General features: G+C 66.6%; 51 protein-coding genes (1 of these 51 only partly in view). 33 read left to right on the plus strand and 18 right to left on the minus strand.

Annotated features, from left to right (window positions below; all coding sequences use genetic code 11):
• The 4 genes in view from addB to tsaE are tightly spaced (at most 4 nt apart) and all read right to left on the minus strand, a layout consistent with a single transcriptional unit that may run on beyond the window.
• Window positions 1–2515 carry the 5' portion of a double-strand break repair protein AddB gene (addB, locus tag FBZ90_RS22950; protein ID WP_145735313.1) on the minus strand. The gene continues 521 nt to the left of window position 1, outside the view, so the window shows 2515 of its 3036 coding nt (coding positions 1–2515); the start codon lies at window positions 2513–2515; the stop codon falls past the left edge of the window.
• 4 nt (window positions 2516–2519) lie between these two features.
• Window positions 2520–3311: a nucleotidyltransferase family protein gene (locus FBZ90_RS22955; protein ID WP_211102266.1), complete on the minus strand. Its 792-nt coding sequence runs from the start codon at window positions 3309–3311 to the stop codon at window positions 2520–2522.
• A gap of 4 nt (window positions 3312–3315) precedes the next feature.
• Complete coding sequence (locus FBZ90_RS22960; protein WP_145735314.1) at window positions 3316–4344, minus strand: aminoglycoside phosphotransferase family protein; 1029 nt, start codon at window positions 4342–4344, stop codon at window positions 3316–3318.
• Window positions 4341–4808, minus strand: coding sequence for a tRNA (adenosine(37)-N6)-threonylcarbamoyltransferase complex ATPase subunit type 1 TsaE (gene tsaE, locus FBZ90_RS22965; protein WP_145735315.1), 468 nt, complete (start codon window positions 4806–4808; stop codon window positions 4341–4343). The genes FBZ90_RS22960 and tsaE overlap by 4 nt, the downstream gene beginning before the upstream one ends.
• Window positions 4809–5066: 258 nt before the next feature.
• Here tsaE and FBZ90_RS22970 point away from each other — a divergent pair, with 258 nt between their 5' ends.
• Window positions 5067–6110, plus strand: coding sequence for an NAD(P)/FAD-dependent oxidoreductase (locus tag FBZ90_RS22970; RefSeq protein ID WP_145735316.1), 1044 nt, complete (start codon window positions 5067–5069; stop codon window positions 6108–6110).
• Between the two features lie 28 nt (window positions 6111–6138).
• On the opposite strand, the gene FBZ90_RS22975 is transcribed toward FBZ90_RS22970, so the two are convergent.
• Genes FBZ90_RS22975 through FBZ90_RS23000 form a run of 6 tightly spaced genes read right to left on the minus strand, consistent with a single transcriptional unit; the run spans window position 6139 to window position 10703 of the window.
• A complete protein-coding gene (locus tag FBZ90_RS22975; protein WP_145735317.1) occupies window positions 6139–6486 on the minus strand; it encodes a HepT-like ribonuclease domain-containing protein in 348 nt (115 codons plus the stop codon).
• 2 nt (window positions 6487–6488) lie between these two features.
• Window positions 6489–6776 carry a nucleotidyltransferase family protein gene (locus FBZ90_RS22980; protein WP_145735318.1) on the minus strand — a complete coding sequence of 96 codons (288 nt, stop codon included), beginning with the start codon at window positions 6774–6776 and terminating at the stop codon, window positions 6489–6491.
• Between the two features lie 10 nt (window positions 6777–6786).
• The gene (locus tag FBZ90_RS22985) at window positions 6787–7068 is read right to left on the minus strand and encodes a BrnA antitoxin family protein (protein ID WP_246130751.1); all 282 of its coding nucleotides are present in this window, start codon (window positions 7066–7068) and stop codon (window positions 6787–6789) included.
• Window positions 7069–7075: 7 nt separating this feature from the next.
• The gene (locus FBZ90_RS22990; protein ID WP_145735320.1) at window positions 7076–7381 is read right to left on the minus strand and encodes a BrnT family toxin; all 306 of its coding nucleotides are present in this window, start codon (window positions 7379–7381) and stop codon (window positions 7076–7078) included.
• A 42-nt stretch (window positions 7382–7423) separates the two neighbouring features.
• Entirely contained in the window at window positions 7424–9985 is a 2562-nt protein-coding gene (locus tag FBZ90_RS22995; protein ID WP_145735321.1) for an ABC transporter permease, read from the minus strand.
• Window positions 9986–9992: 7 nt separating this feature from the next.
• Window positions 9993–10703 (minus strand): ABC transporter ATP-binding protein, encoded by a 711-nt coding sequence (locus tag FBZ90_RS23000; RefSeq protein WP_145735322.1) that lies wholly within the window; start codon window positions 10701–10703, stop codon window positions 9993–9995.
• Between the two features lie 79 nt (window positions 10704–10782).
• Between FBZ90_RS23000 and FBZ90_RS23005 the strand changes: the two genes are divergently transcribed.
• The 5 genes from FBZ90_RS23005 (at window position 10783) to FBZ90_RS23025 (ending at window position 14727) form a co-directional block, all read left to right on the plus strand.
• Window positions 10783–11451, plus strand: coding sequence for an arylesterase (locus tag FBZ90_RS23005; protein ID WP_145735323.1), 669 nt, complete (start codon window positions 10783–10785; stop codon window positions 11449–11451).
• A gap of 90 nt (window positions 11452–11541) precedes the next feature.
• Complete coding sequence (locus FBZ90_RS23010) at window positions 11542–12579, plus strand: aldo/keto reductase (protein WP_145735324.1); 1038 nt, start codon at window positions 11542–11544, stop codon at window positions 12577–12579.
• A 42-nt stretch (window positions 12580–12621) separates the two neighbouring features.
• A complete protein-coding gene (gene thpR / locus FBZ90_RS23015; RefSeq protein ID WP_145735325.1) occupies window positions 12622–13188 on the plus strand; it encodes an RNA 2',3'-cyclic phosphodiesterase in 567 nt (188 codons plus the stop codon).
• Between the two features lie 104 nt (window positions 13189–13292).
• The gene (pyrF, locus tag FBZ90_RS23020; RefSeq protein WP_145735326.1) at window positions 13293–14012 is read left to right on the plus strand and encodes an orotidine-5'-phosphate decarboxylase; all 720 of its coding nucleotides are present in this window, start codon (window positions 13293–13295) and stop codon (window positions 14010–14012) included.
• Window positions 14013–14082: 70 nt separating this feature from the next.
• Window positions 14083–14727 carry a phosphoribosylanthranilate isomerase gene (locus tag FBZ90_RS23025; RefSeq protein WP_145735327.1) on the plus strand — a complete coding sequence of 215 codons (645 nt, stop codon included), beginning with the start codon at window positions 14083–14085 and terminating at the stop codon, window positions 14725–14727.
• Between the two features lie 133 nt (window positions 14728–14860).
• On the opposite strand, the gene katG is transcribed toward FBZ90_RS23025, so the two are convergent.
• From katG to FBZ90_RS23045, 4 genes are all read right to left on the minus strand, one after another.
• On the minus strand, window positions 14861–17089 hold the full coding sequence (gene katG, locus FBZ90_RS23030; protein WP_145735328.1) for a catalase/peroxidase HPI: 2229 nt from the start codon (window positions 17087–17089) through the stop codon (window positions 14861–14863).
• A gap of 227 nt (window positions 17090–17316) precedes the next feature.
• Window positions 17317–18207, minus strand: coding sequence for a hydrogen peroxide-inducible genes activator (locus FBZ90_RS23035; RefSeq protein ID WP_145735329.1), 891 nt, complete (start codon window positions 18205–18207; stop codon window positions 17317–17319).
• 76 nt (window positions 18208–18283) lie between these two features.
• Window positions 18284–18511, minus strand: coding sequence for a hypothetical protein (locus FBZ90_RS23040; protein WP_145735330.1), 228 nt, complete (start codon window positions 18509–18511; stop codon window positions 18284–18286).
• 75 nt (window positions 18512–18586) lie between these two features.
• On the minus strand, window positions 18587–19708 hold the full coding sequence (locus tag FBZ90_RS23045; protein WP_246130752.1) for a patatin-like phospholipase family protein: 1122 nt from the start codon (window positions 19706–19708) through the stop codon (window positions 18587–18589).
• A 585-nt stretch (window positions 19709–20293) separates the two neighbouring features.
• Between FBZ90_RS23045 and FBZ90_RS23050 the strand changes: the two genes are divergently transcribed.
• From FBZ90_RS23050 to FBZ90_RS23090, 9 genes are all read left to right on the plus strand, one after another.
• Window positions 20294–20707, plus strand: a complete 414-nt coding sequence (locus FBZ90_RS23050) for an HPr kinase/phosphorylase (protein WP_420872616.1) — start codon at window positions 20294–20296, stop codon at window positions 20705–20707.
• Complete coding sequence (rapZ, locus tag FBZ90_RS23055; RefSeq protein ID WP_145735332.1) at window positions 20704–21651, plus strand: RNase adapter RapZ; 948 nt, start codon at window positions 20704–20706, stop codon at window positions 21649–21651. The genes FBZ90_RS23050 and rapZ overlap by 4 nt, the downstream gene beginning before the upstream one ends.
• The gene (locus tag FBZ90_RS23060; RefSeq protein WP_088872337.1) at window positions 21648–22049 is read left to right on the plus strand and encodes a PTS sugar transporter subunit IIA; all 402 of its coding nucleotides are present in this window, start codon (window positions 21648–21650) and stop codon (window positions 22047–22049) included. The genes rapZ and FBZ90_RS23060 overlap by 4 nt, the downstream gene beginning before the upstream one ends.
• A 3-nt stretch (window positions 22050–22052) precedes the next feature.
• On the plus strand, window positions 22053–22355 hold the full coding sequence (locus FBZ90_RS23065; RefSeq protein WP_145735333.1) for an HPr family phosphocarrier protein: 303 nt from the start codon (window positions 22053–22055) through the stop codon (window positions 22353–22355).
• A gap of 7 nt (window positions 22356–22362) precedes the next feature.
• Window positions 22363–24156, plus strand: a complete 1794-nt coding sequence (gene ptsP, locus FBZ90_RS23070; RefSeq protein WP_145735334.1) for a phosphoenolpyruvate--protein phosphotransferase — start codon at window positions 22363–22365, stop codon at window positions 24154–24156.
• Window positions 24157–24381: 225 nt separating this feature from the next.
• The gene (locus tag FBZ90_RS23075) at window positions 24382–24660 is read left to right on the plus strand and encodes a FitA-like ribbon-helix-helix domain-containing protein (RefSeq protein ID WP_145735335.1); all 279 of its coding nucleotides are present in this window, start codon (window positions 24382–24384) and stop codon (window positions 24658–24660) included.
• Window positions 24657–25097: a type II toxin-antitoxin system VapC family toxin gene (locus tag FBZ90_RS23080; protein ID WP_145735336.1), complete on the plus strand. Its 441-nt coding sequence runs from the start codon at window positions 24657–24659 to the stop codon at window positions 25095–25097. The genes FBZ90_RS23075 and FBZ90_RS23080 overlap by 4 nt, the downstream gene beginning before the upstream one ends.
• A gap of 266 nt (window positions 25098–25363) precedes the next feature.
• Window positions 25364–26659 (plus strand): adenosylhomocysteinase, encoded by a 1296-nt coding sequence (gene ahcY / locus FBZ90_RS23085; RefSeq protein ID WP_145735337.1) that lies wholly within the window; start codon window positions 25364–25366, stop codon window positions 26657–26659.
• 173 nt (window positions 26660–26832) lie between these two features.
• Window positions 26833–29328, plus strand: a complete 2496-nt coding sequence (locus FBZ90_RS23090) for a sensor histidine kinase (RefSeq protein ID WP_145735338.1) — start codon at window positions 26833–26835, stop codon at window positions 29326–29328.
• Window positions 29329–29484: 156 nt separating this feature from the next.
• Here FBZ90_RS23090 and grpE read toward each other — a convergent pair whose 3' ends face one another.
• A complete protein-coding gene (grpE, locus tag FBZ90_RS23095; protein ID WP_145735339.1) occupies window positions 29485–30057 on the minus strand; it encodes a nucleotide exchange factor GrpE in 573 nt (190 codons plus the stop codon).
• A gap of 178 nt (window positions 30058–30235) precedes the next feature.
• Window positions 30236–31270: a heat-inducible transcriptional repressor HrcA gene (gene hrcA / locus FBZ90_RS23100; protein WP_145735340.1), complete on the minus strand. Its 1035-nt coding sequence runs from the start codon at window positions 31268–31270 to the stop codon at window positions 30236–30238.
• A gap of 196 nt (window positions 31271–31466) precedes the next feature.
• Here hrcA and rph point away from each other — a divergent pair, with 196 nt between their 5' ends.
• The 5 genes from rph (at window position 31467) to FBZ90_RS23125 (ending at window position 35582) form a co-directional block, all read left to right on the plus strand.
• On the plus strand, window positions 31467–32186 hold the full coding sequence (rph, locus tag FBZ90_RS23105) for a ribonuclease PH (protein WP_145735341.1): 720 nt from the start codon (window positions 31467–31469) through the stop codon (window positions 32184–32186).
• A gap of 155 nt (window positions 32187–32341) precedes the next feature.
• Entirely contained in the window at window positions 32342–32944 is a 603-nt protein-coding gene (gene rdgB, locus FBZ90_RS23110) for an RdgB/HAM1 family non-canonical purine NTP pyrophosphatase (protein ID WP_145735342.1), read from the plus strand.
• Window positions 32932–34113, plus strand: a complete 1182-nt coding sequence (gene hemW, locus FBZ90_RS23115; protein WP_145735343.1) for a radical SAM family heme chaperone HemW — start codon at window positions 32932–32934, stop codon at window positions 34111–34113. The genes rdgB and hemW overlap by 13 nt, the downstream gene beginning before the upstream one ends.
• 73 nt (window positions 34114–34186) lie before the next feature.
• Window positions 34187–34549: a hypothetical protein gene (locus tag FBZ90_RS23120; RefSeq protein WP_145735344.1), complete on the plus strand. Its 363-nt coding sequence runs from the start codon at window positions 34187–34189 to the stop codon at window positions 34547–34549.
• Window positions 34550–34814: 265 nt separating this feature from the next.
• Window positions 34815–35582 carry a hypothetical protein gene (locus FBZ90_RS23125; protein WP_145735345.1) on the plus strand — a complete coding sequence of 256 codons (768 nt, stop codon included), beginning with the start codon at window positions 34815–34817 and terminating at the stop codon, window positions 35580–35582.
• A gap of 83 nt (window positions 35583–35665) precedes the next feature.
• Here the strand turns inward: FBZ90_RS23125 and FBZ90_RS23130 are convergent, their stop codons facing one another.
• Together FBZ90_RS23130 and FBZ90_RS23135 are read right to left on the minus strand one after the other, a co-directional pair.
• Window positions 35666–36244 (minus strand): cysteine hydrolase family protein, encoded by a 579-nt coding sequence (locus FBZ90_RS23130; protein ID WP_145735346.1) that lies wholly within the window; start codon window positions 36242–36244, stop codon window positions 35666–35668.
• The gene (locus FBZ90_RS23135) at window positions 36241–37080 is read right to left on the minus strand and encodes an ATP-binding protein (RefSeq protein WP_338121754.1); all 840 of its coding nucleotides are present in this window, start codon (window positions 37078–37080) and stop codon (window positions 36241–36243) included. The genes FBZ90_RS23130 and FBZ90_RS23135 overlap by 4 nt, the downstream gene beginning before the upstream one ends.
• A gap of 25 nt (window positions 37081–37105) precedes the next feature.
• On the opposite strand from FBZ90_RS23135, the gene FBZ90_RS23140 reads away from it, so the two are divergent.
• From FBZ90_RS23140 to FBZ90_RS23200, 13 genes are all read left to right on the plus strand, one after another.
• On the plus strand, window positions 37106–37741 hold the full coding sequence (locus FBZ90_RS23140) for a TnsA endonuclease N-terminal domain-containing protein (protein ID WP_145735347.1): 636 nt from the start codon (window positions 37106–37108) through the stop codon (window positions 37739–37741).
• A gap of 59 nt (window positions 37742–37800) precedes the next feature.
• Window positions 37801–39672 carry a Mu transposase C-terminal domain-containing protein gene (locus FBZ90_RS23145; RefSeq protein WP_145735348.1) on the plus strand — a complete coding sequence of 624 codons (1872 nt, stop codon included), beginning with the start codon at window positions 37801–37803 and terminating at the stop codon, window positions 39670–39672.
• Entirely contained in the window at window positions 39669–40580 is a 912-nt protein-coding gene (locus tag FBZ90_RS23150) for a TniB family NTP-binding protein (protein ID WP_145735349.1), read from the plus strand. The genes FBZ90_RS23145 and FBZ90_RS23150 overlap by 4 nt, the downstream gene beginning before the upstream one ends.
• A 5-nt stretch (window positions 40581–40585) precedes the next feature.
• Window positions 40586–41668 (plus strand): TniQ family protein, encoded by a 1083-nt coding sequence (locus FBZ90_RS28880; RefSeq protein ID WP_145735350.1) that lies wholly within the window; start codon window positions 40586–40588, stop codon window positions 41666–41668.
• Window positions 41669–41729: 61 nt separating this feature from the next.
• Window positions 41730–42041: a helix-turn-helix domain-containing protein gene (locus FBZ90_RS23160; protein ID WP_211102268.1), complete on the plus strand. Its 312-nt coding sequence runs from the start codon at window positions 41730–41732 to the stop codon at window positions 42039–42041.
• 539 nt (window positions 42042–42580) lie between these two features.
• Window positions 42581–43804, plus strand: a complete 1224-nt coding sequence (locus tag FBZ90_RS23165; RefSeq protein ID WP_145735351.1) for an AAA family ATPase — start codon at window positions 42581–42583, stop codon at window positions 43802–43804.
• Window positions 43805–44012: 208 nt separating this feature from the next.
• Window positions 44013–45962: a S8 family serine peptidase gene (locus tag FBZ90_RS23170; protein WP_186456000.1), complete on the plus strand. Its 1950-nt coding sequence runs from the start codon at window positions 44013–44015 to the stop codon at window positions 45960–45962.
• A 118-nt stretch (window positions 45963–46080) separates the two neighbouring features.
• Window positions 46081–46995, plus strand: coding sequence for a hypothetical protein (locus tag FBZ90_RS23175; RefSeq protein ID WP_145735353.1), 915 nt, complete (start codon window positions 46081–46083; stop codon window positions 46993–46995).
• Window positions 46995–50621, plus strand: coding sequence for a DEAD/DEAH box helicase (locus FBZ90_RS23180; protein ID WP_145735354.1), 3627 nt, complete (start codon window positions 46995–46997; stop codon window positions 50619–50621). The genes FBZ90_RS23175 and FBZ90_RS23180 overlap by 1 nt, the downstream gene beginning before the upstream one ends.
• Before the next feature lie 407 nt (window positions 50622–51028).
• Entirely contained in the window at window positions 51029–51442 is a 414-nt protein-coding gene (gene tnpA / locus FBZ90_RS23185; protein WP_186456001.1) for an IS66-like element accessory protein TnpA, read from the plus strand.
• 212 nt (window positions 51443–51654) lie between these two features.
• The gene (gene tnpA / locus FBZ90_RS23190) at window positions 51655–52089 is read left to right on the plus strand and encodes an IS66-like element accessory protein TnpA (protein WP_145735356.1); all 435 of its coding nucleotides are present in this window, start codon (window positions 51655–51657) and stop codon (window positions 52087–52089) included.
• 223 nt (window positions 52090–52312) lie between these two features.
• Window positions 52313–52444, plus strand: coding sequence for an IS66 family insertion sequence element accessory protein TnpB (tnpB, locus tag FBZ90_RS28765; RefSeq protein ID WP_338121755.1), 132 nt, complete (start codon window positions 52313–52315; stop codon window positions 52442–52444).
• 96 nt (window positions 52445–52540) lie between these two features.
• Window positions 52541–53066: IS66 family transposase (locus tag FBZ90_RS23200; RefSeq protein ID WP_186456002.1), on the plus strand; the 526-nt coding region annotated here is incomplete at its 3' end.

The raw sequence follows: 53066 nt of genomic DNA on the forward strand, positions 1-53066 counted from the left end.
GGAACCAATCGGCGATGCGCTCGAACCGCGGCCACCAGAAGGTTTCCAGGCTGGGCAGGCCGCTGTAGGGGGCGAAGGCCAGGCGGCCGAAGCGCAGCACCTGGTCGCGCGCGTCCTCGGGCAGCAGGGTGCCCGGGTTGGCCTTGATGAAATCGTCCAGCGCCTTGTGGATCATGGTGCCCCGGTCGGCGGCGCCGGGGTCGGCGTCCAGCGGGTCCAGCGCCTCCAGCCGCAGGACGTGGCGGGCGTACAGGGCATAGGGGTCGCGCATCCAGGTTTCCACCTGGGTGACGGACAGGCGGCGGGGCCGGGCGGCCACCGGGGGGCGCGGCTCCGGCGGGGGGCAGGGGCGCACGGCGGCGGGCGTATCCATCGCCTCCGTCCAGGCGGTCCAGCGGGCCATGCCGCCGGTCAGGCTGCGGGCGCGGCCCAGGGCCTTCAGCACCGTATCCAGCCGCAGCAGCCAGCGCGAGGGCACGGTGGGCGTGCCCTCCACCCGTTCCGACCGGGTCAGCACCACCACGGGCGCGCCGCAGGCCTGGGCGAAGTCGTGCGCCGTTTGGCCCAGATGCTGTTCCGGCGTGGGCAGGCCGAAGCGCTGGCGCATGGGGCGCGACAGCCAGGGGTCGGCCTTGGGCTGCGGCGGCCAGGTGCCCTCGTTCAGGCCGCCCAGGATCATGACGTCGAACTGCTGCAGCCGTGCCTCCAGCAGGCCGAGGATGTACAGGCGCGGATGCAGGCCGTAGCGGGGACGTACCGCCCGGCCCACCATCAGGGCGCTGATGACGGCGGCGTAGTCCGGCCCGCCCAGCTCGGGGAAGTCGTGGCCGGCGTCCTGCACCTCATCCACGAAGCTGGCCGCCGCCTCGCCATCGTCCAGGCGCCACAGGCGGTCGGCGCCGGATTGCTCGTCACTTGCGGCCAGGGCCTCCGCCGTGCGGGCGTGCAGGTCCAGCCAGCCGGCCAGGGTCCGGCCCGTGCCGTTCATGGCCGCCAACAGCGGCCGCAGGATGTCTTCCAGCCCGTCGATGAAGGCGCCCAGGCGGGCGCGGTGGGCGTCCACGTCGCCATGGGCATCGAAGCGGCGGGGATCCGCCTGGGTCAGCGCCAGGCGCAGGCCGTCGAAACCATCGGCCGGCCGGGGGCCGCGCAGCACGGCGCGTTCCAGGTCGCGCACCTGGGTGCGGAAGAAGGACGGGTTGTGCCCGCCCGCCGCCAGCGGATGCTTCAGCAGGGACAGCAGCGCCAGGGGCGACGGCTCCGCCGCCCAGTCGGCCAGCAGGCGCAGATAGCTGCCCACGGCGCTCTGGGTCAGCGGCAGGCCGGCGCTGTCGTTGACGGCGATGTCCCAGCGCTTCAGCGCCAGGGCCACGCGCCGCGCCAGGTCGCGGTCGGCGGTCACCAGCGCCGCGGTGCGGCCCGGCGTCTCCAGCGCCTCGCGCATCATCAGGGCGATGGCCCCCGCCTCCTCCTGCGGGGTGGCGGCGTCCAGGCGGGACAGGCCGGCCAGGGCCGCGTCCGCTTCCGCCGCCAGGGGGCTGGCCGACAGGTCCTGCCACGCTTCCGTCGTGCCGGCGGGGCGCAGCGCCTCCGCGATCAGGCGGGCGCGGGCGGGGTGGCTGCCGCGACGGGCGGCCAGGGGGCCTGGCAGCGGATCGGGCAGGGGCCAGGGGCGCACCTCGGCCCGGGGAATGTCCAGGCGGTGCAGCAGGCGCTTCAGGCCGTATTGCGGATGGGCCTCGTCCAGATCCTGCCAGGTGGCCTCGTCACAGCCGAGGTCCAGGCCGGGCAGCACGACGGCGCCTTGGGGCAACGCCGCCACCACGGCCAGCAGGTCGGCGGTGGCCGGGATGCTGCCGGTGGAGCCGGCGGCGATGACCGGGCCCGGCGGCGGCTTGGTCCGCCAGGTGTCGGCCAGGGCTTTCAATCGCAGTTCCCGCTCCTTGGCCGGGTCCACGCCGCCCTCGTCCGCCAGCAGGGCGGGCCAATGCTGGGTGATGATCTCCAGGAAGCGCAGGGTCACCTGCCAGTGCTGGGCATAGTCGTCGGGCACCAGGCGGGCCAGATCCTCGAACCGGCAGCCCTCGGTCTGCACCTCGTCCAGCAGGCGGGCCAGCTCGCCCGCCAGGCTCACGGCTTGGGCCGGGGTGGCGGCCAGGTCGGGCGCGCGCATCACCAGGCGGGCCAGCAGCAACTGGCGGCGCAGGGCCGGCACGGCCTGCGGCAGGTCGGTGCCGCCCTGGGTGAACACCACCTCGTCCGTGTCCACGTCGCCCAGGGGCGACAGGCGGGGCAGCAGGATGGGCGTGCCGTCCGACAGGCGCAGGAACGCCTCGCGCAGGGCGCGGACGGCGCGGACCGTGGGCAGCAGGACCGTCAGGCGCGACAGGGCCAGCGGGTCGTCGCCCACGCGCGCCAGGATGCCGGCCGCCAGCGCGTCCACGAACGGCAGTCCCGGCGCGATGGTGAACAGGCGCCCCCCCCAATCCCCGCCGCTGGCATCGCCCCAACTCATGGCGTCAGGGCTCGGCCTTGCGCGGCTGGCTCAGCTTGGCGTCGTGCGGGATGGGGTGGCCCAGCAGGGTGTTGACCTCCTCCACCGCCTCGGGCGTGCCGACATGGAACCAGACGCCGTCATGGCGCATGCCGTACAGACGCCCGGCCTCCTCCGCCTGGTGCCAGAGGGTGAGGTTGGAGAAACGGTCCGCGGCGATGGCCTGGTACAGTTCCGGCTTCACGATATGCACACCGGCGAAGACGAAGGGCGCCAACTCGCCCTCGGCGCGGTAGTGCAGGCGGCCGTCCGGCTCCATGTGGTAATCGCCGGGCCCGTCATAGCCCACGGCCGCCACGGTGGGCATCAGCAGCAACAGCACATCCATGACCGCCGGATCCCAGGTGGCGGCCAACCGCTTCAGCGCCGGGATGGGCCCGTCCAGCCACAGGATGTCGGCGTTGACGACATAGATCGGATCGGTGCCCAGGTGGGGCAGGGCATGGCGCACGCCTCCGCCGGTCTCCAGCAGATCCGCCTCGGGCGACAGGGTGATGGCGGGGCTGGACCGGCCGGCCAGGTGGCTTTCGATCATGGCGCCCAGATGGTGGGTGTTGACCACCGCGCGCTCCACGCCGCTTTCCGCCAGCCGGTCCAAGGCGTGGTCCAGCAGGGGGGCGCCGCCCACCTCCACCAGCGGCTTGGGCCGCGTCAGGGTCAGCGGGCGCATGCGCAGGCCCAGGCCGGCGGCCAGAACCATGGCCGTGTGCGGAACGGAATGAACGGAGGTAACGGTTACGGCGACAGAGGCGGACATCGCGTCAAAAACTCCGGACGATGGCATCGGCGTCAAGGTTGGCGGGTAGGTGGCGTTCCACCCAGCGGGCGACGGGGGACACGGCCGGATGCCGGATGGCCCCCGTGAACTGGCCCCATACCCGGGGCAGGAAGGACAATTGCGGCGCGCCGGTGGTCGCCTGGATCAGCTGCGCCACGCGGCCCAGGATGCGCGCATGGCGCACGGCGGCCAAGATGGCGCAGGAGGCGGCGAAGGCGCCCCGGTCCATGCCGGGAAAGGCAGCCACGTAACGCCGGATCATGGCCTGGCGCAAGTCGTCCGGCACGTCGCGCCGCGCATCCTCCAGCAGCGACACCAGGTCGTAGGCGCGCGGACCGATGCCGCCATCCTGGAAATCCAGCAGGCCGCAGGCCGCCACGCCGGCGCGGCCCGCCAGGCGCATCAGGTTGCCGGGGTGATAATCGCGCAGCAGCAGGGTGGGGGCCAGGGACAGGGCGGCGGGCAGCACCGCCTCCCACGCCTGCGCCAGCTCATCCCACGCCCCCGCCGGCAGGGCCTGCCCGCGCACGGCGGGGGCGAAGGCGTCGGCGAACAGCATGACCTGGTCGCGGAACAGGCCCACGTCATAGCGCGAGAGGTCCGGGGCGGCCGCGGGAACGAAGCGCTGGTGCAGGGCGATCAGCACGTCGGTCGCCACCTCGTACAGCGGCTGCCACGGCTCCTCCCCGCCATCCAGCAGGCGGGCGTAGTCATCGCTGCCGAAATCCTCGATCAGCAGCAGGCCCTGCGGCTCGTCCCCCGCCAGGATCAGCGGGGCCGACAGGGCGCAGTCCCGCAGCAGCCCGGCGATCTGGACGAAGGGCGGCACCTGGCTGGCGGCCACCTCGTCGCGGCAGTCCATCAGGATGGCGGTGCCCTGGTTCAGCGTCAGGCGCTCATACCGGCGGGCCGACCAGTCGGCGCCCATGGGCTGGCGCCGGGCCGCACCCCAGCCAGCCTGCTCTAGGAAGCGGCGGATGACGGTCTCGCGGGGCGGGGTATCGCGTCTCATGGCTCAAAACCTCTCCCAAGTCGGGAAGCCCAGGCGCCATGGCCTGTCAGGGTGGCGCGCCGGCTGTCGGGCCCGGTGATGGCCAGGTCCAGCTCCAGCCGGTCGGCGGGCAGCCGCGGACCCAGCCGCGTGGGCCATTCCACCAGGGCCACCCCGTCATGGATGACCTCCTCCCACCCCAGTTCCAAGACCTCATCCGGTTCCGTCAGCCGGTAGAGGTCGAAATGCCACAGGGTGTAGCCCGGCAGGTCGTAGGTCTGCACCAGGGTGAAGGTGGGGCTGGGCACCTCCTCCTCCGCATCACCCAGGCCACGGATCAGGTGGCGGGCGAAGGCGGACTTGCCCGCCCCCAGGTCGCCCGACAGGGCAACCACGTCGCCGGGGCGCAGCAGGCGGCCCACCCGTGCCGCCAGATTGGCCGTCGCCGCCTCATCGGGCAGGTCCAGGGTCAGCGCTTGGGGCATGGTTTTCCTAAGTGGTGGCAGGGCGACGGCGATGCGCGGGCGGATTTTGCGGCGCCCCAGGTTACCGAGGCAAGCGCGCGTGGGGTGCATCCCGCGAATAAGCCCCGCGAACTGGGCAGTTGATTAGCGCATCAATTCGCGTGATGAAAGCAACCCGAACCGTTGACCGGCCGTGCGGCCCGCCTTTGGGCGCGGCCCCCTTCAGGCGCCACCCCATGCGCCGGTCCCCGCGTGCCGTGCCAGGAGTACACCAGACCCATGTCCAGCCAGCTTCCGACCATCGCCCCCGGCGGCGTCCATCGCACCGATGTCTGCATCATCGGCGCGGGTCCCGTCGGCCTGTTCGCCATCTTCGAATGCGGCATGCTGAAGCTGGACTGCCACGTGGTCGACGCGTTGGACATGGTGGGCGGCCAGTGCACCGCGCTCTACCCCGAAAAGCCCATCTATGACATTCCCGGCTATCCGCAGGTGGAGGCCGCGACCCTGATCGACCGGCTGGCCGAGCAGGCCGCCCCCTTCAACCCCAACTATCACCTGGGCCAGCAGGTCACCACCCTGACCCCCGGCGCGGATGGCCGCTGGCTGGTGGGCACGGACAAGGGCACCACCATCGACTGCCGCGCCGTGCTGGTCGCCGCCGGCTGCGGCGCCTTCGGCCCCAACAAGCCGCCGCTGGATGGTCTGGACGCCTATGAAGGCAAGTCGGTGCACTACCTGGTGCGCCGTCGCCAGGATTTCGCGGGCAAGCGCGTGGTCATCGCCGGCGGTGGCGACAGCGCCGTGGATTGGGCCATTTCCCTGTCCGAGGTGGCGGAGCGGGTGATGGTGGTCCACCGCCGGCCCAAGTTCCGCGCCGCGCCCGAAAGTGCCGCCCGGCTGGACCAGCTGGCCAAGGACGGCGTCATCGACATGGTGGTGCCCTACCAGCTGGCCGGCCTGGAAGGGGCGGACGGTCAGCTCACCGGCGTGACGGTCGCCACGCTGGACGGGCAGGAGAAGACCTTGCCCGCCGACGCCCTGCTGGCCTTCTTCGGCTTGGCCATGGACCTGGGTCCCATCGCCAGCTGGGGCCTGAACGTGGAACACCACCATGTGGCGGTGAACCCGGCCACCATGGCCACCAACGTGCCGGGCGTCTTCGCCATCGGCGACATCGCCACCTACCCCGGCAAGGTGAAGCTGATCCTGTGCGGCTTCGCCGAGGCCGCCATGGCCGTGCACGCCATCCACCCCCTGGTCCACCCGGGCGAGGCGCTGCACTTCGAATATTCCACCAGCCGGGGTGTGCCCGGGGCTTAAGGCCCCCTCACCCGCCGGGCGCCTAGGCCTATCGGTTTTCCACCAGGACGATCAGGCGGTCGATGGCGTCGGACAGCGGCGGCAGGTGCTCCAGCACGCTGTTCCACAGCACCCGCGTGGCCACGCGGCGGTCGGGCGGTTGCAGCAACTGGCCCATCGCCGCGATCTGGCGCCAGGGGATGCCCGGTTCGGCTGCCGTCAGGTCGGCTGGCAACTGACGGACGGCGGCGGACACCATTTCCAACGACCGCTCCACCGCCCGCTGCAGACTCCAGCTGGCCGCGAACTCCGAATAGGCGACGCCGGCGGTCATGCCGCTGATGCCGTCCAGGGTTTCACGCAGGTCGCCCAGGCGCAGGATGGTGCTGCGGGCCATGGTCAGAACACGCGCACGGCATCGGCCTCAATTACGGGGCGCAGCCGGGGGTGCAGGCCGTCGCGGGTGGTCACCGCCGATGGCCGGCCCAGGATGGTGCGCACCTTGTCCTGGATGTCGGCCAGCTCGATCAGGCTGAAGCGCGGGTCGTGGGTGTCCAGGAACAGGTCGATGCCGCCCTCGCGCTCCCGTGCCGCAGGCCCGCCCACCATGAACAGGTGCGCCACGCCGGCCCGGTGCAATTCGGCCTCATGCGCCCGCAGTTTGCTGACCGCCTGTTCCTGGTTCATGACCGTCCCCTCAGCCGTTCTTGAGCGAGGCTAACATCTCCCGCCGCAGGATGGCATTGATACGGGATTGGTAGCCCTTGCCCTGGGACCGCAGCCAGGCCAGCACGTCGGAATCGATGCGCACCGTGGTGGATGTCTTGGTCGGCTTGTAGAAGCGGCCACGCACGGCGTTCTTCCAGAACTCCTCGGTCAATTCTGGGATGTCGCTGGTGTCGATCTCGCTGTCCGGCCGTTCGGCCAGGGCCTGCAACTCGGCCTTTTGCTCCTCCGTCAACGGGGGAAGATCGGCCAAGCGCTTCCTAACGATCTTCGTTCTCATACTGACGTCTTTCCATCCGCGTCGCTCTTCGCGCTGAAATGATCCGGACCACTTCGATGATCTGGCCTTGCTCAACCTCTTCCCAGAGAGTGTGAGCAACCAACAGCAGTAGATGTCCGGTAACCACGCCCAAGGTCTGCCATCGCACCTCACCGCCTTCGATACGGTCTTGTCGCATCAAGACGAATGGATCATCGAAAACGCGCATGGCCATTTCAAATGTGATGCCGTGCTTGCGGTAATTGCTTACCGCCTTCATCTCATCCCATTCGAAGAGCCTGTCCATACGAATATGTTACTACAATTCCGTAGGTACGGAAAGGCGCCTTCACTCCTCCCGCAACAATGGCGCCGCCGGCTGGCTCAGTGCCCGCCAGGTGGCGGCCAGGCCCAGGGCCAGGGTGATGGCGGTGCTCAGCACGGCGGTCAGCACCAGGGTCTGGGGCAGGAACACCCATTTCATGCTCATGACCTTGGTCAGCACCGCCCAGGCCGTCAGCGTGCCCAGCGCGCCGGAGATGACGGCGGTGATCAGGCCCAGGGCGCCGTACTCGATAAGGAAGGTGCGCAGGACGGTGGCGCGTACCGCACCCAGCACCTTCAGCACCACGGCGTCATAGACGCGGCGGCGGTGGCCGGCGGCGATGGCGCCGGCCAGGACCAGGGTGCCGGCCACCAGGGTCACGGCCGCCACCACCCGCACCGCCATGCCGATGTTGACGATGATGGTGGACACGGTGGCCAGCGCCTCCTTCACCCGGATGGCGGTGATGTTGGGGAAGGTCCGGATGACGGCGCGCTGCAGGGCGGCCTCCGCCTCCGCCGGGGCGCGCACGGTGGCCAGGTGGGTCTGGGGCGCGTGTTCCAGCACACCGGGGCTCATCACCAGGGTGAAGTTGATGCCCAGGGTGGTGAAGTCCAGGTCGCGCACCACCGCCACCTCCGCCTCGATCTCGCGGCCCAGGACGGACAGGGTCATGTGCGCGCCGGGGCCGATGCCGAAGGCCTGGGCGATGTCCTTGGAGATGGCCAGCTTGGGCGGCCCGCTGTAGTCGGCGGGCCACCAGGCGCCGGCGATGACTTTGTCGCCGGCCGGCGCGCGCGCCTGGTAGGTCACGCCCCGGTCGCCGTTCACCACCCACTTCTTGTCGGGGTCGTGCACCTGCTCCTGCGCCGGCTTGCCCTCCACCCGCACGATGGTGCCGCGCAGGCTGGGCGTCGTTTCCAGGTCGTGCGCGCCGGGCACGGCCAGCACCGTCTGGCGGAACTGGTCCAGCTGATCCGGCTGTATGTCGACGAAGAAGAAGCTGGGGGCGTTGGCCGGCAGGCTCTCCCCCACCTCGCGGCGGAAATTGCCCTCGATCAGGGCCACGGCCACCAGCACGGTCAACCCCAGGCCCAGCGACAGCACCACCATGCCCGACAGGTTGCCGGGGCGGTGCAGGTTGCCGAGCGCCAGGCGCAGGGCCGGCTGGCGCGGGCGGGGCAGCAGGCGGGCCAGGCGGGTGATGCCGGTGCCCGCCCCCAGGAACAGCAGCAGGGTGGCGCCGGCGCCGACAACGAAGAACGCCGCCAGCTTCTGGTCGACGGAGGTCAGCACGGCCAGCGATCCCAAGGCCGCCGCCAGCCAGGCCAAGGTTGCCAGTACCAGGGCCGGCGGCCGGCCCCGCCGCCCGGCCGATCCCTCGCGGAACAGCCGCGCCGCCGGCACGCCCTGCGCCTGGCCCAAGGGCCAGAGGGAGAAGACCAGCGCGGTAATCAGGCCAAACAGGGCGGCCAGCGCCAGGCGCCCGGGATAGACGCCGATCTCCGCCGTGATGGGCAACAGGCCCGCCAGCGCCCGGCCCGCCACCAGGGGCAGCACGGCGCCCAGCACCAGGCCGCCGGCGATTCCCAGCCCGGCCAGCGCCAGGATCTGCATCAGATAGACCTGGAAGATCAGGCGCGCCGGCGCGCCCAGGCATTTCAGCGTGGCGATGGAATGGACGCTGGCGTCCATGTGGCTGCGCACGGCGTTGCCCACGCCCACGCCGCCCACCAGCAGGGCGGTCAGCCCCACCAGGGTCAGGAACTGGGCCAGCCGGTCGATGAAGCGGGTCAGCTGCGGGGCGGCGTTCTGGAAGTCGCGCACGCGCCAGCCGGCGTCGGGGAAGGTCTTGTCCACGCCCTTGGCCCAGGCGGCGGCGTCCGTCCCCTCCGGCAGGCGCAGTTGATAGGACCAGTTGACCAGGCTGCCCGGCCGCACCAGGCCGGTGGCGGGCAGGGCGTCCGCGGATATCATCAGGCGCGGGCCCAGCGCGATGCTGCCCGATCCCGCCTTGTCCGGCTCATGGTCGATGATGCCGCGCACCTCCAATGTGGCGTCGCCCACCGTCAGCCTGTCGCCGGGCTTCAGGGACAGCCGGGTGGCCAGCGTGTCATCGACCAGGGCGCCGAACACGCCGCCGCGCGCCGCCAGGCGGGCCTGCACGTCGCTGCCGCCATCCGTCAAGGTCAGCCGGCCATACAGGGGATAGCGGCCGTCCACCGCCTTCAGCTCCACCAGGCCGGCGGCGCCCAGGTCGGCTTCGGCGCCTGGCTGGTCGGCGGCCTTGCGCGCCATGGCCCGCATGTCGGCGGTCACCGCCACGGTGCCCTGACCCTCCAGCCACTGGCGCTGCTCCGCCGTCGCCTCGCGGTACAGGACGCGGACGGAGGCGTCGCCGCCCAGGATGGCGCGGCCGTCCTGGGTCAGGGACCGTTGGATGCCGCCCGCCACCGACTGCACGGCGGCGATGGCGCCCACGCCCAAGGCCAGGCACAACAGGAAGATGCGGAATCCCCGGATGCCGCCGCGCAGTTCACGCCGCGCCAGCCGGGCCGCCAGCTTGAGTTCGGTCAGGGTGATCATGGCGGCCTCAGTCCGCGACAGCGGCGCGCGCCACGGCGGTATCCTCCACCACCCGGCCGTCGGCCAGGCGGATGGTGCGGTCACAGCGGGCGGCCAGGCCGGGGTCGTGGGTCACCAGGATCAGGGTGGTGCCATGGCGGCGCGCCTGGTCGAACATCAGGCGGATGATCTGCTCCCCCGTTTCCTGGTCCAGGTTGCCGGTGGGCTCATCCGCCAGGATCAGGCGGGGCCGGGGGGCGAAGGCACGGGCCAGCGCCACGCGCTGCTGCTCCCCGCCCGATAGCTGGCCGGGATAATGGTCCAGCCGGTGGGACAGGCCCACGGCGGCCAGGCCGTCGCGGGCGCGGTCGAAAGCGTCGGCCTCGCCCGCCAGTTCCAGCGGCAGGGCGACGTTTTCCAGCGCCGTCATCGCCGCCATGAGGTGGAAGGATTGGAAGACGATCCCCACATGATCCCGGCGGAACCGGGCGAGGTCATCCTCCGACAGGGTGTTCAGCGTCCGGCCCGCCACCGCGACCGTGCCGCCGGTGGGCCGTTCCAGCCCGCCAATGACCATCATCAGCGAGGATTTGCCCGACCCGCTGGGGCCGACGATGCTGATCCGTTCCCCCGCCTGGATGGCAAGGTCGATGCCCTTCAGGATGTTGACGCGCCCAGCGGCGCTTTCCAATGTCAGGGTCAGGCCGGTCAATTCCAGGGCGGACTGCACAGGGGACATGGGGCGCGTCACTTTCGGGGCTTAAGGTCTTCAGCCGATATGGCCCGAAGCCGTTTTATTTCAACAGGGATATCCCCGCATGCGATTTGCCGTCCTCATCATTTGGTTGTTGTCCCTGGGGCTGGCCCTGGTTCCGGGTGCCGCCCAGGCGCGCCCCCTCAAGGTGGCCGTGTTGGGGGACAGCCTGTCGGCCGGGTACAACCTGCCGCCGGGCCAGGGATTGACCCGGCAACTGGAGGCGGCGTTGCGCCGGGACGGCTTCGACGTCACCGTGGGCGACACCGCCGTCTCGGGCCAGACCTCGGCCGGCGGCCTGGCCGGCCTGGACTGGATGTTGGGCGATAAGCCGGACCTGGTGATCGTGGAGCTGGGCGCCAACGACATGCTGCGCGGCATCGACCCCAAATCCACCCGCGCCAACCTGGACAAAATCCTGTCGACGCTGAAGGACCGGCACATCCCCGCCGTCCTGGCCGGCATGAAGGCCCAACCCAACCTGGGCGCCGATTACGTGGCGGCCTTCGATGGCCTGTACCCCGACCTCGCCCAGCGCTACGCCGTGCCCTTCTATCCCTTCATCCTGCAAGGCGTGGCGCTGGACCCGAAGCTGACCATCGCCGACCGCATGCACCCCAACGGCGACGGCGTGGCCATCATGGTCCAGGGGCTGAAGCCGCTGGTGGCCAAGGCGCTGACGGCGCTGAACGCCGGCGGGCCTGGAACCGGGGGCGCGGCGGCGGGCAAATAGGGGTTTCACAGCGCCGCCGGGTCTATTCCTCGCAGCTGACCTCGCGTAGACAGGCGTTAACCTTTTTCCCGCCTTTCAAGGACACTCCCCATGGAACAACGCCGTCTCGGCCGTACCGACATCACCGTCAGCGCCCTCTGCCTGGGCACCATGACCTGGGGCCGCCAGAACACCGAGGCCGAAGGCCACGCGCAGATGGACTACGCCTTCGACCGGGGCATCACCTTCTTCGACACGGCGGAGATGTACGCCGTGCCGCCCACTGCCGACACCTATGGCAAGACCGAAGAGATCATCGGCACTTGGTTCCAGGCCACCGGCCGCCGCGCCCAGGTGTTCCTGGCCAGCAAGGTCAGCGGCCCGGGCCCGGCGCCCTGGCTGCGGGGCGGTCAGCACAGGCTGGACCGCGCCAACATCCACGCCGCGGTGGATGCCAGCCTGCGCCGCCTGCGCACGGACTATATCGACCTGTACCAGGTGCACTGGCCGCAGCGGCCCCTGGCCCTGTTCGGCCGCCCCGCGCCGGAAGGGCTATACAGCGACGGTGGCGTGCCCATCGAAGAAACGCTGGCGGCCCTGGGTGAGCTGGTGACGGCCGGCAAGGTCCGGCACGTCGGCGTGTCGAATGAGACCGCCTGGGGGGTCATGGCCTATCTGCGGGCGGCGGAGCGGCAGGGACTGCCGCGCATCGCCAGCATCCAGAACGTCTACAACCTGCTGTCCCGCCGGTTCGAGGACGACCTGGCCGAGGTGGCGCAGCGGGAACAGGTCGGGCTGCTGGGCTATTCCCCCCTGGCTGGCGGCACGCTCAGCGGCAAGTACCTGAACGGCGCCATGCCCGCCGGCAGCCGCCGCTCCATCGACAGCCGGGGCTCGCGCTACGGCGCCGCCGGGGTGGACGCCATCGTCCAGCGCTATCTCGACATCGCCCGGCGCCATGGGCTGGAGCCGACACAGATGGCCATCGCCTTCGCCCTGCGCCAGCCCTTCATGACCGCCGTCATCATCGGCGCCACCAGCATGACCACCCTTGAAAGCAACATCGCCGCCGCCGACCTTCACCTCAGCGACGCGGTGATCGCGGAGATCGAGGCCGTGCACAAGTCCAACCCGTCCCCCTGTCCCTGATGGGGCGGCCCTGATGGGGCGGGCGGAGCCTGAGGAAGTGTCATGATTCGCCTGTTCGTGGGCCTGGAAATGCCGGAGGCGGTGCGCGACGCCCTGTCCCGGCTGTCGGGCGGCCTGCCGGGGGCCCGCTGGGCGCCGCCGGAGAATTATCACCTGACCCTGCGCTTCATCGGCGAGGTGGATGAAGGGGTGGCCCAGGACATCGACCAGGCGCTGGACCTGGTGGCGGCGCCGGCCTTCACCCTGACGCTGGACGGGCTGGGCCAGTTCGGCCGGGGGGAACGGTCCCGCGTGCTGTGGGCCGGGGTGCGCCCGGAACCGGCGCTGGACCACCTTCAGGCCAAGGTGGAAAGCGCCGTGGTCCGTGCCGGCCTGCCGGCGGAAACCCGCAAGTTCAGCCCCCATGTCACCCTGGCGACGCTGGGCCGGGAAACCTCCGCCGCCCGCGTCGGCCGGCTGATGGAGGACCATGGCCTGTTCCAGGCGGGGCCGTTCGCCGTCGACCGCTTCGTCCTGTATGAAAGCGTGCTGGGCCGGCAGGGCAGCACCTATCATGTCGTGCGCGACTATCCGCTGGGCGGCTGGCGGGCGGAGGACGCGGCGCCGTGACGCGCAGGCCCCCCGGCGCATAATTGCGCATGCGCGGCGGGGACGGATCCCGTATCTGGTGACAGTCCACCCGTTCGCCCCATTTGCCGGAGTCGCGTCCCGCCATGATCCCGCCCGCCCGCCGCACCTTCGTCGCCCTGGATACGCCCGAGCCGCCGGCGGCCCGCGCCCTGGCCCAGCGGCTGGCCGGCCATGTCGGCGGCATCAAGCTGGGGCTGGAATTCTTCTGCGCCGCCGGCCCGGCGGGCATCCGCGCGGTGACGGAGGGGCTGGACATGCCCCTGTTCCTGGACCTGAAGCTGCACGACATCCCCAACACGGTGGCGGGCGCCATCCGGTCCGTCATGCCCCTGGCGCCGGCCTTCATCACCCTGCACACCCTGGGCGGGGCGGCCATGATGCGGGCGGCGGCGGATGCGGCGGCGGAGGCGGCGGCCCAAATGGGCGTGCCCCGGCCCAAGCTGCTGGGCGTCACCGTGCTGACCAGCATGAGCCTGCTGGACCTGGCCTCGGTCGGCGTGGACCGGCCGGTGGCCGACCAGGTGGCCCTGCTGGCCGATCTCGCCCATGTCGCCGGCATGGATGGCGTCGTCTGCTCCCCCAACGAATGCGCCGTGCTGCGCCGCCGTCTGGGGCCGGATTTCACCTTGATGGTGCCGGGCATCCGGCCCATCTGGGCCTCGGCCAACGACCAGAAGCGCATCATGACCCCGGCCGCCGCCGTGACGGCGGGCGCCACCTACCTGGTGATCGGCCGCCCCATCACCGATGCCGTGGACCCCGTCGAGGCCGCGCAGCGCATCGTCACCGAATTGGCCGCGTAATTTTCAGCGCAGCGGACTGGAAATCGAGCCAAGCGGCGGATGGCCGCGCCGGCGCTTGAGGAGCAGGCAAATGCCCATCAAAGCCAAGATCTGCGGCATCAATCATCCCGAGGCCCTGACGGCGGCGGCGGATGGCGGCGCCCGCTATATCGGGTTGGTGTTCTTCGCCAAGTCGCCGCGCAACGTCTCGCTGCCCCTGGCGGCGGAGCTGGCGCGCATGGTGCCTACGGGTGTGCGCACGGTGGGCCTGTTCGTCGACCCTACCGACGACTTCCTGGACCAGGCCCTGGCGCAGGTGCCGCTGGACCTGATCCAGCTGCACGGGGGGGAGACGCCGGAGCGGGTGGCCGCCATCCGCGCCGCCCACCGCCTGCCCGTCATGAAGGCGCTGAAGGTGGAAACGGCCGCCGACCTGGACGCGGCCTCGGCTTATGAGGCGGTGGCCGACATCCTGCTGTTCGACGCCAAACCGCCGAAGGACTCCATCCTGCCGGGCGGCAACGGCGTCGCCTTCGACTGGACCCTGCTGACCGGCCGGCGCTGGTCCAAGCCCTGGATGCTGTCCGGCGGCCTGACGCCCGACACGGTGGCCGAGGCCATCCGCATCAGCGGGGCCGACGCGGTGGACGTGTCGTCCGGCGTCGAGGACAGGCCGGGCCACAAGGACCCGGCCCTGGTCCGCGCCTTCCTGGAGGCGATACGCGCAGTGGCCTGAGGCAAAGCCTCAGGCCACTGTAGGCCCCGACCGGGGCCGCCGGAGCTTTCCGGGAAGCGTCAGCGGACCGGAAAGCGAGGACAGCCAAGCCCGCGGATGCGGGCGCCCGGCGACTGAGGGAACCTAAAAAGACTCAGAACCGGTCCAGTTCCATGGTCTTGCTCCAGGCCGCCACGAAGTCCTTCACGAACTTCTCCTTGGCGTCGTCGCTGGCGTAGACCTCCGCCACCGCCCGCAGCTCGGAGTTGGAGCCGAAGATCAGGTCGACGGGGCTGGCGGTCCACTTCAGGGCGCCGCTGGCCCGGTCGTGGCCCTCATACAGGCCCTGGGTCTTGGGCGAGGGCGTCCACTTGGTGCCCATGTCCAGCAGGTTCACGAAGAACTCGTTGTTCAGCGTGCCCGGATGGCTGGTCAGCACACCGGTGGCCGATTGCCCCTCATTGGCGTTCAGCGCCCGCAGGCCGCCCACCAGCACCGTCATCTCCGGCACCGTCAGGGTCAGGGTGTTGGCCTTGTCGACCAGCGCCTCGGCCGGGGACAGGCGGTTGTGGGGACCGTAGTAGTTGCGGAAGCCGTCGGCCGCCGGTTCCAGGTAGGCGAAGGATGCGACGTCGGTTTGCGCCTGGGTGGCGTCGGTGCGGCCGGGCTTGAACGGCACCTCGACGGTGTAGCCCGCCTGCTTGGCCGCCTGCTCCACGCCCACGCCGCCGGCCAGCACGATCAGGTCGGCCAGCGACACCTTCTTGCCGCCCTTTGCGGCGCGGTTGAAGTCGGCCTGGATGCCTTCCAGCTTGGCCAGCACCTTCTTCAGTTCCGCCGGGTCGTTGACCGCCCAGTCCTTTTCCGGGGCCAGGCGGATGCGGGCGCCGTTGGCGCCGCCACGCATATCGGTACCGCGGAAGCTGGAGGCCGAGGCCCAGGCGGTGCGCACCAGTTCCGGCACCGTCAGGCCCGACGCCTGGATCTTGCCCTTCAGCTGCGCCACGTCCTGGCTGTCGATCATGGCGTAATCGGCGGCCGGGATGGGGTCCTGCCAGCTGAACACCTCCTTCGGCACCTCATTGCCCAGGTAGCGGGCGCGCGGACCCATGTCGCGGTGGGTCAGCTTGAACCAGGCGCGGGCGAAGGCGGCGGCGAACTCATCCGGGTTCTTCTGGAAGCGCAGGGCGATGGCGCGGAAGCCCGGGTCCATCTTCAGCGACAGATCGGTCGTGAACATCATGGGCGGGTGGCGCTTGTTCGGATCGTGCGCGTCCGGCACCAGTTCGTCGGCGCTCTTGTCCTTGGGCATCCACTGGATGGCGCCCGCCGGGCTCTTGGTCTGCACCCAGTCGAAGCCGAACAGGTTGTCCAGGTACTGGGTGGTGAAGGCGATGGGGTTGGCGGACCAGGCGCCCTCCAGGCCGCTGCTGACGGTGTCGGCGCCGTTGCCGGTGCCGCACTTGTTCTCCCAGCCCAGGCCCTGCTTCTCGACGCCGGAACTGGCGGGGTCGCCGCCCAGGCACTTGGCGTCATGCGCGCCGTGGGCCTTGCCGAAGGTGTGGCCGCCGGCGATCAGGGCCACCGTCTCCTCGTCATCCATGGCCATGCGGCCAAAGGCCTGGCGGATGTCCTTGGCGGCGGCGATGGGGTCGGGGTTGCCGTTGGGCCCCTCCGGGTTCACGTAGATCAGGCCCATCTGCGTCGCGGCCAGGGGACCCTTCAGCTGGTGCTGGCCGTCGAAGCGCTGGTCGTCCAGCCACTTCTTCTCCGGTCCCCAGAACACCAGGTCGGGTTCCCATTCGTCGACGCGGCCACCGGCGAAGCCCAGGGTCTTGAAGCCCATGTTCTCCAGCGCGACGTTGCCGGCCAGCACCATCAGGTCGCCCCAGGACAGCTTGCGGCCGTACTTCTGCTTGATGGGCCACAGCAGGCGCCGGGCCTTGTCCAGGTTCACGTTGTCCGGCCAGCTGTTCAGCGGCTCGAACCGCTGCTCCCCGCCGCCGGAACCGCCGCGCCCGTCGCCCACGCGATAGGTGCCGGCGCTGTGCCAGGCCATGCGGATGAAGAAGGGGCCGTAGTTGCCATAGTCCGCCGGCCACCAGGCCTGGGGCGTGGTCAGGACCTTGTCGATGTCCTTCTTCACCGCCTGCAGGTCCAGAGTCTTGAATTCGGCGGCGTAGTCGAACTTCTCGCCATAGGGGTTGGACGCCGCCTCATTCTGGCGCAGAGGGCTGAGGTCCAGGCGGTTGGGCCACCAGTCCTGGTTGGACATGGGCTTTTCCGCTTGCGTCTTGTCCTCGGCGCGGGCGGCGCTGGCCACGGCCAGGGGCGAGATCGTCGCCGAGAGCAGCATGATGAAAGATACGGCGCGCTTGTGCATCGAAGTCTCCCTCCCAGGGAAATTCACAACTTGGATGCGTCAGCAGCTATCATGCTGAAAAACACGAAACAAACTAATTAAAACTATAAGCATCATAGGAAAAATCTATAACAGTAGTAATTATCCATGTTTTTCCTGAATTTAAGGCAGGAGAAGCCGGCTATCAACATTATATGTGTTGGCTGATCGGTTTGTCGTCGGCACTTTTATGGTGGAGTGTGGCGGATTTATTGCTGCCGCAGCTCCTGGATGACTTGGGCCAGACGCTGGTAGGTGGTGGCCATGGCGGCGCCGCCGCGCCAGGCCAAAACGATGTGGCGCTTGGCTTCCGGGTCGGGCAGCGGCCGGGTGGCGACATGCAGCCCGTTCAGGATGCCGGCCCGCACCGCCATTTCCGGCAGCAGGGTGACGCCCCGGCGGTTGTCTACCAGATGCACCAGGGTCTGCAGTGTCGACGCGGACATGGCCTGACGGTTCAGGTCCGCCCGGCCGCACAGCGACAGGGTGTGGTCGCGCAGGCAATGCCCGTCCGGCAGCAGCAGCAGCCGCTCCACCCAATCCTCCTCCGCCAGGGCCATTTGGGCGCCGACCGGGTCCTCCCGGTGGAAGGCCAGCACCAGCGGGTCGTCGAACAGCGCCGCGTAGTCCAGGGTCGCGCAGGGATAGGGCAGGGCCAGGATGGCGCAGTCCAGGTCGCCCCGCCCCAGCGCGGTGCATAGGCTGGCGCTGAATTCCTCCCGCACATGCAGGTCCAGCAGGGGACAGCGGTCCGCCACCCCGGGCAGCAGGCGGGGCAGAAGATAGGGGCCGATGGTGGGGATGATGCCCAGCCGCAGCACTCCCGTCAGCGGTCCCGCGGCCTGGCCGATGTTGCCCAGGTCCTGCGCCGCGCGCAGCAGCTCCCGCGCCTTCTCCACCACCTGCTCGCCAATGGCGGTGAAGGCCACCATGCGCCGTGTCCGCTCCACCAGGTGCAGGCGCAGCAGGGACTCCAGTTCCTGGATGCTGGAGGACAGCGCGGCCTGGGTGACGTTGCACGCCTCGGCCGCCCGGCTGAAGTTCCGGTGCTCATACAGATGCACCAGATAGCGGAGTTGCTTGAGGCTGGGCAGGGTCATTGGGGGCAGTTCGGTCGGATGGCGATGCCGCATCCTAGCCCTAAACGCCGTCTATTGGAATTATTCTAATTATAGATTAGAGCAGCACGTCCAGAAACATGCCCCGGCGATAGCGCGCGGGCAGGGTCAGAATGCCGTTGACCATCAGGCTGGCCAATTCCCGCGCGGAAGGCCAGCGGTTGCCGGGCTTGGCCCTCTGCACGGCGCGCGTGGGCGCCGGCGGCGGCACCAGGATGGAATGCCGGTCCGAACCGTCGGGGATCATCCCGCCAAGGCGGGAGGTGGTGGGGCGGGTCTCTACCATGGGGGGATCATATAGCCGCGCGGGTGCCCCGGCCAAGGGCCCTTGGTGCCAGTTGGCCTAAAGATACCCGTTGGCCTAAAGGTAATCGTGCACGATGTCGATGGAGGTCTCGACACCCACCTTGTCGAAATTCGCCGCCAGCCAGCAATCGGCCGTCTCGCGCCCCTTGGTGAACAGGTATTGCAGGAACTCCGGCTCGGCGTTCAGCTTGCTGGACGCGTGCATGTCGGCCAGGGCCTCGTCATTCTCGATGACGTGCATGCGCAGGGCCTTGTACTGGTCGGAGGTGAGCTCGCCGGATTCGATCATGCGCGCGACGAAGCGGATGGACCGCATCTCGCGCATCAGCGAGGCGTTGAAGGTGATCTCGTTCACCCGGTCGGCGATCTCGAACGGGGTCTTGGGCACGCCCTTGCGCACCAGCGGGTTGATCTGCACGACGATGATGTCGTGGCTTTCGTTCTCATAGGCGATGGGCCACAGCGACGGATTGCCCATGAAGCCGCCGTCCCAGTAAAACTCACCCTCGATCTCCACCGCCTGGAACATTTGCGGCAGGCAGGCGGAGGCCAGGACGGCATCGATGGTGATGTCGCGGTTACGGAAGATCTTCACCTTGCCCGTCTCCACGTTCGTGGCGGACAGGTACAGATCGATGCCGCAGCCGGTGCGCACCCGGTCGAAATCCACCAGGTCCTTCAGGATGCCGCGCAAGGGGTTGATGCCCAGCGGGTTGCTCTGATAGGGCGACACCAGCATGTTCATGAGGTTGATCCAGGCATAGCCTGGGCTGTCATCAACCCGCCAGCTGCCGCGCAGGCGGGACAACCAGCTGCGCTTGATGGGGGATGTCCGTCCCGCCTCGCCCACCTTGGTCCAGAAGGTCCGCAGGGCCTGGCGGGCGCCGTCGCGCCCATCCTTGCCGTAGCCGTCGGCCATGACCACCGCGTTCATGGCGCCGGCGCTAGTGCCGGAGATGGCCTCCACCTCCAGCCGGCCATCCTCCAGCAGGCGGTCCAGCACGCCCCAGGTGAAGGCGCCGTGCGATCCGCCGCCCTGCAGGCCCAGGTTCACCCGCTTGCGTGGCTGGCTGGTCTTTTTCTTGGCGCGACCGGCGGCAGGGGCGGGCGCCGAGACCGGGCTTTGGGAAGCCGGGCCCTGGGCGGACGAACTTTGGGGCGAGGTGCTGTCGGGCATCGGGAAACCTGTCGTCTGTTGACCCATGACGCGGCGCAACCGAGTGGCGGCCGGGAAGGCGCGGTGCTCCATCCGGGAGGGGCCCGGTATGCTTCCACCCGGTGGGCTCTACCCGGCCGGTGGGCTCTACCTGGTCTGCTTCAACCCGGTCTCCTTGGGGGCGCACACAAATATGGGGCCCGCCGGCACCCGGCCAAGGGCGGCTTTTCGCCCCGTGCCGGACGCGGACCCGTGCGGGTGCCCCGATCCCGGCCACTCTATCGCGGTGGCCCGCGCACGTCGTTGCGAAATGTCCCCAGCGAATGATGCGCCGCCAAATGCATGGGCCCCGGCTTTGCGCCCCGGCGGGGCTTCTGCTAAAACCGGCTTCTCCGGCATCGGGGGATGCCGAAAGGGGCTGTGGCGGGGCCTGGGAACGGAAAGCGGGGAACGATGGTCAGGGAAGGCGGGTCCGGAAGGACCGCGCATAGGCGTCATGCCCTTGACAGGGGGGCCATTGACAGGGGGGGCCATCGGTCGCACCTTCCCTCGACCATGATCCGCGTCCATGCCACTTGCGTCAGTGTTGGCGGTGCCGGCGTCCTCTTGCGGGGACCGTCGGGGTCGGGCAAGTCCGATTTGGCCCTGCGCCTGGTGGATGCGGGCGCCTTGCTGGTGGCCGACGACCAGGTGGTCCTGACCGCCGATCCCACGCAGGCCCTGGTGACCGCCACCGCGCCCGCGCGCCTGGCCGGGCTGATCGAGGTGCGCGGCCTGGGCATTCTGCCCGCCCCCACCGCCCCGTCGGCCGTCATCCGCCTGGTGGTCGACCTGGTGGAGCGCGATGCCGTTCCGCGCCTGCCCACCGCCGATGCTAACCGGCTTGCCGGTGTGATGGTGCCGCACGTGGCGCTGTGGCCCTTCGCCGCCTCCGCCCCGGCCGCCCTGCGCCTGGCGCTGGCGGCGCTGACATCGGGCGCCCCCCTGGTACCCGCCGCGTTCGATGAGGTGGCGGCATGAACGGGCTCGCCGACAGCCCCCAATCTCAGCCTCTGGCCCCGCCCCCGGCCGCGCCGCCGGTGGTCGTCATCACCGGCCAGTCGGGCGCCGGCCTGTCCACGGCGCTGAAGGCGCTGGAGGATCTGGGGTATGAGGCGGTGGACAATTTGCGCCTGTCACTGCTGACCCATCTGGTGGAACAGGCCAGTGACCGGCCGCTGGCCATCGGCATCGACAGCCGCACCCGCGATTTCTCCGCCGACGCGGTCCTGGGGGAACTGGACCGGCTGCGCCACGCCACCGGGCGGGCCGTCAGCCTGCTGTTCATGGAGGCCTCGGACGAGGCGCTGCAACGGCGCTACACCGAAACCCGCCGGCCTCATCCGCTGGCGACGGACCGGCCCGTGCCGGACGGCATCGCGCGGGAACGCACCCTGCTGTGGCCCTTGCGTGACAATGCCGACGTGGTCGTCGACACGACCCAGCTTTCCATCCACGATGTCCGCCGTTTGCTGGGCGGACATTTCCGGTTGGACACGGCGCCGTCGCTGCATGTCTTCGTGACCAGCTTCTCGTTCCGCCACGGCGTCCCGCGTGAGGCCGATCTGGTGTTCGACGTCCGTTTCCTCGACAACCCCCATTGGGTTCCCGATCTGCGGCCCTTGACGGGCAACGACGCGCCCGTGGGCGCCTTCATCGAAAAGGATGGGGATTTCCCCGCCTTCTTCGAAAACCTCACCCGCTTGCTGGCCCCCCTGCTGCCGCGCTACATGAGCGAGGGCAAGCGCTACCTCACCATCGCGGTGGGGTGCACCGGGGGCCGCCACCGCTCCGTCTTTGTCGCCAACCGGCTGGCGGCATGGTTGCAAACCCAGGGCTCCCGGGTGGGCGTCGCCCACCGGGAATTGGACCGGTCCGGCGTGTCCCCGGAGCCCGCGCATGTCGTCAATAGGGAGACCCGATGATCGGTATGGTCCTCGTGACCCACGGCCGCCTGGCCGAGGAGTTCATACTGGCCCTCCAGCACGTGGTGGGGGAACAGGCACAAGTGCGCGCGGTCTGCATCGGGCCGGAAGATGACATGGAACAGCGGCGGGAAGACATCCTGGCCAAGGTCGCGGAATGCGACACCGGCGACGGGGTGGTGGTCCTGACCGACATGTTCGGTGGCACGCCGTCCAACCTGGCCATCAGCACCATGGACCGCGCCAAGGTCGAGGTCATCGCCGGCGTCAACCTGCCGCTGCTGATCAAGCTGGCCTCGGTGCGCAAGACCGAGTCGCTGGAAAGCGCGGTCCAGGCCGCGCGCGAGGCGGGGCGCAAGTACATCAACGTCGCCTCCTCCCTGCTGGCGGACAACTGAGCCATGACCGGCGGGGGGGATGGGAACGCGGGCGACTTCGGCCCGGCGCGCACGGCGCTGATCCAGAACCGGCGCGGCCTGCACGCCCGGGCGGCTGCCAAGTTCGTGAAACTGGCGGCGGAGTTCGACGCCGAGGTGGAGGTGGAGCGCGGCGACACCCAGGTGGACGGCCAGTCCATCATGGGCCTGATGATGCTGGCGGCCGCCATCGGCACCTCCATCACCTTGCGGGCCCGGGGGCCGCAGGGGGAGCAGGCGCTGGACGCCTTGGTCGCCCTGGTGGACCGCAAGTTCGATGAGGACTGACCGGCAAATGGCCGACCGCGCATCCGGCCGGGGCCGCGCGACCAAGGCGGGCGTCGACCGCCTGCTGCGCGGCGTGGGCGTCTCCTCCGGCATCGCCATCGGGCCGGCGCACGTCGTCGACGCCGGCGCCCTGCTGGCACCCGAATACGCCATCCCCGAGGATGGGCTGGAGGCGGAGGTCCAGCGTTTCGCCACCGCTGCCGACAAGGCGCGGCGCCAGGTGCGCAAGCTGAAGACCAAGTCGTCCGCCCTGCCGGACAGCGCCGCGGAGGAAATCGGCATCCTGCTGGACGCCCATTTCGCCATGCTGTCGGGGTCCCGCCTCATGCGCGGGGTGGAAAAGCGCATCCGCCAGGACAAGCTGAACGCCGAGGCGGCGGTGCAGGCGGAGATCACCAGCATCGCGCAGAGCTTCGCCGACATGGAGGACGCCTACCTGGCGGCCCGCGTCGCCGACGTGCGCGAGGTGGGGCAGCGCCTGCTGCGCAACCTGATGCAGCACAAGTATCAGGCCTTTTCCTTCCTGCCCGAGGGCTGCATCGTCCTGGCGGAGGATTTGAGCCCCGCCGACACGGCCCTGATGGACCCGCGCCGCATCGGCGGCTTCGCCACCATGCTGGGCGGGCCGGAAGGGCACACCGCCATCATGGCGCGATCCCTGGGCCTGCCGGCGGTGCTGGGCACGCTGGGCTTGCTGCAGGGGGTGCAGAACGGCGACACGGTGGTGGTGGACGGCATCGCCGGCCAGGTTTGCGTCAACCCCAGCCCAGACGTGCTGGACGGCTATCGTCGCCGCCGGGCGGAGTTGCTGGCGGAACGGGCGCAGCTGAAAACCCTGCGCAAGCTGCCGGCCATCACCCGCGACGGCACCGCCGTCACCCTGAACGCCAACCTGGAACTGCCGCGGGAACTGGACGGCGCGCTTGATGTCGGCGCCTCGGGCGTGGGCCTGCTGCGCACCGAATTCCTGTTCATGAACCGCGAGGATCTGCCGGACGAGGATGAACAGACGGAGATCCTGACCCGCATCGTCGCCAGCATGGACGGCAAGCCGGTGACGGCCCGCACCCTGGACATCGGCGGAGAGAAGATCGCCACGGCGCTGCGCGGGTATTTCAGCGAGCCCACCAACCCTGCCCTGGGCCTGCGCGCCATCCGCCTGTCCTTGAAGGAGCCCAAGCTGCTGGAAACCCAGCTGGCCGCCATGCTGCGCGCCGGGGCCCACGGCAATTTGCGCATCCTGCTGCCCATGATCAGCTCGGTGGCCGAGGTGCGGCGCGTGCGCGAGATCATGGCCACGGTGGTGCGCCGCCTGCGCCGCCGGGGGGTGAAGATCGCCCACCCCCTGCCCAAGCTGGGCATTATGATCGAAATCCCGGGCGCCGCCCTGTCGGCCGACGGCCTGGCGCCGTTCTGCGACTTCTTCGCCATCGGCACCAACGACCTGATCCAGTACACGCTGGCCATCGACCGGGGCGACGAACAGGTGGCCGACCTCTACGATCCTCTGCACCCCGCCGTGTTGCGCCTGGTGCAGTTCACGACCGAGGCGGCGCTGCGCGCCCGCATCCCCGTGTCCATCTGTGGCGAGATGGCGGGCGATCCGCGCTACACCGCCCTGCTGCTGGGCCTGGGCATCCGCGAGCTGTCCATGGCGCCCAACAACCTGCCGGTGGTGAAGCGCCGCCTGCGCGGCCTGGACCTGGTCGAGGCCACGCGCCGCGCCCGCACCATCATGGACCAGACCGACCAGGGCCGCATCGCGGCGCTGCTGGACGATTTCAACGACGCGGCTGTTTAAAGGTCCCCTCAGTCGCCGGGCGGCGGCATCCGCCGCCTTGGCTTCCTCGCTTTTCAATCCGCTGACGCTCCCCGAAAAGTTCCGGCGGACCCGGTCGGGTCCTATAGCCGCATGTGCAACCGCTCAATTCCTTGGGATAGGCGGAAACCAGCCGCTTGACGGGATTCTGGTGTTTCAGCACCCTCAGGCGCGCCAGCACTGCTGGCATTGCCTGGGAGGACCCCGATGCCCACCGCCCTGACCGTCCGTGGCCTGGATGAGGATCTGGTGCGCCGCCTGAAGCTGCGCGCCGCTCGTCACGGCCGCTCCATGGAAGCCGAGTGCCGCGACATCCTGCGCCAGGCCCTGGCCAATGAGCCGCAGGATTTCCGCGCCCTGGCGTCCTCGCTGCGTCAGTCCCTGGCCGACCGCGCCCACCGCCCCGCCGGCGAGGTCATGGCCGGCGTTCGGGCGGAAACCTGGGCGGCCCTGCCTGGAACCGCGCCGGAGGGTGAGGGCGCATGAGCCTGCAATTCGTCATCGACGCCTCCGTCGCCCTGCAATGGGTGGTGCCGGAGGCGACCAGCCCGGTGGCCGACCGCTTGCTGGGCTATCGCCTGCTGGCGCCCGACGTGCTGATGGGCGACCTGGCCCAGGTGCTGGGCGCCAAGGTGGCCCTGGGCGACCTGACGGCGGTGGAGGCGGCGACCGCCGCCATGGCGCTGCAAGGTGCGGAGGTGGAGCTGATGCCCTCCCGCCCCTTGCTGGCCGACGCCGTGCGCCTGGCGGCCCAGTTGTCCCACCCGGCGCAGGATTGCCTGTACCTGGCGCTGGCCCAGGGGATGCAACTGGTCTACGTCACCGCCAACCCGGCCCTGGTGCGCGCGGTGCGCGGCCCCCATGGCGGGCGCTTGGCGGGACGCGTCGTGCTGGTGCACGAGGTGGAGCGGTTTTTGAGGTAGTTCCCTCAGGCGGCGGGTGCGGGCATCCGCCCGCTTGCCTTCCTCGTTTTCCAGTCCGCTGCGCTCTCCGGAAAACTCCGGCGGCCGCGGTCGCGGCCTAGCAAGGCCTACCGCCTCACCAACAAATGCACACATAAAGATGTCTTTATGCTTGCTGGCTGGCAGCCCCGCTGGTACACCCAGGCCATCATCCAGCCTGGGAAGGCTGGGGCGCCGGCGCGTCTTGCCGCCCCCGTTGCCCCCAGGCGCCAAAGGAGCATCGCCCCATGACCGCCTTCACCGACTATAAAGTCCAGGACATCGGCCTCGCCGGCTGGGGTCGCAAGGAAATCACCATCGCCGAGACCGAGATGCCGGGCCTGATGGCCCTGCGCACGGAATATGCCGGCAAGAAGCCGCTGGACGGCGCCCGCATCGTCGGCTGCCTGCACATGACCATCCAGACCGCCGTGCTGATCGAGACGCTGGTGGATCTCGGCGCCACGGTGCGCTGGTCCTCGTGCAACATCTTCTCCACCCAGGATCACGCCGCCGCCGCCATCGCCGCCGCCAACATCCCGGTCTTCGCCTGGAAGGGCGAGACGGAGGAGGAGTTCTGGTGGTGCATCGAGCAGACGCTGCGCGGGCCCGATGGCTGGACCCCGAACATGATCCTGGACGATGGCGGCGACGTCACCCAGATCCTGCACGACAAGTACCCCGAGATGCTGGCCGACATCCGCGGCCTATCGGAAGAGACCACCACGGGCGTGCATCGCCTGTATGAGATGATGAAGAAGGGTACGCTGAAGGTTCCGGCCATCAACGTGAACGACAGCGTCACCAAGTCCAAGTTCGACAACCTGTACGGCTGCCGCGAGAGCCTGGTGGATGGCATCAAGCGCGCCACCGACGTCATGGTGGCCGGCAAGGTCGCCGTGGTGTGCGGCTATGGCGACGTGGGCAAGGGCTCCGCCGCCTCGCTGCGCAGCCAGGGCGCCCGCGTCATGGTGACCGAGATCGACCCCATCAACGCCCTGCAGGCCGCGATGGAAGGCTATCAGGTCGTGACGATGGAACAGGCCGCCCCCCAGGGCGACATCTTCGTCACCGCCACCGGCAATGTCGACGTCATCACGCTGGACCACATGCGTGAGATGAAGGACCGCGCCATCGTCTGCAACATCGGCCACTTCGACAGCGAGATCCAGATCGACAGCCTGCGCAACTACGTGTGGGAAGAGGTGAAGCCGCAGGTGGACGAGGTGGTGTTCCCCGACGGCAAGCGCCTGATCGTGCTGGCCAAGGGCCGCCTGGTGAACCTGGGCTGCGCCACCGGCCACCCCAGCTTCGTCATGTCCGCCAGCTTCACCAACCAGGTGCTGGCCCAGATCGAGCTGTGGAACAACGCCGACAAGTATGAGAACAAGGTCTACGTGCTGCCCAAGCACCTGGATGAGAAGGTGGCCCGCCTGCATCTGGCCAAGATCGGCGCCAACCTGACCACCCTGACGGAGAAGCAGGCTGAATACATCGCCGTCAGCCCGCAGGGCCCGTTCAAGCCCGACCACTACCGTTACTGATCGACCGCTCGCCCCCCTGGCGGCTCAGGCCGCCGGGGACCGGAGGCGGCATCGCGAAGGCCGGGCCCTGTGCCCGGCCTTTCCTTTGCCGGACAACCCGAACCGGGGCCGAGCTTAAAGTAGCCTTCCGTTCGCTTGGCACCCACACCGTCATTAACTAAGATCCGGGCGTCATGCCGAGAAACGCCACCGCCCTGCCTCTAGCGCTGACCGCCGCCGCCTTGGCCGCGCCCGGTTTTCCCTGCCTGCGCCTGGTGTTCCCCGACGCCTCGTTGCCCCTGGTGGTGGCGGGGTCGGTGGCCAGCCTGGTGGTGGCGGGGGCCTGCCTGGCGCGGTTGGCCGGCCAGCGCCGCGTTGCCGATATGCAGGCGGCGCGGGCGGCGGCGTTGCTGTCCGGCTGCCCCGATGAATGGGTGGCCTGGCGGCATGGCCGTGTCATCGGCGCCAGCGCCAGCGCCGGCGCTTGGCTGGGCATCCCCGACCCCCAGCCCGGCGGCCGCGTGGATGAGATCGCCCAGGCCTTCGAAGCGCCCGAGGATGCGGCCCTGCGCCGGGCCCTGCGCGACCTGGATGACGAGGGCGTGCCGTTTTCCCGGCAGATGTCCTGTCATCAGGGGCGGCGCACTCTGGTGCTGACCGGCCGCCCAGGGACCTCGCCGGTGCCGTTGGGGGACGATGGCGACCCATCCGGCCGGATCAGCGTGCTGTGGCTGCGCGACGTGACGGCCACCGTCGCCGACGCCGCGCAGGCGGACCAGCGCCGCCAGGTCGCGGAGGATGCCGCGGCCCGCCTGCGGGCGGCGTTGGAGCTGCTGCCCTTCCCCCTGTGGATGCGCCGGTCCGATGGCTCCCTGTTCTGGTGCAACCAAGCCTACGGCACCGCGGTCGGCCTTTCACCCACCGCCGTGGTGGAGCAGGGCATAGAGCTGGTCACCGACCCCGGCGCCGGCCGGGCGCTGGCCGCCCGCGCGCTGGCGAAGGGGGAGGGGGCGAAGGGCGAGAGGGCGGAGGGCCAGGGCGCGTCCGAAACCCGTCATGTCGTCGTCGCCGGCCAGCGCCAACTGCTGCGTCTGGTGGAGACGCCCCTGGCCACGCCGCTGGACGGCGCCGCCGCCCTCATGGGCCACGCCCTGGACATCACCCGTGAGCAGGAGCTGTCGTCGGAGCTGGAACGCCACATCGCCGCCCATGGCGATGTGCTGGAACATCTGGGTTCCGCCATTGCCATCTATGGCGCCGACACCAAGCTGAAGTTCCACAACCGCTCCTACGCGCGGCTGTGGGGCCTGGACGAGACCTGGCTGGCCACCGAACCCACCTACGGCGAGGTGCTGGAGGATCTGCGCAGCCGGCGGCGCTTGCAGGAGGAGGTGGACTTCCCCCGGTGGAAGCGGGCCCAGGTCGCCCTGTTCACCAACCTGACGGAACCGCGCGAGGATCTGACCCACCTTCCCGACGGCACCACCTTGCGCAACATCACCGTGCCCCATCCCTTTGGCGGCCTGATGTTCGTGCTTGAGGACGTGACCAACGCCTTGGCGCTGGAATCGTCCTACAACACGCTGATGGCGGTGCAGCAGGAAACGCTGGATAACCTGGCGGAAGGTGTCGCCGTGTTCGGCGGCGATGGCCGGCTGAAGCTGTGGAACCCGTCCTTCGCCCGCATCTGGCGGCTGAAGGGATCGGACCTGAACGGCGAGCCGCACATCACCCAGGTGATCGACAAGCTGCAGCCGCTGCTGGACCACGACGGCGACTGGCCGGCGCGCCGCCGCGCCATGATCGCCGACTTGTTGGAACGGTCCAGCTATGCCGGCCGGCTGGAGCGCACGGACCGGTCCATCGTCGACGTGTCCAACGTGCCGCTGCCTGACGGCGCCGTGCTGATCAGCGTGCTGGACATCACCGACAGCGTGCGGGTGGAAGAAGCCCTGCGCGCCAGCAACGAAGCGCTGGCGACCGCCGACCGGCTGAAGTCGGAATTCATCGCCAACGTCTCCTACCAGCTGCGCACGCCCCTGAACGCCATCATGGGCTTTGCCGAGATCCTGAATAACCAGTATTTCGGCGCGCTCAATGAACGCCAGGCCGACTACACCAAGGGCGTGTTGGAAGCCAGCCGTCGCCTGCTGGCGCTGATCAACGATATCCTGGATCTCGCCACCATCGAGGCCGGCTTCATGACCCTGGACCGCTCGCCGGTCGATGTCGGGCAGTTGCTGGAGGCGGTGTCGGGCCTGACGCTGGACTGGGCGCGCAAGCAGGACGTGACCCTGCTGGTGCAGGTGCCGTATGACATCGGCACCCTCGACGCTGACGAGCGCCGCCTGAAGCAGGCCCTGTACAACCTGGTCAGCAACGCCGTGAAGTTCACGCCGCCGGGCGGCCAGGTCACCTTGTCCGCGAAGCGCCAGATGGGGGACGGGGGGCCGGAGATGGTGCTGTCGGTCAGCGACACCGGCATCGGCATCCCGGCGGCCGACCGCCAGCGCGTATTCAACAAGTTCGAGCGCGGCGACGTGCAGAACCATCCTGCCGGCGCGGGCCTGGGCCTGTCGCTGGTGAAAAGCTTCGTCGAGCTGCACGGCGGCCGGGTGGAAATCAGCGACAGCGACCAGGGCACGCTGATCCAGTGCCATTTGCCATTACGGCAGCCTGTATTGGTTTAGTGTTCCTCAGGCGCCGGCAGGCCCGTCCGGGCCTTTGGCTGTCCTCGGTTTTCAGTCCGCTGCCGGTCACCAAAAACCTGCGGCGGACGCGGTCGCGTCCTAAAGCCTGGCCCAGAAGGGCCAGGCTTGTGGTGCTTCAAGACGCGATTTCCGGAATTACGCGCTGGTATCCACCTTGCCGGGATTGGCGCCGGCCTTGGCGACGCAGACCATGGCTTCGCGCAGCAGGCGGCCATGGATGGTGTAGCCGGGCTGCAGGATGGTGACCACGGTGCCGGCGGGCTTGTCCGTGCCGTCGACCTCGGCCACCACCTGGTGGAAGTTGGGGTCGAAGGGCTGGCCCATGGGCTCCAGCTTCACGATGCCGGCGCGGTCGAAGGCGGCGACCAACTGGCGTTCGGTCGCCTCCACGCCGGTCAGCAGGGTGTTGACCTGCTCGTTGCCGGCGCGGGTTTCCGCCGGGACGGCGTCGATGGCGCGGCGCAGGTTGTCGGCCACGGCCAGCAGTTCCTTGGCGAAGCCGGACACCGCGTACTTGGCGGTGTCCTCACGCTCCTTCTGGGCGCGGCGCCGGGTGTTCTCCGCTTCGGCCATGCTGCGCAGCAGCTGGTCCTTCAGGGACGCGACCTCGGCTTCCAGCGCGGCGACGGCGTCCGAGGAGGCCGGCGCTTGCTGCTTCGGGGCGGCGTCGGTTTCGGGGGCGGTGGTCGTCTCGTTGCTATCGGTCATCTTAGCGGCAGTCTCTACAAGGGTGCGGAACAACGGCGGCTCACCACCGCCGGGACGGGCAGAAGATAGGCATCCTGCGCGCGTCGCGCCAGAGGCGATGCGCGGGCGGAGACAGGAATAAAGCGGGGGCGGGCGGAATTGTTCGGCCGGCGGACGGACAATTCACGCGATCATCCGGTCACCCGATCATGCGGCTGATGACCTTGGCGGTGTAGTCCACCATGGGGATGATGCGGGCGTAGTTGATGCGGGTGGGCCCGATGACGCCGATGGCGCCCACGATCTGGTCCTTGCCGTTGGTGTAGGGCGAGACGATCAGGGAACAGCCGGCATGGCTGAACAGGTTGTTCTCCGCCCCGATGAAGATCTGCACCCCTTCCGCCTGGCCGGTCGCCTCCAGCAGCCGCATCATGGCGTCGCGGGTTTCCAGCGCCTCGAACAGGCTGCGGATGCGTTCCAGGTCCGACAGGGCGCTGACGTCGTCCAGCAGTTTGGCCTGGCCGCGCACGATCAGCACGCCGCTGCTGCGGCTGCCGGCCCAGGTGGCCATGCCCGTGTCCACCACGCGGCGGGTCAGCTCGTCCAGCTGGGTGCGCTGCTCCTCCGCCTCGGCCAGCAGGCGGGTGCGGGCCTCCGCCAGGGTTCGGCCCACCACCCGGGCGTTCAGATAGTTGCTGGCCATCTGCAGGACGGAGGAGGGGATGCCCATGGGCACCTCCACCACCCGGTTCTCCACCAGGCCGTCCTCCGTCACCAGCACCACCAGGGCACGGCCGGGCTGCAGGTTCACGAACTCGATATGTTTCAGCGGCCGGTCTGTCTTGGGCGCCATCACCAGCCCGGCGCAGGACGACAAGCCCGACAGCATGGTCGTCGCCTCCTCCAGCGCCTCGGGCAGGGACCGTCCGGAAGCGGCGCACTGGGCGTCGATGCTCTCCCGCTCATCATCCGACAGGTCGCCCACCTCCAGCAGGCCGTTGACGAACAGGCGCAGGCCCACGTCGGTGGGCACTCGCCCGGCGGAGGTGTGCGGCGCCTTCAGCAGGCCCAATTCCTCCAGGTCCGCCATGACGTTGCGGATGGTGGCCGGCGACAGCGCGATGCCCAGGCGGCGCGACAGCGTGCGGCTGCCCACCGGTTCCCCGGTTTCGACATAGGCTTCCACGATCTGGCGGAAGATGTCGCGGGAACGCTGGTTCAGCTCGGTGATCATGCCTGGGGGCGGGGCCGGATGAAGGGGGGGATGCCCTTAAATCTAATGAGGGACGGCGGTGTTATCAATCGTCGCCGGGCCGCCGCCCGGGGGAATCGCCGGGCCGCCCCGCCACATCCGGGGTGGACAGGGCGATGGTTCCGTCGCTAGGTAGGGCCTCGCAAACACCCCATGACAGCTACGGGACCGCCCCGCCATGACCCGCCCCTCCGGCCGCGCCGCCGACCAGCTCCGCGCCGTCTCGCTTGAGACCGGCTTCGCCAAGTACGCCGAAGGCTCCTGCCTGGTGCGCTTCGGCGACACCCACGTGCTGTGCACGGCCAGTGTCGAGGAAAAGGTGCCGCCCTTCCTGCGCGGCCAGGGCCTGGGCTGGGTGACGGCGGAATATGGCATGCTGCCCCGCGCCACCCACAGCCGCACCGACCGTGAGGCCGCCAAGGGCAAGCAGTCCGGCCGCACCCAGGAAATCCAGCGCCTGATCGGCCGCGCGCTGCGCGCCATCACCGACCGCAAGGCCATGGGCGAAATCCAGGTGAAGATCGACTGCGACGTGCTGCAGGCCGACGGCGGCACCCGCACCGCCGCCATCACCGGCAGCTACGTCGCCCTGCACCAGGCCTTCACCCACCTGATGCGCATCGGCGTGCTGAAGCAGATCCCGCTGATCGACAGCGTGGCCGCCATCTCCTGCGGCATCTACAACGGCCAGCCCGTGCTGGACCTGGACTATGCCGAGGACAGCAACGCCCAGGCTGACGCCAACTTCGTCCTGACGGGCGCCGGCGGCATCGTGGAAATCCAGGGCACGGCCGAGGAACGCCCCTTCGATGAGGCGCAGTTCAACGAGCTGCTGCGCCTGGCCCGCCACGGCATCGGCCAGCTGACCGCCCTGCAAAAGACAGCCCTGGGCCTCTGACCGCAGCAAACCCACATGAGTTCCCTAGGGGCTTGGCTTCATAGCCAAGCCCTAGGCCCCGACCGGGGCCGCCGGAAGTTTCCGGGGAACGCAGTGGACTGGAAACTGAGGATAAGCCAAGGGGCGGATGCCCCGCCGGCGCCTGAGGCGAACGAATGACAAAACCCAGACAATTCACCGGCGACACCCTGATCATCGCCACCCACAACAAGGGCAAGGTGAAGGAAATCGCGGCCCTGCTGGGCGACCACGTCGCCCACTTCCCCACGGCGGGGGAGCTGGGCCTGCCGGAGCCGGAGGAGACCGGCCTGACCTTCCGCGAGAACGCGGAGCTGAAGGCCCTGGCGGCGGCCAAGGCGGCGGGCAAGCCGGCGCTGGCGGACGACAGCGGCATGGCGGTGAAGGCGCTGGACGGCGCCCCCGGCATCTACTCCGCCCGCTGGGCCGGGCCGGAGAAGGACTTCGCCGCCGCCATGGCCCGGGTGGAGCGTGAGTTGCCGTCCGGCGCGCCGCGTGACGCCAGCTTCGTCTGCGCCCTCACTATCGCCTGGCCGGACGGCCATGTGGAGACGGTGCAGGGCGAGGTGCACGGCCAGCTGGTCAACCCGCCGCGCGGCGACCGGGGCTTCGGCTACGACCCCATCTTCGTGCAGGACGGCTACACCGTGACCTATGGCGAGATGGAACCGCACGAGAAGCACGCCATCAGCCACCGGGCCCAGGCCTTCCGCCAGTTGGTGGAGCGATGCTTCCGCTGACGCCCCCTGACGCCGACGCCACACCGGGCGGCTTCGGCCTCTATGTGCACTGGCCGTTCTGCGCCAGTAAATGCCCCTATTGCGACTTCAACAGCCATGTCCGCGAGGGCGTGGACCAGGCCCGTTGGCGCGCGGCGATGCTGCGGGAGATGGACCACTTCGCCGCCCGCGTGCCAGCGGGGCGCCGCCTCAGCAGCGTCTTCTTTGGCGGCGGCACTCCCTCGCTCATGCCGCCGGAAACGGTGGCCGCCGTCCTGGAACGGGCCGACCACCATTGGGGCATCGGCGACGGCGTCGAGGTGACGCTGGAGGCCAACCCGACCTCGTCGGAGGCGGCGCGCTTCGCCGGCTTCCGTGCCGCTGGCGTCAACCGCCTGTCCATGGGCATCCAGGCCCTGAACGATGCCGACCTCAAGGTGCTGGGCCGCAAGCATTCCGCCCCTGAGGCGATGGCCGCCATCGCCATGGCCAAGGGCATCTTCGATCGTTTCAGTTTCGATCTAATCTACGCCCGCCCCGGCCAGACGGTGGCGGCTTGGCAGGATGAGCTGTCCCGGGCGCTGGACATGGCGGTGGGCCACCTGTCGCTCTATCAGCTGACCATCGAGGAAGGCACCCAGTTCCACACCCTGCAACAGCGCGGCGACCTGGTGGTGCCGGATGAGGATCTGGCGGGTGATCTCTATGAGGCGACGCAAGTCCTGCTGAACCAGGCCGGCATGCCGGCGTATGAGGTGTCCAACCACGCCCGTCCCGGCCAGGAAAGCCGGCACAACCTGGTTTACTGGCGCTATGGCGACTATGTCGGCATAGGCCCCGGCGCCCACGGCCGCCTGACGCTGAAGGGTGAGAAGGTCGCCACCCGCACCCACCGCGCCCCGGAAATCTGGCTGCAGCGGGTGGAGGAGGGCGGCACCGGCGCCCACGCGGACGAGGTTGTGACACCCGACCAGCGCGGCCGCGAAGCCCTGATGATGGGCCTGCGCCTGGCCGAGGGCGTCAGCCTGGCCCGCCTCACGGCCGAGGCCGGCGGTGTGAACCCGGTGGATATGGCAGCGGTGGACCGCCTGTCCCGCCACGGCCTGCTGACCCTGGACGGCGACCGCTTGACCGCCACGGCGGATGGTCGCCAGCGGCTGAACGGCGTGTTGGCGGCGCTGCTGGAGTGAAATGCGATTTAATAGTGGATAGGGAGTTCCCCAAAGGCTAGATTGCCTCATTATTTTATTTATGGGGGATATAATGAGATTTTTTCTCTTTTTCTCAGCATGTTGGATGGCGGTTTTTTCCACTTTCCCCACTTGGGCAGGCTCGATCAGTGGCACGAAAATTGTTCGGATCAGCAGTGCGGACGTCGGCAATCTCAGGGGGCGGGAAGGCATTTTCGTTGTCGAATTTGATAAAGTGCTGCCTGACCGACCCTCTTGTGCCACGGTCACCTCAAGTCTTGCCATCGATCCTACCACGGACATAGGAAAGGCCCAAATCGCCCAACTCTTTACGGCGCAGGCGCAGGGTACGCTCCTGACCGTGGTGGGGCGGGGGACCTGTACGATTTGGGACAAAACCGAGGATTTGTCAGAGGTCTACGCTCCCGGCTATTGAGTCCTCAGTCCGAATGGCCTATCGCGGGCTGACGCCATGTGACATGGCGCAATGTGTTCGCGGCATGTAACGTGAGTTCCGCCCGCACCGCCTCCGTCGTCACCACGGTGGCGTACTCACCCTCCATATTGGGCCAGCGACAGGGTATGCACGTCTTCCGCTCGCCCTCTCTGCGTCATTCCGCGCTATCCGCCGAGCTTGAGGGAGTGGTTGGCCGGTGCCATGTTTGGCTGTGTCGGACCCTTTGAAATCAGGCCATCCCCCCATGCCCGCGTCATTCATCCTGTCTGCCGCCGCTCTGCGCCGGTTCCTTTGCTGCGCCCTGGTCATGGGGGCGGCATTCACCCTGAAACCCGCCGTGGCCGCCGGCATCCCCTTTGTCGGTTGCCCCGCCGATGGCCAGATGGGGCCGCAGGCCGCGCCCCGGAAGGGGACCGTTCCGTCCTTGCCCCCCGCGCTGGCCGCCAAGGCGGCGGGGCGCTTGGCCTATTATGCGGGACCGGATGACGCCGGTGGCATCGGCAGCTTCGCCCCCAAGGGTTGGCACTGCTTGGCCCTCTACGGTTCCAACGGCTCCCAACTGCTGGTGACGGCCAACCCCCTCACCAGCCGCGAGCTGATCAAGGCGGTCGAGCATATCCAGGGCCCGGCCCTGCAACTGGTCTGGCTGGACGGCGACACGTCCGGCCGGTTCGAGGTGGCGAAGATCGCCGCCCGCCTGTTTCCCGTCGCCAAGGATTACGTCCAGGGTGTGATCGACGAAGGGTTGGCGGACAAGTCGGAATACACCTGGGGGCCCTATCCGACGGACACCGTTGTGCGCCACAGCCCCACCTCGGTGGATTTCGTGACGCCGGCCGGACAAAAGGGCCTGGGCACGGACAGCCATCTCACCCCAGGGCCCCTACCCATCATCGGCAGCGCCTTACTGTTTCCAGATGACGACATGGCCCTGCGCGAGCTGGTCGTGCGTCTGCCGCCGGAGATGGCGGACCTGGGGCCTGTCATCCAGGCGGCGTTCCGGCCGGAGTAGCGAAGCGCCTTCTGGAATTATGACCATCATGGTCATTGTCCTTAAGGCGTCCTGCCCTCGGCGTCATTGCTGACGATCCTCAGCTATGGCCTGGCTTGGCCAGGAAGGAGAGCAGCCAGCACCGCCTCCGTCGTCGCCACGGCGGCGTACTCGCCCGCCATGTTGGCCAGCGACAGGGCGTGCACGTCTTCGGCGCTCCACACCCGGCCCCGGCCGTCGCGCTTGGCGAAAGTGTAGGTGGCGTCGCTGACGACCGTGGTGGCATAGCCCAGGTTGCCGGCCATGCGCACCGTGGCCTCCACCGAATTGTTGGTGATGACCCCGGCCACCACCACGGCGGTGATGCCCCGGCCGCGCAGCAGGTCGTCCAGCCCGGTGCCGATGAAGGCGCTGTTGGTGCGCTTGGCCACCACGATCTCGCCGGCCGCCGGCATCGCCTCCTCCTTGAAGGCATGGCCCGGTCCGTCGGGACGGTAGGTGGAATGGGGCTCCACCGAATCATGCCGCACGTGGATGAGGGGCAGGCCGGCGGAGCGCCAGGCGGCCAGCAGCCGGGCCACGTTGGCCTCAGCCTCCGGATTGTTGCGCGGCCCCTCCGCCGCCCAGCGCGGATCGTCGATGGCGCGTTGCAGGTCGATGAGGAGAAGGGTGGGAGCGTTCACCGCACCACCACCCGGCGGTAGCTCAGCGCCTCGGCGATGTGCACGCGGCGCACGGTGTCGCTGCCCTCCATGTCGGCCAGGGTGCGGGCGACGCGCAGGACGCGGTGATAGCCGCGGGCGGACAGGCGCAGGCGGTCGGCGGCCTCGGTCAGCAGGGCGCGGCCGGGGGCCTCGGGAGCGGCCACCTTTTCCAGCAGTTCGCCATCCGCCTCGGCATTGGTGCGGATGGTGGGGTGGCCTGGCTTCGTCAGGGCGGCGTAGCGCGCCGCCTGGATGCCCCGCGCGCGGGCCACGCGGGCGGCCACGATGGCGCTGGTCTCGCGCGGCGGGGGCAGCGACAGGTCCGACGCCTTCACCGCCGGAACGTCGACATGCAGGTCGATGCGGTCGAACAGGGGCCCGGAAATCTTGGACTGGTAATCGGCGGCGCATTTGGGGGCGCGGCCGCAGGCCTGGGCCGGGTCGTCCAGGTGGCCGCAGCGGCAGGGGTTCATGGCCGCCACCAACTGCACCCGCGCCGGGTAGGTGACATGGCCGTTGGCCCGCGCCACCGTCGCCCGCCCCGTCTCCAGCGGCTGGCGCAGGGCCTCCAGCGTGGGGCGCGCGAATTCCGGCAGTTCATCCAGGAACAGGACGCCCTGGTGGGCCAGGCTGATCTCCCCCGGCTTGGCGCGCACACCACTGTCAAAAACACCATCTTTTCCGACTGGCATTGGCAGTTTCCCGTCATCGGAACACCAAAAAATCCGACTGTGCGAACCAAATTTTCCAACTAGTTTGGAATTTACACCAAAAAATCCGACTGGTTTGGAACGGCTTTTTGCCCCTACCATCATCAGGGTAACCTAGAAGGGGGCCGGGGTGGTCAGGCGTCGCAAAGTTGGGCCGAATAACCGCAGCTATACCGGGCGTCACGTCACCGGCGACGGCGAAAACACTGTGCGTTACGAGTCCAAGCTGGAGCGCGACCTCCTGATCTTGCTGGAGTCCCGCCCAGGCGTGCTGGAGATCACGGAACAACCCTTCACCCTGGAGTTCGTGGACAGTACCGGCCGCAAAAAAACGTACACGCCGGACTTCCTGGTCCGGTACGCCGACAAGACCTCGATCTACGAGGTGAAGTTCAAGGATGAACTGAAGAAAAACTGGGATCGCTATCGGGAGCCCTACTTCTACGCGCGCTCATGGGCGAAGCAGAACGGCATGCGCTTCCGGATCATGACGGAGAAAGCCATCCGAACTTTGAGGACGGAGAACTTCAGGGTGCTCCGGCCCTTCCTCCGTGTCGAGCCTGACGCCGACACCGTCCAGCAAATCCTGAACGGCTTAGCGGAAGGTCCCTGGACCATCGGGCGCTTGGCCAAGGACCTATATCCGAACGTCGAGGAGCGCGGCTTGTTCTGGCAAGCGATGTGGGTGCTGCTCGTCCAGGGACGGCTGACAGGTGACTTCGATCGGTTTCCCCTGGGGATGGATTTCGTGGTGTGGAGGACATAGTGACCGAGCAAAACGTTCCGTCTCCATCCGCCCTGTGGCTTGAGCCAAGGAAAGGACTGATGGTCGATGTCGGGGGAAAGCCCGGCAAGATCGTGAGTGCGCTGTCGTTGGAGGTCGTCGTGGTGGAGGACCTGGCCACCAAGGAGACGACTCGGGTCGAGCTTGGCCAGCTAAAGGTCTGGACGGAGGGCGCGCCGGAGGAGGCCCCAGTTGCGCCCGACCTGGCGTCGATCGCCCCCGAGCGGCTGGCGATGGGGCTGGAGCGCTTGAAGGTCATCCAGGAGATCTTGGCAATGAGCCGGCCGCCCCGATCGGTGGTGGAAGAATACGCGGCGCAGTTGGGGATGAGCACGTCACACCTCTACGACCTCGTCAGCATGTGGCGCCGGCAGGGTGGGGTGACCAGGCTGATCCCTCACATCAGCCCGAGGAAAAAGTACCCGTCACGGCTTTTGCCCGCTGTGGCCCAGATCGTCGAATCGGCGATAGACGAGTATTATCTGAAGCGGCGTGAGCCCCTGAAAAAGGTGGTCGCGGCGGTCAAGAACGCCTGCTTGCTGGCGGGAGAGACACCACCGTCCGCCACCACGGTGAGCAAGCGCATCAAGGCGCGGCCGCCGAGTGAGGTGGCTGCGGCACGCCTTCTCCCGGGGGTCACCAACAAGGTCTACAAGGAGGTGTATGGGCCCGGCGAGGAGCCGCAATGGCCCCTCCACCGGGTGCAGATCGACCACACGGTCGCCGACTTGTTCATTATCGACCCCGAGCACCACCAGGCTCTGATGCGTCCGTTCCTGACGCTGGTGTTCGATGAATATTCCCGGTGCATCCTGGGCTTCCGTCTCAGCTTGTCTCCGCCTTCCACATTGTCTGTGGCCATGGCCCTGCACCATGCCGTGTTCCCCAAGGCGGAATATTGCCGGCGTATGGAGATTGAGACGCCGTGGGAGATGTATGGGAAACCCGATTCGCTGTTCACCGACAACGCGGCGGAATTCGATAGCGCCGGCTTGATCCTCGGTTGCCAGCATTATGACATCAACCATACGTTCCGGCCGCTGGACAAACCCGAGTACGGTGGGCGCATCGAGCGGTTCATCGGTACTCTCATGGGGAGGTTGACGCTAATCCCCGGAGCCACTGGCAACAGCATTCGGGAACGGAGCAAGGGATACGATCCCGAGAAATACGCGATCCTCACCCTGGAGCAGGCTGAACGCCGGGTGGCCCATATGATCGCACTCTATCACCGGGAAGTGCACAGCAGCTTGAAGGTAGAGCCCCGACAGCGTTGGAAGGAGGGGATTTTCGGCAGTGATGCCATCCCAGGCCGGGGCCTACCGGCTTATCCCGCTGATCCTGAGAGATTCCTGATCGACTTTCTTCCGGCAGACCGTCGCACCCTGCAGGAGTACGGGGTGATGATAAACCGCTTCAAGTATAACTGGCCCGTCCTGCGCGTCCTGCGAGATAGGTATCGCAAGGAAAAGGTTATCGTCCGGCACAATCCTGACGACGTTTCCCGGATATGGGTATGGGACCGGGAGAACTTCCGGTACTACGAGGTGCCCATGGCCAGCGGCCGCAGCACGCCGGCGCCGCTCTGGGAGGTCAACCGGGCCGTGGCCAGCTTGAAGAAGGAAGGCTATGACGCGGAGAACGAGGCCTTCATATTCAACAAGCTGGAACAGCTTCGCCGGGAAGATGAGGAACTGGGCGCCAAGGTCAAACAAGCGCGGAAAGCCATCGCCCGCCGCCAGGAGGCGGAGCGGACCGGCAAATTGCTACCCGCCCCGGCCAAGGGTGCGGTGCGGGCACTGCCACCTCCTAATCCGGTTGGCCAGGAAGTGCTTCCTTCCGTCGTTTCTGAACCGGCTCCCGAGGGTAAGCCCAAGCAGCGGCCGGTGATCGACGTGGAGGGGTGGTCATGACCGACTATTCCCACCTCCATTCCTCAACGGTCCCACTGCTGGACCTTTCCAATGCCGAGCGGGTCTTCCGCTGCCAGACGAAGCGGTATGTGAACTACCCGCGCGCCAAGCAGATCATGGCCAAACTGGAGCACCTGCTGGTGCTCCCGCACCAGCAGCGGCCGGAATGCCTGATCGTGGAGGCCCCCACCAGCAACGGTAAGTCATACTTGTTGAAGGAGTTCCTGCGTCGGCATCCCGCCGTGGACGACCCCAAGGGCGATTCGGGGATCATTCCGGTCCTGTTCATCGAGGTCACCGGCGACCCCAGCTTGGAGACTTTCTACGAGTGGATCCTTGATGCGTTGTCGGTCCCCTTCAATCGCAAGAGCCACCGGCGGATAAAGCGCCACCAATGCATCCTGGCGCTGAAAATGGCGGGGACGCGGATCGTCATCATGGACGAGACCCACAACCTGGCCCTGGCTTCGTTCGCGGAGCGGATGAAGATCCTCGCGGAGATGCGGTCGATCATGAACGACGATACGCTCATGATCAGCTTCGTGTGCGCGGGCACGGGCCAGGCAAAATCGCAGCTTCAGAGCGACGCTCAGCTGCTGAACCGTCATGAGGTTGCCCAACTGCCGCTGTGGAAAGATGACGGGGACTACCGGGCGCTGCTGGCCGGCTTTGAGTCACTGCTGCCGCTGCGGCAGCCGTCGGGACTGTGGGAGGATGACGCTCTCGCCGGCTACATTCTGGAGCGCAGTGAGCGGCTGATTGCCGGCATGTTCTACATCGTCAGCCGTGCGGCTACCGAGGCCATACGCAGTGGCGAGGAACGCATCACCCGCAAAATACTGGAGCGTGTCGACTATCAGCCGCCATCAAAGCGGCGTGTTACGGTGGTCGATCTCGACGTGATGTAACAGCAATGCTGTCCGGGCGGTATTGGCTCTACCACCCCAAGCCGCAGCAGGACGAGAGCCTATACTCCTGGGTTCTTCGGACCGCTCAGGGGAACGGCCTGCGGAGCTACAGCTTCTGCCAACTCGCCTTTCAGCGGGGCCGCCTGCTTGGGCAGGACATTGACCGTTCCGTACCGGAGGGCATGCTGGCTGTCATGGCGTCGAAGACGGCCACCCCTTACCGACGGGCTTTCGAGACCACCTTGGCCAGTTACGAGGGCTGGCTGGTGGAGAAGTGGCAGCCGCTGGGGCGCACCAAATGGGTGCTCCATAGCGGGAGCCGTCATCGCATCCGGCGGGTCCACGGCTTCCAATTCTGCCCGCTGTGCCTGAGGGAAGACGCCACACCCTATCTCCGGCGGACTTGGCGCCTTGCCCTTTGGAGCTGCTGCCCCCGGCATGGTTGCATCATGCATGATGCCTGCCCACACTGCGGCGCGGCACTGATGGCTCACCGGGCTGAGGCGATCGAGCGGTGCGGGGCCTGCGACGGTACGCTAACATCTGCTTTAACCCTTCAAGCGGACTTTGGCGCGCTGGTCCTTCAGCAGAGGACCAGCGCTATCTTGGCTCGCGGCTGGGCCATGCTGGGAGATGCTACGTTCGTGCGGTCCCACCTCTACTTTGACCTGCTCCACCAGGTGATGCGTCTATTGGCTTCCCGCCGAGCGGCCGGGGGCCGCCTACGGAGCGTGATCGCCACCACTTGGGGTGGACCGAGCGAGGTTAGTGAAGAGAGTGAGCTGGAGCGGATGGGGCCAATTCCGCGGCATGCCGTGGCGGCGCTGACGTCTCGACTCCTGGAGGGCTGGCCCTGGCGGTTTGTGGGCGCCTGTTTGGAGGCGGGCGTTACCCGGTCGCGTGTCTTGATGGACCTCAAGGAGGTGCCATATGAGCTTGACCGGACCCTTCGACAGTTCATGGACCGTAAGTCCTATGAACCTTCCGACGGAGAGGTTGCCGCAGTCGTGGCTTATCTTCGCAGGAACGGCATCCGGCCAAGCACCCGTAGCCTACATAGGTATGTATGGGGTGGTGGCGTGCCATAAATTGGGTCGAAGCGCTGGAAAACTTACGGAATCGGTGCTTACAATCGGAAGAAACAGCACCATGGCGACGACGAAGCCCAGCCTGCACAATGAAATCATGGTCGGCCTGCAGGAGGCCGTGGCCCATGCCCGGGGAGAAGCGGCGGGCGCCCGCGAAACCGTGGTCATGGTGGGGAAGCGGATCGATGTGCGAGCCATTCGGGAAGGGACAGGCTTGACCCAGGAGGCATTTGCCGCCCGATACGGCTTCCCTTTGGCGGCGCTGGAGAAGTGGGAGAGCGGCGCGCGCCATCCCAGAGGCTCGGACCTCGTTCTGCTCACGGTGATAGACCGGGAGCTGGACGCCGTTAATCGGGCACTGACCGCCGTATAGACAGGCCGCCCAGGGGCAAGCGCCAGCAGCAGGAGCACCTGCCGACAGCGCTGAAGTGCCCGGCGCTTGACCCTTCGGATTGTGGTGCGCCTGGAACCCGCCCTTGATGCCCAGGAGATCCTTCGCAAAAGTGGGGTGATCAACACCAGTGGTTGTATTTTGTGGCAGTCGCATCTGATTAGCGATAAGTTTTCCAACAATTTAGGTGGAATAGGTTGAGTGGGCTCGGCAAGGTCGGTCCCCTGAGTCGGCTGCGCCCGGCTTTCTTTTATTTATATTCCGTTATCTTTTATTAGGCGAAAATAGTGCCCCCGCTTTTGGGCTCCATCTCCTGGTCAACACCCATCTGACCCTTATGGGACAAGGCTTCTGAGCGTATTGTGATTCAAAACGGAATCCCAGACCCTCCCAAAACGCAACCTTATTAGGGTTTGGCCGTTTGCGCCAGGGGGTGGTTTTTGCGATAATCCATGTATTGAAGGTTTAAAAAGTTAGTAATATGGTTTCATCATGCGCAAAAATGGTTTAAGAGGGACAAAATGAGCAACATTGCAAGACTGCCTTTTGGCGACGATGTGGCTGAGTCCTCCCCCAATATTTCCGAGGAGTTAATGGCGCTGATTGAGGCCGGACTGAACTCGGACTTTTCCACGATCAGGCGTGTGGGCGGCCGGCTTGTGAGCCATTTCGCTGGTGACGATCAGGGTAAGCTTCAGGGGCAGCTGGCGCGTATCATCAGGGGGCGCCGCGACCTGAACACGCCCAAATCGCTTCCAACGGACGGCAAGTCCAGAAACCCTTTGGTCGAGGAACTGCCCTGGCCCAAGGACCCGTTGTTTGTCGACGGACGGGTCGACGGGATCCTGAAGCGCCTCGTGGCAGAGGCCAAAGCGGCCGACCTCCTGGCTGCCGAAGGGCTGGCCCCCCAAACCAACTTGATCTTGTCCGGCCCGCCTGGAACCGGGAAGACCCTGGCTGCGGGCCACATAGCGGCTAGGCTGGGTGTTCCCTTGCTTAGCGCAAGACTGGACAGCCTAGTTTCCTCTCTTCTGGGCGACACGGCCAAGAATATCAGGTCTCTATTCGAATTCGTTCAAGATCAACCATGTGTGCTCCTTCTTGATGAAGTCGACGCTGTCGCGAAACAGCGCGACGATGACCGGGATATCGGTGAATTGAAGCGTGTGGTAAATACTCTTCTTCAGGCACTGGACAGTCTTGGCCATCGAAATGTAATTATCGCAGCTACAAATCATCCGCATCTTCTTGATTCGGCTGTTTGGAGGCGGTTCCCCTACAAGATCGATCTTTCTCTTCCAAATGAGGCGGTGCGTATCGATCTGTGGAAATACTATCTGAAAATCGAAGGTCCTGAACATATCCAAGCCCTGGCCCGCCTGTCCGAAGGTTTATCCGCTGCCGACGTTCGGACAATTGCCCTAGGCGAGCGGCGTGCTGCCCTGCTTGAGGCACGAGAGATCAACCTTCCCGCTATTGTGGACGGGGTTGTTAGTTGCCGAAGTGGCGGCCCTGGGATACTTATGAGCGACAAAGCTGATACGGACTATTGGCTTCAGTTGCGGCGTGACTGCCGTGAGCGCTTCGCTATGACCTCCAAGGAGGAAAGCCTGGTGTTCGGCGTCACGGTCCAAGCGGCGCTGAAGGCCCGTAAAGCTCAAAGTAGCCATCGAGCAGGAAAACCAAACGGTGCCGGAAAAGCCTCTACTTCGCCTCACCATCCGGGGAAGGCGCTCACGGCCTGACACATCCTGGGGACCCAGGCAGATAAAGCCCGAGTACGAAGAGCGTCGGGCGCATCTGATACGAGCGATCAACGAGCTGTTTGACCCAGCCTCATCCAGGCTGAAGTGGTTTTCTGGCCGCGCCCTCCTTTGGGTTCAGATGGCCCCTGACGCGGGTGCGCCATCCTGGGCGCCGCTTGAACTTTTCCACGGAGATCGTGATGCGCGCATGAGCATGATCGCGCCGTGGGACGACGGCTACATTGTCGAGGTGAGCCGGTCGGCGAAGGACGGCCTGCTACACCGGCTCACCAATCCTTCGGACGAGATTAAGGCAACCGTCTCGCGGATCGTTGACCTTCTTCCTCATCCGGAGGTCGTGTCGGTTCTGGATAAGCTCAAGGCGGTCTGGGATGCTGCCCCGGAAATCCAGGCCCGGCGCAGCTTTGTCCTGTCGCCGGCTCCCTTCCGTCATAATTTGGCCCGCCGTCGAATTATCGCTGCCCTCCATGGCGCCGGCCTCGGTCTCTCACCCGCATTCCCTCTGCTGGAAGACCACAGTGTCCTGCGTAACCGCGGGCCCTTCGTAGAACTGTACGAGGTTCAAGCCGCCACCCTGCCGGCGTCCATGCCGGAAAGGGCGTTAGCGCTTCAGACGCCTGGTCACTATCTGCGCTTCGCAGTAACCCTCGGCTCGTTCGAGGAAATGCTCCAGGCGAGCGCGAACGGGATTTCCGTGCGCTGGGATCCAATTCCTCAGCTGGAACCCGCGCGCACCGGGTGGGGGCCTGAGCCCGAGATCGAAGTGGCCATCACCGGCACGGAGCCCACGGTTGGCGTTATCGACGGGGGACTGAGCGCCAGGCGCTATGAGCCCATCGTCGCGTGGCGAGAGGAACCTTTCTTCCCCGAGGGTCAGCTTGACGTGCGGCATGGCAACCGTGTTGCCGCCCTGATTTGGAACCCCGAGGAGTGGAGCAACGGGCTCCAACTGGACCCGTTACCCTGTCGGGTGGGCATCGTTCCCGCGGTCCCTCGCTCCGATATCGCCGCACAATGGGATATCGCGGCTTTCTTTGAATATCTTGACCGGGTTATTTCCCGGCATCCCGACACCAAGGTTTGGAACGTGTCGGCGAACCTTCGCCGCGCGTGCGATGAAAACCGTGTCAGCGAGTTCGGACACCAGCTTTCTGTCCTGTCTCGTAAATATGGCGTCCTGTTCGTCGTATCGGCTGGCAATAAAGAGGGTGGGCAGAGCGGTCGCATTGCTCCTCCCGCCGACGCCGAAGCTGGAATAACGGTCGCCGGCCGGGCTGCCGATGTTGTTGGAGCGCCTGGCGGCCCCTGTGCCGTTTCTCGGCAGGGCCTGGGCCCGGAAGAGATGTTGAAGCCGGACCTGAGCTGGTTTTCGACCCATCGGCTGCTTGGGGGCGATCATGCGACGGCGACCAGCTACGCGGCACCCCTCATCAGCCGCCTGGCTGCTCATACCTGGTCAAAGCTGCGCGATCCCTCGCCTTCAATGGTGAAAGCTCTGTTGCTGAGCACAGCCGACCGGGACCGTCTGCACGAGATGCTGGGTTTTGGAAGCCCCGTTGTGCCACGGCGCCCTTGGGCAACACCCGAGCATCGGGTCGCCCTGTGCTGGCGGGGCTCAATGACCGAGAAGGGTGAATACACCTGGTCGGACATCCGGTTGCCACCATCGATTGCCCAGGATGGCTGGCTGCGTGGACATATTCGGCTGGTGGCTGTTCTTGAGCCCGTGACGCATATGCGAGGCTCGAACTATTTCTCCACGCGGCTTGAAGCACAGGTCGAGTATTTTGCTGACGACGGGGATTGGAAGAAGCTTTTCGGAGGCCTTCCGCCTGAGACCGCTGAAGCGCGCGCTCGCCTGGAAGACCACAAGTGGGACCCCGTGCGGTTTTACAGCGAACGCAACGTAGAGGCGCAGCTTGGGCGGCCAGAGCTTCGGGTTAGCGCGCGTCTGTATTGGCGTGATAGGTATCTATATCCGTTCTCAACCCAAAACCGCGAGGTGCCCGTCAGTTTTGTCCTCACCTTGGAGGCGCCAGACCGAACGGCCGACATCCATGATGACTTCGTCGCTACGATGAGTGCGGGCGTAGAGATAGAAGTGGCTGAACTAGATGTGGAGGCGGATGGTCATTAACTAACATCGGTGCGCTCGAGGTATGATAACGCTGATACGAGCGGCGTTTCTCTAAGAAATAATGCAATTAAATAAAAGTAAAATAAACCCAAAATAAATATCATTGCACAGGTGTATAATGATTCGCTTCCGTCGTATAGCATTGAATCCATTAAATGATTGGCTTTCCGCTAAACCGTCAAGCGGATCGCACGGAAAATATGAATTGCGAGTGTGGCGTGAGGTGAACGCTAATTTTGCGGCGGTGCGCGATGAGTTGATTGCTTATGCGCAGGAAGCGTTGGATGACGCTCGCGCTAGGATCCGTAAAGGTTTCGAGGAAACTCTCTCACCCTTCTCCGACGCGGCGGACGACCCTGCTGCACACTATCCTGCCATGCTCAACCGCATTACGCTGCAAGGCTATCTTGGTGAAACCTTAGCAGGGCTGGCTGTCGAGCATTTTGGAGCGTTCGGCGAGAACGACTGGTGCGTCCCCGCTTTTCTGTTTCGCTTTCATGATCAAGAGTTCCAGCACCTCGATCTCATCAACGAGCGCTTTTTGAGAGGTGCGGTACACGATCCCGATGCCGTCGTTGAGAGGCGGCCGGGCCGCACAGGTGATGATGCTTTGGCTTTCCGACTCGATCAGGGAGGCAAGATCACCCATGTCCTAGCACTCGAAGCTAAGTGCCTTATCCGGAACAATAGCACTACCATCGCAGAGGCTCACAATAAGCTAGCCGAAGGCACTTGCCGGCCTAGCGGCATTCGGGAACTGATCACTTTACTGTCGGATTACAAGACGGATGAAGCCCAGGCGTGGGTCGCACGTCTGCTTGAACTGTTCAAAGAGGGCTTTAAAACGGCCGAAAGGCGTGATGGTCTTGCCTATACGGTAGGTAATTGGCCAAAACAGCCTGCCACCCGCGTGAGTTGGTTGTCCCCCAATGCCCCGCATGCGTCCTACACTGCCGGCCGTCGGCTCGACGCGATGGAGTTTCAGCTTGAGGCTTTAGAACAACTTGTCGATACCCTTTATCGGGGGTTCTGATGACCAGCGAAGCCGTTCTCTCTATAGCCGGTGCCATTAGGGCAAGTTTAGCCGGTTTTGCACTTTCCCCCTTGCAGGCGAAACTCTACAGCCAGCGCACCCGTCGCGACATGGGCGCGGACGGCCTGGCAACATTCAGCCAGGAAGAACTGACCGCGCGCTTAGATGAGGCATGCTTACTGCTTGAAGCAGGCTGGCTCGAGCGTTCCCTGGCTGGTGGGAGGGGCTGGACGCAAGCTGTGAAGCGGGCCGCGGAGGTTCTCGAATGGATTTCGCAAGCCTCGCTCAAACCGCCCGACGAGCCTATCCATCTTTTGTCCGCAGCTGCCTACCAAGTTGCTGGCTATCCCGCTATGGCGCTAGGTCATCTACGGACCATGCCGGCTGGCGAAGCTTCATCAACAATTCTTCGGAACTTTTTACGCGGCGATTTTGATGCCGCGTTGTCCGGTGTTCAGGCGTTCTGGAAGGTCCAGCATGATCTTGGAGCGGACCAGGTCTTGCGGGTCGGAAGCGATGCAGATAGCGAAGGTGAGGAGAGGTTTATTAATCTTGAAAGCTCTACTATTCGCCATGTCATCATGTGCATCGGCACAATCTGCTCCTACTTGCGTACCGGGGAGGTCGCGCTTGTTGATCGTGCACTGGGAAAGCTTGATGCCCTGGCGCAAAGTTACCTGCACAGCCGCGATCCTTATTCCTATCTTCTTGCGAGACTGTGCGCGGGCTCTGCACATAGCTTCATCGACGCGAGTCTTTGGCCCCATATCAAGAGGCTCGCCGACGATGTAAATTGGCGCACCCGTGCGGCCCTCATCCAGTTTGCACGCGCCGCCTTTGTCAATCGCCGCGCGTTGGTATGGCCAGGGCAGCGCGACGGCATTGAGCGACTTGCAGCCAATGACAGCTTTGTCCTATGCACGCCCACGGGATCGGGAAAGACTACAATCGCGACCCTAGGCGCGGTCCAGGGTCTGTTTGCGCCCCGAGCGAATCCATTTCATGCGGATAATTTGGTCCTCTATCTGGTGCCCTCACGCGCGTTGGCAGCAGAGGTCGAGACAAGATTCGCCGAAGACATGAGGGGCATTGCTGCGGAGCCAGTCGTGGTAACTGGTCTCTATGGCGGCACCGATTGGGGGCCGACAGACGCCTGGGTCAAGATAGATCAGCCGACTGTTGTCATTTGCACGTTTGAAAAGGCCGATGCCCTCTTGCGCTATCTCGGGACGATATTCTTGGATCGAGTGCGTCTGGTCGTAATCGACGAAGCGCATATGGTGGAGCAGGATCCAAAACGTACCGATGCAGTCATTGACGGCACGTCGCGTGCGCTGAGGCTCGAGCAACTCAGTGCCCGGTTGCTACATGCCAGAGATGAAAAGGGCTTTCGTATCATTGCCCTCTCGGCTGTCGCAGCGAAGGCAGCCCCGGCTATCGCATCATGGCTATCAAGTGACGAAGGTGACGGCCCAATCAGCTCCACCTATCGGAGCACTCGTCAAATGCTTGGCCGGCTAGAAGTTACGCGCGCTGGCCAGTTCGATATTCGATATGATTTGATGGACGGACGCACCCTCGAGTTCGAAGACGAGCGAAAGGACGACCGCCCGTATATTCCCCGCCCCTTCCCACCCGTTCCAGGTGGTGTCGATAGCTCGCTAGGAGTGGAGAAGTCGTTACGTGGTCCAACCCTTTGGGCCGCGCTCCACCTTGCGGCCGAACGTCCCGATGGCACTCACCCAACGGTGATGATCTCGCTGACTCAGTTCATTAGTGCGTTTGCTGAGACCTGTGCTGACCTAATTGAGGCTTGGATCAAGCAGGGGGTGGCACTTCCGAATTATTGGTCTGTCGCGGACGAAGACCTGCACTGGCAGCGCTGCCTCGCCGCAGCTGAGGATTATTTCACCAAGCAATCGTTTGAATACCGCCTGCTGGTCCATGGAATCGCCGTGCACCACGGGCAGATGCCGGCGCTTCTTGCGCGTAGGCTGAAGGTAGCGATCGACCGCGGCAATGTCCGAGTTGTGATCGCCACGTCCACACTATCTGAGGGGGTTAACATTCCGGTTAATACGCTGTTGATTCCCAGCGTCCACCGCTCCAACAGCGTGTTTACTGTCAATGAATTCTCCAACCTCATTGGCCGCGCCGGACGGCCTGGCGTGGCCACTGAAGGCAACGCCCTCGTCGTGCTTCCCGAGCGGGAATATCAAGGACGGGGCCTAGGTCGGAAGGTGGTGTGGAATCGCACCTGGGAGGGCTATGAAGAACTCGTCGATCAGATGAAGAAGGCGACTGAGCTGGCCGCTACCGGCGACATGTCTGTTGAGGGGGGCACGGCTAACAGCGCACTGGCGATTCTCCTCGAGCGGCTTCGCAATGCTTGGAAAGAGCTTAGTGAAAGCGACGATAACGACCAATTTGCTGAGTGGTTGGAGAAAACGGCTATCGTCGTCCGCGACGACGATGGCGATGAGACCGAGACGTTGCTGGACACGCTCGACGGACTACTAATTGCAGCGATCCAGGAGATCGATCAGTTGCGCGCCACTGGTCTCGGCGCAGCTGAACTGGAGGCGGAACTGTCGACGCTTTGGCGGCGGACTTATGCCCATGTGGCGGCAAAGGAGGAAGGCCGCCTTCAGCAAACTTGGCTCGGCCGCGGTCGTGCGATCACTTCCCTTTATCCAGATCCAAAGCGGCGGCGTCAGCTATACAAGACTAGCCTTCCGCCGCGATCTGGATCGATCCTTCTAGACCACGTTGAGGAACTCCGCGCAACGCTGAAGGCTGCCAGTGACTATGCTGACCGGGCACCTGAGCAACGGTTCCAGTTCGTTCGCCAAGTGATCGCGATGCTGAGTGAGGTGCCTGCGTTCCGGATCTCGACCAAGTTTGGTCGGCAGAAAAAACCCTTCTCCGATTGGGAGAAGCTGCTGCGCTGGTGGCTGCTCAAAATAAGTCTCAAGAAACAGCCCGAGCCAAAAGATCTCGGGCCTTGGTTCGCTTTCGTCGCAGATAATTTTATCTATCGGGGTAACTGGGGGCTCGGCAGCTTGCTCGGTGTACTTATGGATCAGGGGGACGGCGGTCCAGTTGATGCGCTTACTATTGATGACTGGCCACGCAGTGGTTTGCCGTGGATTGCCTTCTGGCTCAAAGAATTGGTGAACTGGGGAACGCTCGATCCGGTGGTTGCCTTCCTGCTCGCGCGTGGCAATGCGCGTGATCGTATGCAAGCCGAGGCGGACGCGCAGGAGTATTATGCGCATCTGGATGATGAAGTGGAGCCGAACGACAAGTTGGATCCCCGACGGATCCGCGACTGGGCGGAGGCGCGGCGGGCACCGGCCCCCTCGCGTCCAGTATCTCGTGACATCGCCCTTGATGTCAGGCTCGTGCGCCCGGATAGCGACTATCTCGTGCATCAGTTGAACGTATTCCCCTTGATGAAAGAAAACGGTTTGAAGTGGATCGATCCCGCCGGTTATGAGGTCGCTTATTGCGATCGTCCAGCGGACTGGGATGACCAGCCGTCACGCTATCGATTTGAGCTTTCCGTGGATCAGCGGCGTGTCATTGGCGAAGCCTATCTGCCGCACCGACACGACACGCAATAAGGATCGGTTATGTCGACACAGCATTCAACGCTTATCGGGTCAGGCGCAGATTCGAGGTGGATGCGACTATCGCCAAGCCAAATCTGCTGTGACGCATGAAGAGAGAATAGCGGGCGAGCGAAGCCGCTGACGCGACTTTGCCCTATACTCTGGTATGGTGGCACAAACGCACCCAACTTTTTCTAACTCCCTGAGGTCGGTTTGTCCGTAAGCATGCGGCGTAGGCCGCAGGCTGGCTATTCGGGCGCGATCCATCGCTTGAGCAATCCGGGATTGTCCTTGTGGATCGTAAGCGTCGTCTGTGGGCTGCCTTGTTGGATCGGGGGCTGTTGTGCTGAAAGCTATGTGTCGGCGGCGCGTGGGTGTGTGGCCGGCTTGGCATCATGGCAAGCAGTGTGGTTTGCACCGTGGCAGTCCAACGTATCGAGGTCATCACCGGGGCCGGTGGGCGGCGCGCCTATTCGGCGGAGGAGAAGATTCGCCTGGTGGGCGAGGCGCGTGGCGGTCGCGGCACCGTGGCGGCGGTGGCACGGCGCCATGGGGTGTGCAGCAGCCTGATCTACCGATGGCGCCGGCAGATCCGGAGCGGCGAACTCTCCCCTGAAGCGGCGTCCTTTGTGCCGGTGCGTCTGGTTGACGCGGCGCCCCCTGCCGGCGTGGGGTCCCCCGCCGTGCTGCCCTCCCAGCCACCGGGGCCGCCCGTTGAGCGGCAGGCCGCCCTGGTCGAGGTGGTGCTCACCAACGGCCGGGTACTGCGTGTCGGCGAGGACATCGCCCCCGCTACGCTCCGTCGGCTGGCCGATGTGCTGGACGGCCGGTGATCACGGTTCCCGCCGGCGTGCGGATTTACCTGGCGATGGGCGGATCAGATTGTCCGGTTCGATAGAACGGAGCCGGAACTAGACGGTCAGGATGGATACGGGCCGCCGTTGGGGCCTGAGCAGTGCCAGAAAAGAGTAAGCGTCAGCGCAGCCGCGCCTTCCCAGGGCGTTGTTGATGGGCATGCTTGCCGCTCAGCTTGGGTGGTGGACGCATGGACGACGTGACGGCGATCGACAAGGAGACGCTTCGAAGTGCTCGTACGAGCACTTCGAAGCTGCACGGCGAGGTTCTGAGCGGGCCGGAGCGGCGGCGGCGCTGGAGTACCGAGGAGAAGCTGCGGGTTCTGGCGCAGAGCGTGGCGCCGGGGTCGTCGCCGAGCCTGACGTGCCGGATGCATGGTATCAGCACCGGTCAGCTGTCGACGTGGCGCAAGCAGTTCCGGTCGGGCGAGCTGACGGGGTTCATTCCGGTTTCGGTCGTTGCCGATGCGGCGTTGCCCGAACCGGCCATCGTGCCCGAGGTGCCGGAGAGAGCGCTCATGGCCGCAGGCATGATCGAGGTCGAGCTGCCGACCGGCGTGCGGCTGCGGATCACCGGCGATGTCGGCGAAGCGGCGTTGCGCCGGGTTTTGGCGGCACTGTCGTGATCGGCATTCCGGGCAATGTCCGCATCTATCTGGCGTGCGGCGCGACCGACATGCGCCGTGGGTTCGACAGCCTGGCCGCCCAGGTGCAGACGATGCTGAGGCTTGATCCCCACGACGGCGCGCTTTACGTGTTATCCGGCGTGGAAAAGTGCCCCAGTTATCGGGGTTGGATGCACCCAAAATTGACCCACCCCGCTTGTAGTTCAGGCTGCCCGGACGAGAGATTGGCCGGTTCGTCTGGCCGCAGGCCCGGGAGGACTCGGTCGCGCTCACCGCCGCCCAGGTTTCCATGCTGCTGGAAGGGATCGATTGGCGGACGCCGGTGCGCACTTGGCAACCGGACGCGGCCTGCTGAGCGCGCTCGGGCCCGTGCGGCCCCCGGCGCGTCATAGTGACTCGGATGCTGTCCACCACCCTGCCGACGGCGGCGTTTTCGGGTAGAATCCGCCCCATGACCGACGCCGCCGCAGAGATCGCCGAGCTCCGTGCCCGGCTCGCCGAACGCGAGGCCGAACTGGTCACAGCGCGGGCGGAACTGACCGGTGCGCGCCTCCTGATCGAGCAGTACAAGGCCCAGCTCGCCAAGCTGCGCCGGATGCAGTTCGGCCGCTCGTCGGAGAAGCTGGACCAGCAGATCGCCCAACTGGAACTGATGCTGGAAGACCTGGAGGAAGGCGAGGCCGCCCGGACGGCGCCGTCGCTGGATGTCGGGAACGCGGCCCCGGAACGGCGCCAGCGGGACCAGCACCATCCGGTGCGCCGTCCCTTGCCGGAGCATCTGCCACGCGAGGAAGTCGTCCATTCCCCCGGTGACGTCTGCCCCGGCTGCGGCGGCACGCATTTCTCCAAGCTGGGCGAGGACGTGACCGAGGTGCTGGAGAGGATCCCGGCCCGCCTCAAGGTGATCCGCCACATCCGGCCGAAGCTCTCCTGCCGGACGTGCGAGGCCATCCTCCAAGCGCCCGCCCCAGACCTGC

It is taken from the genome of Nitrospirillum pindoramense (assembly GCF_007827955.1).
GTDB classification, from domain to species: Bacteria; Pseudomonadota; Alphaproteobacteria; order Azospirillales; family Azospirillaceae; genus Nitrospirillum; species Nitrospirillum amazonense_B.

Bases quoted from the DNA above. Each gene is read 5' to 3' on its own strand.
- FBZ90_RS22955 (WP_211102266.1), bottom strand. From the start codon at position 3,311: ATGTCCGCCTCTGTCGCCGTAACCGTTACCTCCGTTCATTCCGTTCCG.
- FBZ90_RS22960 (WP_145735314.1), bottom strand. From the start codon at position 4,344: ATGAGACGCGATACCCCGCCCCGCGAGACCGTCATCCGCCGCTTCCTA.
- tsaE (WP_145735315.1), bottom strand. From the start codon at position 4,808: ATGCCCCAAGCGCTGACCCTGGACCTGCCCGATGAGGCGGCGACGGCC.
- FBZ90_RS22970 (WP_145735316.1), top strand. From the start codon at position 5,067: ATGTCCAGCCAGCTTCCGACCATCGCCCCCGGCGGCGTCCATCGCACC.
- FBZ90_RS22975 (WP_145735317.1), bottom strand. From the start codon at position 6,486: ATGGCCCGCAGCACCATCCTGCGCCTGGGCGACCTGCGTGAAACCCTG.
- FBZ90_RS22980 (WP_145735318.1), bottom strand. From the start codon at position 6,776: ATGAACCAGGAACAGGCGGTCAGCAAACTGCGGGCGCATGAGGCCGAA.
- FBZ90_RS22990 (WP_145735320.1), bottom strand. From the start codon at position 7,381: ATGGACAGGCTCTTCGAATGGGATGAGATGAAGGCGGTAAGCAATTAC.
- FBZ90_RS22995 (WP_145735321.1), bottom strand. From the start codon at position 9,985: ATGATCACCCTGACCGAACTCAAGCTGGCGGCCCGGCTGGCGCGGCGT.
- FBZ90_RS23000 (WP_145735322.1), bottom strand. From the start codon at position 10,703: ATGTCCCCTGTGCAGTCCGCCCTGGAATTGACCGGCCTGACCCTGACA.
- FBZ90_RS23005 (WP_145735323.1), top strand. From the start codon at position 10,783: ATGCGATTTGCCGTCCTCATCATTTGGTTGTTGTCCCTGGGGCTGGCC.
- FBZ90_RS23010 (WP_145735324.1), top strand. From the start codon at position 11,542: ATGGAACAACGCCGTCTCGGCCGTACCGACATCACCGTCAGCGCCCTC.
- thpR (WP_145735325.1), top strand. From the start codon at position 12,622: ATGATTCGCCTGTTCGTGGGCCTGGAAATGCCGGAGGCGGTGCGCGAC.
- pyrF (WP_145735326.1), top strand. From the start codon at position 13,293: ATGATCCCGCCCGCCCGCCGCACCTTCGTCGCCCTGGATACGCCCGAG.
- FBZ90_RS23025 (WP_145735327.1), top strand. From the start codon at position 14,083: ATGCCCATCAAAGCCAAGATCTGCGGCATCAATCATCCCGAGGCCCTG.
- katG (WP_145735328.1), bottom strand. From the start codon at position 17,089: ATGCACAAGCGCGCCGTATCTTTCATCATGCTGCTCTCGGCGACGATC.
- FBZ90_RS23035 (WP_145735329.1), bottom strand. From the start codon at position 18,207: ATGACCCTGCCCAGCCTCAAGCAACTCCGCTATCTGGTGCATCTGTAT.
- FBZ90_RS23040 (WP_145735330.1), bottom strand. From the start codon at position 18,511: ATGGTAGAGACCCGCCCCACCACCTCCCGCCTTGGCGGGATGATCCCC.
- FBZ90_RS23045 (WP_246130752.1), bottom strand. From the start codon at position 19,708: ATGCCCGACAGCACCTCGCCCCAAAGTTCGTCCGCCCAGGGCCCGGCT.
- rapZ (WP_145735332.1), top strand. From the start codon at position 20,704: ATGAACGGGCTCGCCGACAGCCCCCAATCTCAGCCTCTGGCCCCGCCC.
- FBZ90_RS23060 (WP_088872337.1), top strand. From the start codon at position 21,648: ATGATCGGTATGGTCCTCGTGACCCACGGCCGCCTGGCCGAGGAGTTC.
- FBZ90_RS23065 (WP_145735333.1), top strand. From the start codon at position 22,053: ATGACCGGCGGGGGGGATGGGAACGCGGGCGACTTCGGCCCGGCGCGC.
- ptsP (WP_145735334.1), top strand. From the start codon at position 22,363: ATGGCCGACCGCGCATCCGGCCGGGGCCGCGCGACCAAGGCGGGCGTC.
- FBZ90_RS23075 (WP_145735335.1), top strand. From the start codon at position 24,382: ATGCCCACCGCCCTGACCGTCCGTGGCCTGGATGAGGATCTGGTGCGC.
- FBZ90_RS23080 (WP_145735336.1), top strand. From the start codon at position 24,657: ATGAGCCTGCAATTCGTCATCGACGCCTCCGTCGCCCTGCAATGGGTG.
- ahcY (WP_145735337.1), top strand. From the start codon at position 25,364: ATGACCGCCTTCACCGACTATAAAGTCCAGGACATCGGCCTCGCCGGC.
- FBZ90_RS23090 (WP_145735338.1), top strand. From the start codon at position 26,833: ATGCCGAGAAACGCCACCGCCCTGCCTCTAGCGCTGACCGCCGCCGCC.
- grpE (WP_145735339.1), bottom strand. From the start codon at position 30,057: ATGACCGATAGCAACGAGACGACCACCGCCCCCGAAACCGACGCCGCC.
- hrcA (WP_145735340.1), bottom strand. From the start codon at position 31,270: ATGATCACCGAGCTGAACCAGCGTTCCCGCGACATCTTCCGCCAGATC.
- rph (WP_145735341.1), top strand. From the start codon at position 31,467: ATGACCCGCCCCTCCGGCCGCGCCGCCGACCAGCTCCGCGCCGTCTCG.
- rdgB (WP_145735342.1), top strand. From the start codon at position 32,342: ATGACAAAACCCAGACAATTCACCGGCGACACCCTGATCATCGCCACC.
- hemW (WP_145735343.1), top strand. From the start codon at position 32,932: ATGCTTCCGCTGACGCCCCCTGACGCCGACGCCACACCGGGCGGCTTC.
- FBZ90_RS23120 (WP_145735344.1), top strand. From the start codon at position 34,187: ATGAGATTTTTTCTCTTTTTCTCAGCATGTTGGATGGCGGTTTTTTCC.
- FBZ90_RS23125 (WP_145735345.1), top strand. From the start codon at position 34,815: ATGCCCGCGTCATTCATCCTGTCTGCCGCCGCTCTGCGCCGGTTCCTT.
- FBZ90_RS23135 (WP_338121754.1), bottom strand. From the start codon at position 37,080: ATGATGGTAGGGGCAAAAAGCCGTTCCAAACCAGTCGGATTTTTTGGT.
- FBZ90_RS23145 (WP_145735348.1), top strand. From the start codon at position 37,801: ATGGTCGATGTCGGGGGAAAGCCCGGCAAGATCGTGAGTGCGCTGTCG.
- FBZ90_RS23150 (WP_145735349.1), top strand. From the start codon at position 39,669: ATGACCGACTATTCCCACCTCCATTCCTCAACGGTCCCACTGCTGGAC.
- FBZ90_RS28880 (WP_145735350.1), top strand. From the start codon at position 40,586: ATGCTGTCCGGGCGGTATTGGCTCTACCACCCCAAGCCGCAGCAGGAC.
- FBZ90_RS23160 (WP_211102268.1), top strand. From the start codon at position 41,730: ATGGCGACGACGAAGCCCAGCCTGCACAATGAAATCATGGTCGGCCTG.
- FBZ90_RS23165 (WP_145735351.1), top strand. From the start codon at position 42,581: ATGAGCAACATTGCAAGACTGCCTTTTGGCGACGATGTGGCTGAGTCC.
- FBZ90_RS23170 (WP_186456000.1), top strand. From the start codon at position 44,013: ATGAGCATGATCGCGCCGTGGGACGACGGCTACATTGTCGAGGTGAGC.
- FBZ90_RS23175 (WP_145735353.1), top strand. From the start codon at position 46,081: ATGATTCGCTTCCGTCGTATAGCATTGAATCCATTAAATGATTGGCTT.
- FBZ90_RS23180 (WP_145735354.1), top strand. From the start codon at position 46,995: ATGACCAGCGAAGCCGTTCTCTCTATAGCCGGTGCCATTAGGGCAAGT.
- tnpA (WP_145735356.1), top strand. From the start codon at position 51,655: ATGGACGACGTGACGGCGATCGACAAGGAGACGCTTCGAAGTGCTCGT.